This is a genomic window from Mycolicibacterium elephantis DSM 44368 (assembly GCF_004014805.1).
Classification (GTDB): domain Bacteria; phylum Actinomycetota; class Actinomycetes; order Mycobacteriales; family Mycobacteriaceae; genus Mycobacterium; species Mycobacterium elephantis.
The window spans coordinates 55,637-110,457 of record NZ_ATDN01000019.1 but is presented as its reverse complement, the minus strand read 5'-3'; the positions used below and the strand labels follow the sequence as shown (position 1 = coordinate 110,457).

The 54,821-nt window shown below is 68.2% G+C and carries 56 protein-coding genes and 4 pseudogenes; 22 read left to right on the top strand and 38 right to left on the bottom strand.

The genetic code is table 11. The annotated features are described in order from the left end of the window. A pseudogene (locus MELE44368_RS26635) lies at positions 1–185 on the top strand (DEAD/DEAH box helicase); the annotation flags it as partial. Positions 186–203: 18 nt separating this feature from the next. Beyond that, positions 204–1,418: an Rv3212 family protein gene (locus tag MELE44368_RS14840; RefSeq protein WP_128109183.1), complete on the top strand. Its 1,215-nt coding sequence runs from the start codon at positions 204–206 to the stop codon at positions 1,416–1,418. 86 nt (positions 1,419–1,504) lie between these two features. On the opposite strand, the gene MELE44368_RS14835 is transcribed toward MELE44368_RS14840, so the two are convergent. Further along, positions 1,505–2,308 (bottom strand): ParA family protein, encoded by an 804-nt coding sequence (locus MELE44368_RS14835; protein ID WP_128109182.1) that lies wholly within the window; start codon positions 2,306–2,308, stop codon positions 1,505–1,507. A gap of 51 nt (positions 2,309–2,359) precedes the next feature. Here MELE44368_RS14835 and MELE44368_RS14830 point away from each other — a divergent pair, with 51 nt between their 5' ends. From MELE44368_RS14830 to MELE44368_RS14820, 3 genes are read left to right on the top strand one after another with little or no spacing between them, the layout of a single operon-like run. Further along, positions 2,360–3,004 carry an acid phosphatase gene (locus tag MELE44368_RS14830; protein WP_241566632.1) on the top strand — a complete coding sequence of 215 codons (645 nt, stop codon included), beginning with the start codon at positions 2,360–2,362 and terminating at the stop codon, positions 3,002–3,004. After that, positions 3,001–4,095, top strand: coding sequence for an isochorismate synthase (locus MELE44368_RS14825; protein WP_128109181.1), 1,095 nt, complete (start codon positions 3,001–3,003; stop codon positions 4,093–4,095). The genes MELE44368_RS14830 and MELE44368_RS14825 overlap by 4 nt, the downstream gene beginning before the upstream one ends. Then, on the top strand, positions 4,092–4,574 hold the full coding sequence (locus MELE44368_RS14820) for a GNAT family N-acetyltransferase (RefSeq protein ID WP_128109180.1): 483 nt from the start codon (positions 4,092–4,094) through the stop codon (positions 4,572–4,574). Before MELE44368_RS14825 ends, MELE44368_RS14820 begins: the two co-directional genes overlap by 4 nt. Here the strand turns inward: MELE44368_RS14820 and MELE44368_RS14815 are convergent. Next, complete coding sequence (locus MELE44368_RS14815; RefSeq protein WP_128109179.1) at positions 4,526–4,963, bottom strand: hypothetical protein; 438 nt, start codon at positions 4,961–4,963, stop codon at positions 4,526–4,528. The two genes, MELE44368_RS14820 and MELE44368_RS14815, sit on opposite strands and share 49 nt — an antisense overlap. Positions 4,964–5,016: 53 nt before the next feature. Continuing rightward, positions 5,017–5,871 carry a 3-hydroxybutyryl-CoA dehydrogenase gene (locus tag MELE44368_RS14810; RefSeq protein WP_264030679.1) on the bottom strand — a complete coding sequence of 285 codons (855 nt, stop codon included), beginning with the start codon at positions 5,869–5,871 and terminating at the stop codon, positions 5,017–5,019. A gap of 155 nt (positions 5,872–6,026) precedes the next feature. Between MELE44368_RS14810 and MELE44368_RS14805 the strand changes: the two genes are divergently transcribed. Next, positions 6,027–6,992, top strand: a complete 966-nt coding sequence (locus MELE44368_RS14805; RefSeq protein WP_128109178.1) for a diacylglycerol/lipid kinase family protein — start codon at positions 6,027–6,029, stop codon at positions 6,990–6,992. Between the two features lie 241 nt (positions 6,993–7,233). Continuing rightward, a complete protein-coding gene (locus tag MELE44368_RS14800; protein WP_128109177.1) occupies positions 7,234–7,488 on the top strand; it encodes a WhiB family transcriptional regulator in 255 nt (84 codons plus the stop codon). A gap of 167 nt (positions 7,489–7,655) precedes the next feature. On the opposite strand, the gene MELE44368_RS14795 is transcribed toward MELE44368_RS14800, so the two are convergent. Next, positions 7,656–9,143 (bottom strand): two-component system sensor histidine kinase PdtaS, encoded by a 1,488-nt coding sequence (locus MELE44368_RS14795; RefSeq protein WP_128109176.1) that lies wholly within the window; start codon positions 9,141–9,143, stop codon positions 7,656–7,658. Positions 9,144–9,181: 38 nt separating this feature from the next. Beyond that, positions 9,182–9,397: a biotin/lipoyl-binding carrier protein gene (locus MELE44368_RS14790; RefSeq protein ID WP_046753285.1), complete on the bottom strand. Its 216-nt coding sequence runs from the start codon at positions 9,395–9,397 to the stop codon at positions 9,182–9,184. A 171-nt stretch (positions 9,398–9,568) separates the two neighbouring features. Here MELE44368_RS14790 and MELE44368_RS27515 point away from each other — a divergent pair, with 171 nt between their 5' ends. Continuing rightward, complete coding sequence (locus MELE44368_RS27515; protein WP_090355725.1) at positions 9,569–9,661, top strand: 50S ribosomal protein bL37; 93 nt, start codon at positions 9,569–9,571, stop codon at positions 9,659–9,661. On the opposite strand, the gene rsrA is transcribed toward MELE44368_RS27515, so the two are convergent. Together rsrA and MELE44368_RS14775 are read right to left on the bottom strand one after the other, a co-directional pair. Next, complete coding sequence (gene rsrA, locus MELE44368_RS14780; protein WP_128109175.1) at positions 9,658–9,966, bottom strand: mycothiol system anti-sigma-R factor; 309 nt, start codon at positions 9,964–9,966, stop codon at positions 9,658–9,660. The two genes, MELE44368_RS27515 and rsrA, sit on opposite strands and share 4 nt — an antisense overlap. After that, on the bottom strand, positions 9,963–10,622 hold the full coding sequence (locus MELE44368_RS14775) for a sigma-70 family RNA polymerase sigma factor (RefSeq protein ID WP_206613772.1): 660 nt from the start codon (positions 10,620–10,622) through the stop codon (positions 9,963–9,965). The genes rsrA and MELE44368_RS14775 overlap by 4 nt, the downstream gene beginning before the upstream one ends. 248 nt (positions 10,623–10,870) lie before the next feature. On the opposite strand from MELE44368_RS14775, the gene ybaK reads away from it, so the two are divergent. From ybaK to MELE44368_RS14760, 3 genes are all read left to right on the top strand, one after another. Continuing rightward, on the top strand, positions 10,871–11,368 hold the full coding sequence (ybaK, locus tag MELE44368_RS14770; protein ID WP_128109173.1) for a Cys-tRNA(Pro) deacylase: 498 nt from the start codon (positions 10,871–10,873) through the stop codon (positions 11,366–11,368). 108 nt (positions 11,369–11,476) lie between these two features. Further along, on the top strand, positions 11,477–12,334 hold the full coding sequence (locus MELE44368_RS14765) for an SDR family oxidoreductase (RefSeq protein WP_128109172.1): 858 nt from the start codon (positions 11,477–11,479) through the stop codon (positions 12,332–12,334). 2 nt (positions 12,335–12,336) lie between these two features. Continuing rightward, the gene (locus tag MELE44368_RS14760) at positions 12,337–13,182 is read left to right on the top strand and encodes a thioesterase family protein (RefSeq protein ID WP_241566636.1); all 846 of its coding nucleotides are present in this window, start codon (positions 12,337–12,339) and stop codon (positions 13,180–13,182) included. Positions 13,183–13,187: 5 nt separating this feature from the next. On the opposite strand, the pseudogene MELE44368_RS14755 reads toward MELE44368_RS14760, so the two are convergent. From MELE44368_RS14755 to MELE44368_RS14730, 6 genes and pseudogenes are all read right to left on the bottom strand, one after another. Beyond that, a pseudogene (locus tag MELE44368_RS14755) lies at positions 13,188–14,033 on the bottom strand (enoyl-CoA hydratase/isomerase family protein). Continuing rightward, positions 14,030–14,608: a TetR/AcrR family transcriptional regulator gene (locus MELE44368_RS14750; protein ID WP_206613771.1), complete on the bottom strand. Its 579-nt coding sequence runs from the start codon at positions 14,606–14,608 to the stop codon at positions 14,030–14,032. The pseudogene MELE44368_RS14755 and the gene MELE44368_RS14750 overlap by 4 nt, the downstream one beginning before the upstream one ends. Positions 14,609–14,663: 55 nt before the next feature. Further along, complete coding sequence (locus MELE44368_RS14745) at positions 14,664–14,906, bottom strand: hypothetical protein (protein WP_128109169.1); 243 nt, start codon at positions 14,904–14,906, stop codon at positions 14,664–14,666. A gap of 2 nt (positions 14,907–14,908) precedes the next feature. Beyond that, the gene (locus MELE44368_RS14740; RefSeq protein WP_128109168.1) at positions 14,909–15,772 is read right to left on the bottom strand and encodes an oxygenase MpaB family protein; all 864 of its coding nucleotides are present in this window, start codon (positions 15,770–15,772) and stop codon (positions 14,909–14,911) included. Next, positions 15,769–15,999, bottom strand: a complete 231-nt coding sequence (locus MELE44368_RS14735) for a hypothetical protein (protein ID WP_241566631.1) — start codon at positions 15,997–15,999, stop codon at positions 15,769–15,771. The genes MELE44368_RS14740 and MELE44368_RS14735 overlap by 4 nt, the downstream gene beginning before the upstream one ends. An 89-nt stretch (positions 16,000–16,088) precedes the next feature. After that, the gene (locus MELE44368_RS14730) at positions 16,089–16,868 is read right to left on the bottom strand and encodes an SOS response-associated peptidase (RefSeq protein ID WP_206613770.1); all 780 of its coding nucleotides are present in this window, start codon (positions 16,866–16,868) and stop codon (positions 16,089–16,091) included. A gap of 7 nt (positions 16,869–16,875) precedes the next feature. Here MELE44368_RS14730 and aroA point away from each other — a divergent pair, with 7 nt between their 5' ends. The 3 genes from aroA to MELE44368_RS14715 all read left to right on the top strand — a co-directional run bounded on the left by aroA (position 16,876) and on the right by MELE44368_RS14715 (position 19,963). Then, positions 16,876–18,231, top strand: a complete 1,356-nt coding sequence (gene aroA, locus MELE44368_RS14725; RefSeq protein WP_128109165.1) for a 3-phosphoshikimate 1-carboxyvinyltransferase — start codon at positions 16,876–16,878, stop codon at positions 18,229–18,231. After that, positions 18,228–19,208 carry a ribosome small subunit-dependent GTPase A gene (gene rsgA, locus MELE44368_RS14720; RefSeq protein WP_128109164.1) on the top strand — a complete coding sequence of 327 codons (981 nt, stop codon included), beginning with the start codon at positions 18,228–18,230 and terminating at the stop codon, positions 19,206–19,208. Before aroA ends, rsgA begins: the two co-directional genes overlap by 4 nt. A 101-nt stretch (positions 19,209–19,309) precedes the next feature. Then, positions 19,310–19,963: a class I SAM-dependent methyltransferase gene (locus MELE44368_RS14715; RefSeq protein ID WP_128109163.1), complete on the top strand. Its 654-nt coding sequence runs from the start codon at positions 19,310–19,312 to the stop codon at positions 19,961–19,963. Between the two features lie 46 nt (positions 19,964–20,009). Here MELE44368_RS14715 and MELE44368_RS14710 read toward each other — a convergent pair whose 3' ends face one another. The 5 genes from MELE44368_RS14710 to MELE44368_RS14690 form a co-directional block, all read right to left on the bottom strand. Beyond that, on the bottom strand, positions 20,010–21,248 hold the full coding sequence (locus MELE44368_RS14710) for a fatty acid desaturase family protein (protein ID WP_128109162.1): 1,239 nt from the start codon (positions 21,246–21,248) through the stop codon (positions 20,010–20,012). A 71-nt stretch (positions 21,249–21,319) separates the two neighbouring features. Beyond that, the gene (locus MELE44368_RS14705; RefSeq protein WP_128109161.1) at positions 21,320–22,456 is read right to left on the bottom strand and encodes a ferredoxin reductase; all 1,137 of its coding nucleotides are present in this window, start codon (positions 22,454–22,456) and stop codon (positions 21,320–21,322) included. 151 nt (positions 22,457–22,607) lie between these two features. Next, the gene (locus MELE44368_RS14700) at positions 22,608–23,105 is read right to left on the bottom strand and encodes a DUF6912 family protein (protein WP_128109160.1); all 498 of its coding nucleotides are present in this window, start codon (positions 23,103–23,105) and stop codon (positions 22,608–22,610) included. A 9-nt stretch (positions 23,106–23,114) separates the two neighbouring features. Beyond that, a complete protein-coding gene (locus MELE44368_RS14695; RefSeq protein ID WP_128109159.1) occupies positions 23,115–24,851 on the bottom strand; it encodes a BCCT family transporter in 1,737 nt (578 codons plus the stop codon). Between the two features lie 61 nt (positions 24,852–24,912). Next, complete coding sequence (locus tag MELE44368_RS14690) at positions 24,913–26,322, bottom strand: WS/DGAT/MGAT family O-acyltransferase (RefSeq protein WP_128109158.1); 1,410 nt, start codon at positions 26,320–26,322, stop codon at positions 24,913–24,915. A gap of 208 nt (positions 26,323–26,530) precedes the next feature. On the opposite strand from MELE44368_RS14690, the gene MELE44368_RS14685 reads away from it, so the two are divergent. Further along, positions 26,531–27,049, top strand: a complete 519-nt coding sequence (locus tag MELE44368_RS14685) for an Rv3235 family protein (protein WP_128109196.1) — start codon at positions 26,531–26,533, stop codon at positions 27,047–27,049. A gap of 40 nt (positions 27,050–27,089) precedes the next feature. Further along, the gene (locus tag MELE44368_RS14680; protein ID WP_128109157.1) at positions 27,090–27,557 is read left to right on the top strand and encodes an SRPBCC family protein; all 468 of its coding nucleotides are present in this window, start codon (positions 27,090–27,092) and stop codon (positions 27,555–27,557) included. Here the strand turns inward: MELE44368_RS14680 and secA are convergent. The 7 genes from secA to MELE44368_RS14645 all read right to left on the bottom strand — a co-directional run bounded on the left by secA (position 27,554) and on the right by MELE44368_RS14645 (position 37,108). Further along, entirely contained in the window at positions 27,554–30,373 is a 2,820-nt protein-coding gene (gene secA / locus MELE44368_RS14675) for a preprotein translocase subunit SecA (RefSeq protein WP_128109156.1), read from the bottom strand. The two genes, MELE44368_RS14680 and secA, sit on opposite strands and share 4 nt — an antisense overlap. A gap of 99 nt (positions 30,374–30,472) precedes the next feature. Further along, positions 30,473–31,144 (bottom strand): ribosome hibernation-promoting factor, HPF/YfiA family, encoded by a 672-nt coding sequence (gene hpf / locus MELE44368_RS14670; protein ID WP_128109155.1) that lies wholly within the window; start codon positions 31,142–31,144, stop codon positions 30,473–30,475. Positions 31,145–31,444: 300 nt separating this feature from the next. After that, positions 31,445–32,074: a ComF family protein gene (locus MELE44368_RS14665; RefSeq protein WP_128109154.1), complete on the bottom strand. Its 630-nt coding sequence runs from the start codon at positions 32,072–32,074 to the stop codon at positions 31,445–31,447. 110 nt (positions 32,075–32,184) lie between these two features. Beyond that, positions 32,185–33,942 (bottom strand): MtrAB system accessory lipoprotein LpqB, encoded by a 1,758-nt coding sequence (gene lpqB, locus MELE44368_RS14660; protein ID WP_128109153.1) that lies wholly within the window; start codon positions 33,940–33,942, stop codon positions 32,185–32,187. Continuing rightward, positions 33,939–35,594, bottom strand: a complete 1,656-nt coding sequence (gene mtrB / locus MELE44368_RS14655) for an MtrAB system histidine kinase MtrB (protein WP_128109195.1) — start codon at positions 35,592–35,594, stop codon at positions 33,939–33,941. The genes lpqB and mtrB overlap by 4 nt, the downstream gene beginning before the upstream one ends. 66 nt (positions 35,595–35,660) lie before the next feature. Then, entirely contained in the window at positions 35,661–36,347 is a 687-nt protein-coding gene (mtrA, locus tag MELE44368_RS14650; RefSeq protein ID WP_014814652.1) for a two-component system response regulator MtrA, read from the bottom strand. Positions 36,348–36,481: 134 nt separating this feature from the next. Next, positions 36,482–37,108 (bottom strand): dTMP kinase, encoded by a 627-nt coding sequence (locus MELE44368_RS14645; RefSeq protein ID WP_128109152.1) that lies wholly within the window; start codon positions 37,106–37,108, stop codon positions 36,482–36,484. A 91-nt stretch (positions 37,109–37,199) separates the two neighbouring features. Between MELE44368_RS14645 and MELE44368_RS14640 the strand changes: the two genes are divergently transcribed. Both MELE44368_RS14640 and MELE44368_RS14635 read left to right on the top strand, forming a co-directional pair. After that, a complete protein-coding gene (locus tag MELE44368_RS14640; RefSeq protein ID WP_128109151.1) occupies positions 37,200–37,886 on the top strand; it encodes a DUF899 domain-containing protein in 687 nt (228 codons plus the stop codon). A 56-nt stretch (positions 37,887–37,942) separates the two neighbouring features. Beyond that, positions 37,943–38,353, top strand: a pseudogene (locus tag MELE44368_RS14635) (ATP-dependent zinc metalloprotease FtsH); the annotation flags it as partial. A 114-nt stretch (positions 38,354–38,467) separates the two neighbouring features. Here the strand turns inward: MELE44368_RS14635 and MELE44368_RS14630 are convergent. Together MELE44368_RS14630 and MELE44368_RS14625 are read right to left on the bottom strand one after the other, a co-directional pair. After that, positions 38,468–39,364: an LLM class flavin-dependent oxidoreductase gene (locus MELE44368_RS14630; protein WP_128109150.1), complete on the bottom strand. Its 897-nt coding sequence runs from the start codon at positions 39,362–39,364 to the stop codon at positions 38,468–38,470. A 147-nt stretch (positions 39,365–39,511) separates the two neighbouring features. Continuing rightward, positions 39,512–39,901, bottom strand: a complete 390-nt coding sequence (locus tag MELE44368_RS14625; protein ID WP_128109194.1) for an SHOCT domain-containing protein — start codon at positions 39,899–39,901, stop codon at positions 39,512–39,514. A gap of 141 nt (positions 39,902–40,042) precedes the next feature. Between MELE44368_RS14625 and MELE44368_RS27510 the strand changes: the two are divergent. Further along, positions 40,043–41,453 (top strand): annotated as a pseudogene (locus tag MELE44368_RS27510) (neutral zinc metallopeptidase). Between the two features lie 111 nt (positions 41,454–41,564). Here the strand turns inward: MELE44368_RS27510 and ahcY are convergent. The 6 genes from ahcY to MELE44368_RS14590 all read right to left on the bottom strand — a co-directional run bounded on the left by ahcY (position 41,565) and on the right by MELE44368_RS14590 (position 47,053). Continuing rightward, on the bottom strand, positions 41,565–43,034 hold the full coding sequence (gene ahcY / locus MELE44368_RS14615; RefSeq protein WP_128109149.1) for an adenosylhomocysteinase: 1,470 nt from the start codon (positions 43,032–43,034) through the stop codon (positions 41,565–41,567). A 70-nt stretch (positions 43,035–43,104) separates the two neighbouring features. Continuing rightward, on the bottom strand, positions 43,105–43,737 hold the full coding sequence (gene alkX, locus MELE44368_RS14610) for a TetR family transcriptional regulator AlkX (protein WP_128109148.1): 633 nt from the start codon (positions 43,735–43,737) through the stop codon (positions 43,105–43,107). A 79-nt stretch (positions 43,738–43,816) separates the two neighbouring features. Beyond that, the gene (locus MELE44368_RS14605) at positions 43,817–43,999 is read right to left on the bottom strand and encodes a rubredoxin (protein WP_128109147.1); all 183 of its coding nucleotides are present in this window, start codon (positions 43,997–43,999) and stop codon (positions 43,817–43,819) included. Between the two features lie 35 nt (positions 44,000–44,034). Beyond that, positions 44,035–44,199: a rubredoxin gene (locus MELE44368_RS14600; RefSeq protein ID WP_128109146.1), complete on the bottom strand. Its 165-nt coding sequence runs from the start codon at positions 44,197–44,199 to the stop codon at positions 44,035–44,037. Further along, positions 44,196–45,401, bottom strand: coding sequence for an alkane 1-monooxygenase (locus tag MELE44368_RS14595; protein ID WP_128109193.1), 1,206 nt, complete (start codon positions 45,399–45,401; stop codon positions 44,196–44,198). The genes MELE44368_RS14600 and MELE44368_RS14595 overlap by 4 nt, the downstream gene beginning before the upstream one ends. A 188-nt stretch (positions 45,402–45,589) precedes the next feature. Then, positions 45,590–47,053 carry an amino acid permease gene (locus tag MELE44368_RS14590; RefSeq protein WP_128109145.1) on the bottom strand — a complete coding sequence of 488 codons (1,464 nt, stop codon included), beginning with the start codon at positions 47,051–47,053 and terminating at the stop codon, positions 45,590–45,592. 52 nt (positions 47,054–47,105) lie between these two features. Here MELE44368_RS14590 and MELE44368_RS14585 point away from each other — a divergent pair, with 52 nt between their 5' ends. After that, positions 47,106–48,485, top strand: a complete 1,380-nt coding sequence (locus tag MELE44368_RS14585) for an FAD-dependent oxidoreductase (RefSeq protein ID WP_128109144.1) — start codon at positions 47,106–47,108, stop codon at positions 48,483–48,485. Beyond that, a complete protein-coding gene (locus MELE44368_RS14580) occupies positions 48,482–49,420 on the top strand; it encodes a DUF808 domain-containing protein (protein ID WP_128109143.1) in 939 nt (312 codons plus the stop codon). Before MELE44368_RS14585 ends, MELE44368_RS14580 begins: the two co-directional genes overlap by 4 nt. A gap of 11 nt (positions 49,421–49,431) precedes the next feature. Here MELE44368_RS14580 and manA read toward each other — a convergent pair whose 3' ends face one another. The 4 genes from manA to MELE44368_RS14560 form a co-directional block, all read right to left on the bottom strand. Then, positions 49,432–50,658 carry a mannose-6-phosphate isomerase, class I gene (gene manA / locus MELE44368_RS14575; protein WP_128109142.1) on the bottom strand — a complete coding sequence of 409 codons (1,227 nt, stop codon included), beginning with the start codon at positions 50,656–50,658 and terminating at the stop codon, positions 49,432–49,434. 4 nt (positions 50,659–50,662) lie between these two features. Then, complete coding sequence (locus tag MELE44368_RS14570; RefSeq protein ID WP_128109141.1) at positions 50,663–51,736, bottom strand: TobH protein; 1,074 nt, start codon at positions 51,734–51,736, stop codon at positions 50,663–50,665. After that, positions 51,733–53,154, bottom strand: coding sequence for a phosphomannomutase/phosphoglucomutase (locus MELE44368_RS14565; RefSeq protein WP_128109140.1), 1,422 nt, complete (start codon positions 53,152–53,154; stop codon positions 51,733–51,735). The genes MELE44368_RS14570 and MELE44368_RS14565 overlap by 4 nt, the downstream gene beginning before the upstream one ends. Before the next feature lie 112 nt (positions 53,155–53,266). Then, positions 53,267–53,686 (bottom strand): DUF3499 domain-containing protein, encoded by a 420-nt coding sequence (locus MELE44368_RS14560; protein WP_128109139.1) that lies wholly within the window; start codon positions 53,684–53,686, stop codon positions 53,267–53,269. A 131-nt stretch (positions 53,687–53,817) separates the two neighbouring features. On the opposite strand from MELE44368_RS14560, the gene MELE44368_RS14555 reads away from it, so the two are divergent. Beyond that, positions 53,818–54,240, top strand: a complete 423-nt coding sequence (locus MELE44368_RS14555; protein ID WP_128109192.1) for a metallopeptidase family protein — start codon at positions 53,818–53,820, stop codon at positions 54,238–54,240. 9 nt (positions 54,241–54,249) lie between these two features. On the opposite strand, the gene MELE44368_RS14550 is transcribed toward MELE44368_RS14555, so the two are convergent. After that, a complete protein-coding gene (locus MELE44368_RS14550) occupies positions 54,250–54,645 on the bottom strand; it encodes a WhiB family transcriptional regulator (protein ID WP_128109138.1) in 396 nt (131 codons plus the stop codon). Positions 54,646–54,821: the final 176 nt, after the last annotated feature.

The following is a 54,821-nucleotide window of genomic DNA, read 5'->3' as shown; positions in this document are numbered from 1 at the left end:
CGCGCACCCGCAACCGCGCGCGGCGACGTACCCGCGGCGGCAAGCCGGTGACCGGGCATCCCGCGTCGGCGACGACCGAGCAGGCCGGCGCCGACGGCGACGCCCCCGCGGCCGACGAGAACGCGACGCCCCGCCGTCGCCGTCGTCGGCGCCGGTCGGGTAAGGCGCCGGCCAGCGCCTCCTAGGGAGGCGTCCGCCGGGCGATGGTCAAACCCGAACGCCGCACCAAGGCCGATGTGGCGGCGGCCCTGGCGATCGTCGTGGTGGTGGCCGTCGTCGCGCTGTTGGTCTGGTGGCACAGCGACGCGCGCGCAACGATCAGCAGGCCAGCTGCCGAGCCCGTTCCCAAGCTGACCCCCGCCAGGGAGGTGCCTGCGGCGTTACGGCAGCTGTGGACGGCGTCCAGCCCGAAGACCGACGCGCCGGTGGTGGTCGCCGGCAGCGTTGTCACCGGGGACGGCGACGTCGTCGAGGGCCGCGACCCGGCGAGCGGCGAGGTGTTGTGGAGTTACTCCCGCGACCTTCCGTTGTGCGGGGTCACCTCGGTGTACGAGTACGCGGTGGCGGTGTACCCCGATGCCCGCGGGTGTGGTCAGGTCAGCACCATCGACGCCGGCACCGGGATGCGCGGGCCGGCCCGCACCGGCTATGCCGATCCCGAGGTGACGCTGTCGTCGGACGGCACCACCGTGCTGTCGGCCGGCGACTCCCGACTCGAGCTGTGGCGCTCCGACATGGTCAGAATGCTCAGCTACGGTGCCATCGACGCCCCCATCAAGCCCGATATCCCCGTGCTGCCGCTGTGCCGGCTGGTCTCCGCGGCGGCCAGTTCGAGCGCGGTCTCGGTGCTGGAAGCCTGCCCGCACGAACCGGACCTGCGGCTGACCCTGTTGCGGCCGTCCGACGAAGAGGACACCCCCGAGCTGAAGTACGTGCCGTTGGAGGGTGTGGCCGACGGCTCGGGTGCGCGCGTCATCGCCGTCGCCGACACCACGACCGCGGTGTACCTGCCGACGCCCAAGCCGACGGTGGACGTCATCGACGAGACCGGCGCGACGATCGCCAGCACGGAACTGCCCGCGCCACCGGCACCCGACGCGACGACCTCGCGCGTCGGCGACCTGATCACATGGTGGACCGGCGACAGCGTGATGGTGTTCTCCGCCAACGGGCTTCGTTACAAGTACTCGGTCACGCCCGCCGGTGCCGACGTGCCGCTAGGGCCGGCCACGGTGATGGCCGGCCGGCTGCTGGTGCCGGTGACCGGGGGTTACGACGTGTTCGATTCGGCGACCGGACAGGGTGAACGTCACATCCCGGTGGCCCGGCCGCGGATGTCGACGACCGTGGTTCCGGCGGTCGCGGGTTCGCTCGTGATCGAGCAGCGCGGCGACGAGCTGGTCGCGCTCGGTCCCTGACCGTCCGCCGGTCACTCGCCGGCGCCGAGATGGACGAAATGGTGCGAACTACTCGCACTCTTCCGCCCGTTTGTCCCTTTGGGCGTTTAAAGCTCGGGGGCGAACGTCGGCAGCGGCGTGTCGTTCTTCCAGTACTCCAGCAGCGCGTCGGCCAGCTCGCGATACGCGACCGAGCCCTTGTTCTTCCGGCCGGCCAGCACCGAGGAGCCCGAAGCGGAGGCCTCGGCGAACCGCACCGTGCGCGGAATCGGCGGCGCCAGCACGGGCAGGTCGTACCGGTCGGCGACGTCGAGCAGCACGTCGCGACTGTGCGTGGTGCGCGAGTCGTACAGCGTCGGTAACGCGCCCAGCAGCCGAAGGTCGGGGTTGGTGATCTGTTGGACGTCGGTGATGGTGCGCAGGAACTGGCCGACGCCCCGGTGCGCCAGCGTCTCGCACTGCAGCGGCACGATCACGTCGTCGGCGGCGGTCAGCCCGTTCAGCGTCAGCACACCCAGCGACGGCGGGCAATCGACGATCACCACGTCGAACCGGTCGCCGAACTTTGCCAGCGCCCGTTTGAGCGCATACTCCCGACCGGCCCTCATCAGCAGCATCGCCTCGGCGCCGGCGAGGTCGATGTTGGCGGGCAGCAGGGTCATCCCCTCTGCGGTGTCGACCAGCGCGGCGTCGGGTTCCACGTCGCCGAGCAGCACCTCGTGGATCGAGACCGCCAACTTGTCGGGATCGTGCCCCAGCGAGAACGTCAGGCAGCCCTGCGGGTCCAGATCCACCAGCAGCACCCGTTTGCCCTTTTCGGCCATCGCCGCGCCCAGGGACGCGACCGTCGTCGTCTTGGCCACGCCACCTTTTTGGTTTGCGACCGCAAGAACCCGCGTCACACTGCCCATCCTGGCACGCCCCCGCATATTGCGACGCGGCGTGGGGCAGAATTCGAGGGCGTGGGCGACGGGCCACTGAGGCGAGCAGCAGAAGGCAGTGCCGAGCGGCACCGGCTGCTCCTGCTCCGCCACGGTGAGACCGAGTGGTCCCGCTCCGGTCAGCACACCGGACGCACGGAACTGGACCTCACCGACACCGGCCGCACGCAAGCCAAGCTGTCCGCCGACGCACTGGCGGTGCTCGACCTCGACCACCCGCTCGTGGTGTCCAGCCCGCGCAGCCGCGCGCTGGTCACCGCCGAACTCGCCGGGCTGACCGTCGATCAGGTGTCGCCCCTTCTGGCCGAATGGGATTACGGCGACTACGAAGGCCTCACCACCGAGGAGATCCGCAAGAGCCGGCCCGACTGGCTGGTGTGGACGCACGGCTGTCCCGGCGGTGAGAGCGTGCAGGAGGTCAGCGACCGGGCCGACCGCGCGATCGCATATGCGTTGGAGCACATGCAATCTCGTGACGTGCTGTTCGTCGGTCATGGCCACTTCTCCCGCGCCGTGATGACGCGCTGGGTCGAGTTGGCGTTGTCGGAAGGAGCCAGGTTCGCGATGGTCGCAGCATCGATCTCGGTGTGCGGCCACGAGCACGGCGTGCGCCAGATCAGCGCACTGGGACTGACGGGCCATCGCCACCCGTGCCTGCCGACATGACCCGCGAACCGTCCTTCGTGCTCGCCTCCCGCGGGGCCGTCGTCGCTGACGGGGTGCACACCTCCTTTCCCGCCGTCGCCGACGCACGGGCGGCGCTCGCCTCCCACAGCGCGCCGATCATCGTGGGCGCCTTGCCTTTCGACATGACGAAACCGGCGGCGCTGATCCGGCCGCAGGCGGTGCAGTTCCTCGACGCGCCGCCGCAGTGGCCGTTGCGTCCGCTGCCGTCGGTGCGCGTCGTCGAGACCCGCCCCGAGCCCGATCAGCATCGCGAGCGTGTCGAAGCCGCGTTGCAGCGCCTGCGGGATCCGGCCAGCCCGCTGCAAAAGGTGGTGCTGGCCCGTGCGTTGCGGCTGGCCGCCGACGGCCCGATCGACGCGCGCACCGTGCTGGATCGCCTCGTCGCCGCCAATCCCGCGGCCAACGCGTTTCTCGCCGACCTGACCGCGGCCGGCGGAGGGTTTTCCGGTTCCGCCCTGGTCGGCGCGAGTCCCGAGCTGTTGGTGGCCCGGCGCGGTGATCAGGTGGTCTGCGCGCCCTTTGCGGGTTCTGCGCCCCGACTAGCCGACGCCGACGCCGACGAGGCCAGCGGCGTTGCGTTGGCCGCGTCGGCCAAGGACCGCCACGAGCACCAGCTGGTGGTGGACGCGATCTCCGAGGCGCTCGGCCCGCTGTGCGCCCACCTCGACGTCGCACCCGAACCCAAGCTGCGCAAAACCGACGCGGTCTGGCACCTCTACACCACGATCGCCGGGCAGCTGCGCGACAAGTCAATCACCGCACTGGATTTGGCGATCTTGTTGCATCCGACACCGGCGGTGGGCGGGGTGCCCGCCGACGCGGCCGCCGAGCTGATCACCGAGCTGGAGGGTGACCGGGGCTTCTATGCCGGCGCGGTGGGATGGTGCGATCAGCGCGGCGACGGCCGCTGGGTGGTGTCCATCCGGTGTGCTCAGCTGTCGGCAGACCGGCGCACCGCCACCGCCTATTCGGGCGGCGGGATCGTGGCCGAATCCGATCCTGACGACGAAGTAGCCGAAACAACAAGCAAATTCGCGACGATCATGTCGGCACTCGGAGCGCACCCGTGACCGAGCTCATCCGCCGAGTTCGGCCGGGCGACGAGGCGGAGCTGACGGCGATGATTCACGAGCTCGCGGAGTTCGAACACGCCGGTGATGAATGCTCGGTCACCGAAAGTCAGTTGAGCCAAGCGCTTTTCGGCGACACTCCGGCAGTGTGTGGACACCTCGCGGAGGTCGACGGGGAGGTGGCGGCCACCGCCTTGTGGTTCCGCAACTTCTCCACGTGGGACGGCGTCGCGGGCATCTATCTCGAAGACCTCTACGTGCGTCCGCGGTTTCGGCGACGCGGCTTGGCGCGCAGGTTCCTTGCGACGCTGGCCCGTGAGTGCGTCGACAACGGCTTCACCCGGCTGTCGTGGGCGGTGTTGAACTGGAACGTCGACGCGATCGCGCTCTACGACGCAGTGGGCGGCAAGCCGCAGACCGAGTGGACCACCTATCGGGTGTCCGGCCCGGAGTTGTCGGCGTTGGCCGCGGAACTCTGACCGGCGTCGTGAGCCCCCAGCCACTGCAGCGTGGACGGGCTGAACAGCAGCCCCAGCGTGGCCAGCGCCACGATCGCCACGATCGCGCCGTAGACCCACTGATGTGAACCCACCGCCATGTACCAGGCCACCGGCAGCAGCAGCAGCTGCGCGAACACCGCGATGCCGCGGCCCCAGCGCCGGCCGGTCCACAACGCCCACCCCGCGGCGGCCACCCCGCCGCCGATGATCGCGAACCAGGCGGCGGTGCCGAAGAAGTTCATGCCGGGCTGCTCGGTGCCCGACAAACCGCTCGCCACGTATATGACGGCGGCCACCAGACCGCCGAGGCCTTCGAGGCCGACGAGAACAGCGGCCTGGCGAACGGTCGACGGTGCGGGAACGGTCACGCCCGTAGGTTACCGACTGACAGGCGGGTCGGCCTCTGTCGCCTATGAGTCGCCTATGAGGAGTAGCTGAAGAACCCGCGTCCGCTCTTGCGGCCGAGTTCGCCGGCCTCGACCTTGCGCATCAACAGCGCCGGCGGGGCGTACAACCGCTCTTTGGTCTCGGCGTACATCGACTCTGCCACCGCCATCGTGGTGTCGAGCCCGATGAGGTCGGTCAGCGCGAGCGGACCCATCGGGTGGTTACACCCGCCGACCATCGCTTTGTCGATGTCTTCGGGGCTGGCAAGCCCGGCGTCGGCCATGCGGATCGCCGACAGCAGATAGGGAATCAGCAACGCGTTGACGATGAAGCCGGCGCGGTCCTTGGCCGTGACGACGGTCTTCCCCAGCTGTTTGTCGGCGAACGCCTTTGCGCGGCTTAGGCTTTCATCGGATGTGACCTGGCACGGGATGATCTCGACCAGCGGCATCACCGGCGCCGGGTTGAAGAAGTGCAGCCCGAGGACCCGTTCCGGGCGGTCGGTGGCGGCCGCCAGCTGCATGATCGGAATCGACGACGTATTGCTCGTGATCAGCGCATCGGGCCGGACGATCTTGCCGAGCGCGGCGAAGATCTCGGTCTTCACCTTGAGGTCCTCGACCACTGCTTCGACCACCAGATCGCAGTCGGCGAGGTCTTCGAGCCTGTCGGTGAAGCGGACGCGCCCGCGGATGTCGTCGCGCTCGGCTTGCGTGAGTTTGTTCTTGCGCACCGCGGCGTCCAGCGATGTGTCGAGCCGGCGAATGCTCGCGTCGATCAGCTCTTGGTTGATCTCGCGCAGCACCACGTCGACGCGCGCGCGTGCCGATACCTCCGCGATGCCGCAACCCATGATGCCGCCGCCGATGATCCCTACGGCTTTCTCCACGTTCGCTCCCTTCGAAGGGCATCGTCCGGCCGCAGCCGGGCCCAGATGTGGTCGTCATGGTAATCAAGCGCGCCGGCCGGCCGACGCCCGCTCGGCGCCGGAAGCAGGGTCAGCCGCACGCGGCCGCGGGGTTCGTCCGGCTAGGCTCAGGCCTCGTGCGCGCCGTCCTGATCGTGAACCCCAACGCGACGTCGACGACTCCCGCCGGGCGCGACCTGTTGGCACACGCGCTGGAAAGCCGGGTCAAGCTGACCGTCGCACACACCGATCACCGCGGACACGCCATCGAGATCGCCCGGAACAGCGCCCGCGACGGCGTCGACGTGCTGATCGTGCACGGCGGCGACGGCACGGTCAACGAGGTGGTCAACGGGATCCTCGACGTCGGAGGCCCAGGGGCCGCCGCGCCGGCGGTCGGCGTCGTTCCCGGCGGGTCGGCCAACGTGTTCGCTCGGGCGTTGGGCATCAGCCCGGACCCGATCGAGGCCACCAACCAGCTCATCGATCTGCTGTCGAGCTCCCGGCGCCGCAGAACCTGGCGGCGGATCGGCTTGATGGACTGCGGGGAGCGTTGGGCGGTGTTCACCGCGGGCATGGGGGTCGACGGCGATGTGGTCGCCGCCGTCGAGGCGCAGCGCAGCAAGGGTCGCAAGGTCACCGCGTCCCGCTATGTCCGGGTCGCGATCCGCGAGGTGTTGGCGAGCGCCCGCAAAGAGCCGTCGCTGACGCTGTACCTGCCGGACCGTGAGCCGGTGACCGGGGTGCACTTCGCCTTCGTGTCGAACGCCAGCCCGTGGACCTACGCCAACAACCGGCCGGTCTGGACGAACCCGACGACAACCTTCGAAACCGGGCTGGGTGTGTTCGCCGCGACCAGCATGAGCGTGTGGGCCAACCTTCGGCTGGTGCGACGGATGTTGTCGCGGCGGCCGCGCATCGAAGCCAAACACCTGATCCGGGACGACGATGTGCCGTGGGTGCGAGTGACGAGCGACACGGCGGTCGCCTGCCAGATCGACGGTGATTTTGTGGGTCTGCGCGACTCGATGACGTTCACGGCGGTCCCCGACGCGCTGAGCGTGCTGGCGCCTCCCGCAAAAACCACTTCTGAGCTGCAGTAATCGGATTTTGCGGCCTGGTTCAGGGCGCAGGTGGATCAAGTGTAGTACAACCGAATGAGTGATCCGCTAACGACCGTGTGTAGTGAGATTGCGCACTTGTTAACTCATGAGTATTGACATCTGTCCAGCCTGTGAAAGCATCGGAAGCAACAGCAGTGCAGAAACATTTCCTGTGCACGCGTTAGACAGCCGAAGAAAAGCTCGTGCGCCCCGCTGCGCACATGTAAGGAGAGTTATAACTATGGATTGGCGCCACAAGGCGGTCTGTCGTGACGAGGATCCGGAACTGTTCTTCCCGGTGGGGAACAGCGGGCCGGCGCTGGCACAGATCGCGGACGCGAAGCTGGTCTGCGATCGCTGTCCCGTCACGACAGAGTGCCTCACCTGGGCTTTGGAGTCCGGGCAGGACGCCGGCGTGTGGGGCGGAATGAGCGAGGACGAGCGGCGCGCGCTCAAGCGGCGTAACGCCCGCACCAGGGCCCGCAGCAGCGTCTAACTCGCAGTACAAACGCAAAAGATTACGGCCCCGATGAAAATCGGGGCCGTAAGTCTGTGCAAATTCAATTTGGGTCATTCCGCGATATAAAAGCCATTTTGCGCAATCGCAACGCTCATTGCGCGGCTCGGCCGCCCCAGCTCACTGCGCGGCTCGGCCGCCCCAGCTCACTGCGCGGCTCGGCCGCGGCGGCCGATCGGTACCCGCAGCACCGCATCCGTTCCCCCATCGGGTCCGTCGTGCATCTCCAACGACCCATCCAGTTCCGCCGAAACCAAGGTCCGCACGATCTGCAGGCCCAGCCGGTCGGACTTCTCCAGGCTGAACCCCTCGGGCAGGCCGCGGCCGTCGTCGTGCACGATCACGTCGAGCCACCGTGCCGAGCGTTCGGCGCGAATCGTCACACAACCCCCCTCGGCGGAGCCGTCGAAGGCATGCTCGATGGCGTTCTGCACCAGCTCGGTGATCATTATGATCAACGCGGTGGCACGGTCGGCGTCCAGCACACCGAGATCGCCGACACGGGTGATGCGCATCGGGGAACCCACTGTCGCAACGTCATTCATGATCGGAAGGATCCGGTCCATCACCTCGTCGAGGTTGACTTCCTCGTCCACCGACATCGACAGCGCGTCGTGCACCAGCGCGATCGACGACACGCGCCGCACCGACTCCATCAACGCCTCGCGGCCCTCGGCGTTGTTGGTTCGCCGGGCTTGCAGGCGCAACAGCGCGGCGACGGTCTGCAGATTGTTCTTCACCCGGTGGTGGATCTCGCGGATGGTGGCGTCCTTGGACAGCAGCGCCCGGTCGCGGCGCTTGACCTCGGTGACGTCGCGGATCAACACCGCGGCGCCCACCGGCTTTCCGTGCACCACCAACGGCAGCGTGCGCAGCAGGATCGCCGCACCGCCCGCGTCGACCTCCATGCGCATGCTCGATCCGCCGCTCAGCGAGTCGCGAACATGCTCGGCCAGCTCCTCGGCCTCGAAGGGGTCTGAGATCAGCGGCCGCGTCACCTCGACGAGGTCGTGGCCCTCGAGATCGGCGGGCAACCCCATCCGGTGATAGGCCGATATCGCGTTGGGGCTGGCGAACACCACCACACCGCCCTCGTCGAGTCGGATGAAGCCGTCGCCGACGCGCGGGCTGGACCGCGACACCGCCAGATCGCCCACGTTGGGAAAGGTGCCCTCGGACAACATGTGCAGCAGATCGCCCGCACAGTCCAGGTAGGCGCTCTCCAGCGGGCTGGACTTCCGCGAGGCCAACGCCGTCTGGTGGGTCAGCACAGCCACGACTTCGTTGTTGTACCGCACCGGCACCGCCTCGACGTTGAGTCCGGACGAAACCGGTTGTCCCGCAGTGTCTCCCACGCCGATGCTTCCTGAATCGAACGCTGCGGCGACGACGGGCATGTCCGAGGGCGCGGCCAACGTGCCGACCGCGTCGGCCAGCAGCACCGTCGGCGCGGTGTTCGGTCGCACCTGCGCGACGCAGACCAGCGTGCCGTCGTCGCGGCGGACCCACATCAAGAAGTCGCCGAAGGACAGATCGGCCAGCAGCTGCCACTCGCCCACCACCGCGTGCAGATGATCGACGGCATTGCCGGGCAACACGGTGTGCTCGGCAAGCAGTTCACCGAGAGTCGACATCGGGGCTTACTCCGGCGGTGCGGAAGCGGGCGTCGGCCTCAGCTGATCACCGCGATGAGATCGCCGGCCTGGATCACGTCGCCGACCGACACGTTGACCTTGCTGACCGTGCCCGCCACCTCTGCCAGCACGGGGATCTCCATCTTCATCGACTCCAGCAGCACCAGGGTGTCGCCCTCGCCGATCTGATCGCCCTCGTTAACCACGACCTCGAGCACACTGGCCACGATTTCCGCGCGAACATCCTCGGCCATCTTCACCCCTTCGGAGTACATGTCGTGGGCATCCCATTTCGGCTGCCTGCCGGGTCCTATCGAACCACAACCCGGGCGCGACAGCGGTGTCGGAGGGCCATGACACAATGGCATGGCTGTGTCCGCCGGCGGCGGCACTCCAAAGACCCCTGACCCACACGGAGGAACACCATGGCCAAGCGTGGCCGCAAGAAGCGTGACCGCAAGCACACCAAAGCCAACCACGGCAAGCGGCCGAACGCCGGTTCGAAGTCGGTGCGCTAACTGCCGCGGATGATGGTGGTGCGGCTGATCTCGATGCGCAGCCGCTCACGAAGGCTCTCAGGGGCCTTCTCGCCCCCGCATTTCGTCGCGATCAACCGTTTGACCCGCTCCTCGACGCCGTAGTGCCGTAGGCACGCCGGGCAGTCTTCGAGGTGCTGCTTGAGCTTGTCGCGGGTCTCGGGCGTGCATTCGCCGTCGAGCAGCATCCAAACCTCAGCGATCACCGTGGCACACTCGGGATGGTCGGGATCCACCGGGCCGACAGGCGGGGTCCAACGCTCCTCAGCATCCGAGCGCTCGCTCATGACGACACCTCCTCAGGGGTGTCCTGCTGTCCCCGGATGAACCCGCGGTCGCGAGCCACATCGGCCAGCAGGTCCCGAAGCTGACGCCTGCCCCGGTGCAACCGGGACATCACCGTGCCAATCGGCGTGTCCATGATCTCGGCGATCTCCTTGTATGGAAAGCCCTCCACGTCGGCGTAGTACACCGCCATCCTGAAGTCCTCAGGCAGGGCCTGCAACGCTTCCTTGATCTCGCTGTCGGGCAGCCCCTCCAGCGCCTCCACCTCGGCCGACCGCAGCCCCGTCGAGGAATGTGCGGCGGTCGACGCCAACTGCCAGTCGGTGATCTCCTCGGTCGGATACTCCGCCGGCTGCCGCTGCTTCTTGCGGTAGCTGTTGATGTAGGTGTTGGTCAGGATGCGGTACAGCCACGCCTTCAGGTTCGTGCCCTCACGAAACGAGCGGAAGCCGGAATAGGCCTTCACCATGGTTTCCTGCAACAGGTCCTCGGCGTCGGCGGGGTTGCGCGTCATCCGAAGCGCACCGCCGTACAGCTGGTCGAGCAGCGGAATCGCGTCGCGCTCGAACCGGGCCGTCAGCTCTTCATCGGTTTCTTGACGTTCGGGCGCCGACGTGTCGGGCGCGCCATCGCGCGCTGTGCCGTCGGAGTCGGTCATCGTGGGGAACACCGTCCCTTCTGTCGCGGTGCCGCCGAACAGGCTAGCCAAAAACTCAGGACGTATCCGCACGTCCATGGCCATCGCGGGCACCTAGACCCCCTTCATCCAATCCTAGAGGTACAGACCGACATCAGCCCGGCCGCCCGAAAGCGCCCGGTCTGCTCCCAATAACAGCAGGACCACCTGCAGATGTTCCCAGCGCGCACCCGGCGGGTGTGCGGCGACACCGGCATTATTCTGGGCCGATGGCACGCGCAGCGACCCCGGCGATCACTGCCCTGCTGACTGCGGGGATCCCCCACGAGGTGCTTCAGTACGAGCACGACCCCCGTCGCGAGTCCTACGGTGACGAAGCGGTACAGGAGCTCGTGAAGGTCCAAGGGGTCGACCCCGACCAGGTGTTCAAGACCCTGGTGGTGGCCTCCGACGCCTTGCCCAAGGGGCTGGGCGTCGCGGTGCTGCCGGTGCCGTCGAAGCTGTCGCTCAAGGCCGTCGCGGCCGCGCTGGGCGTGCCGAAGGTGACGATGGCCGAACAGGCGGCCGCCGAACGCGCGACCGGCTACGTCGTCGGAGGAATCTCGCCGTTCGGGCAGCGTAAGGCGCTGCCCACCGTCGTCGACGCCTCGGCGTTGCGGTGGAATCGCGTGCTGTGCAGCGCGGGCAAGCGCGGATGGGAGGTCGCGGTGCATCCGCAGGACCTGATTCGCCACACCGACGCCGTCCTCGCCGACATCCAGGCCTGACCACACCGGCGAACGTGGGTTACCGGCACGCTTTGCGCGCGAACGCGTGACGCAAGCCCACACTGGGCGGCAGATCCCAGCGCGCCGCGGGAGTTCTAAGGTGAGCCCATGGCACAAGCACCGTTGTCCGGGAAAACCATGTTCATCTCCGGCGCCAGCCGCGGTATCGGCCTGGCGATCGCCAAGCGCGCCGCCGCCGACGGCGCCAACATCGCGTTGATCGCCAAGACCGCCGAGCCGCACCCCAAACTGCCCGGCACGGTCTACACCGCGGCCAAGGAACTCGAGGAGGCCGGCGGGCAGGCGCTGCCGATCGTGGGCGACATCCGTGACGGCGATGCGGTGGCCGCCGCGGTCGCCAAGACGGTCGAGCAGTTCGGCGGCATCGACATCTGCGTGAACAACGCCTCGGCGATCAACCTCGGCTCCATCACCGAGGTGCCACTCAAGCGGTTCGATCTGATGAACGGTATTCAGGTGCGCGGCACGTACGCGGTCTCGCAGGCCTGCATCCCGCACATGATCGGGCGCGACAACCCCCACATCCTGACGTTGTCACCCCCGATCCGGCTCGAGCCCAAGTGGTTGAAGCCGACCGCGTACATGATGGCCAAGTACGGAATGTCGTTGTGCGCGTTGGCGATCGCCGAAGAGCTACGCGGCGAGGGGATCGCGTCGAACACGCTGTGGCCGCGCACCATGGTGGCCACCGCCGCGGTGCAGAACCTGCTCGGCGGCGACGAGGCGATGGCCCGGTCCCGCAAGCCCGAGGTCTATGCCGATTCCGCCTACGTCGTTCTGACCAAGCCGTCCCGCGAATACACCGGCAACAGCCTGCTGTGCGAAGACGTGCTGCTGGAATCCGGTGTCACCGACCTGTCGGTATACGACTGCGTTCCCGGCTCGGAGCTGGGCGTCGACCTGTGGGTGGACTCGCCCAACCCGCCGGGATACACCGGGCCGTAGAGGTGTTGGACGGAGGCGACTTCGAGCTCGACGGCGCCCGACAGGACGAGCAGACCAGCCGGTATACGCGCGAACTGCCGGAGCACTGGTGTTTTGACGGCCGCGCGTTCGGCGGCTACACATCGGCGCTGGCGCTCGCCGGCGTGTTCGCCCACAGCGGCAGGCCGGCGGCGGCGTCGCTGTCGGTGACGTTCGTGGAGGCGGGCACGCCCGGACCGCTCGAACTGTGCGCACGAACCATCCGGGGCGGCAAGGCCGCGCAGGCGGTCGAGGTCACCATCAGCCAGGCCGGCCGCACCATCCTCATCGCGAGCAGCTGGCTGGCCGACGGGTGGCTCGGGCCGCCGTCGGTCGACGCCCCGGTTCCGTTCGAACGCTACGGAACCGCGACGACGCCCCTGCCACACCCCGCCGACGGCACGCCGTTGGAATGGCTGCGCGACGCGTGGGCGCCGCTGCGGTTCGCGCGCCGGCGCGGCGTGGACTACCCCGACAGCCTGTCGCGGTTCCACCGGGGCCGGCCGGAGGTCGCGCTGTGGGTGAAGGTCGACGACGGCGACGCAGGCCGGGATCCGCTGCGGCATCCGCAGATCGGTGACGTGCTGCATGCCGACGCCCACCTGTTCGACTCCCCCGGCCAGGTCACCGGTTTCGTGGAGGCCTGGCTGCTGAGCCTCGATCTCAGCATCATCTGGCAGCCCGGCGCCCACCTGCTGCCGTCGACGACGTGGCGGCTGTTCGAGGGCCGGGGATCCGTTGCCACCAGCGGTGTCTCGGCCTACGGCTCGCTGCGCGCCGACGACGGGTCACTGCTGGCCGTGATGACGTCACAGGGCCTGGTCCGCTGACGGGGTCACTCAGCCGTTCGGTTCAGCATGCTGTGCACACTGTCGGCGAATGCGGCGGTCGTGAAGCAGGTCGGCTCGGCGAACTCCTCGAGGGTGAGCGCGTCGGCCCAGTTCGCGTCCGCCGCCGCGCGCAACAGCGGTTTGGCCATCGCGACCGCGTGCGGGGGCATTTCGCTGATGCGCGAACACCATTCGTCGGCCGCATCCATCAGGCGGTCGTGGGCGACCACCTACTGAACAAACCCCAGTCGGTACGCCGCCTGTGCGTCGATGTGCTCGCCGCGCAGGTAGTACGCGAATGCCCCTTGGTACCCGAGCCGCCGGGTCAACGCCCAACTGGTGCCCACCTCGGGAATCAGGCCCAGCCGCCCGAACGCCGGCACGATCATTGCACGCTCGCTGGCGATCACCAGATCGCACGTCAGCGCCCACGCCAGCCCCACCCCGGCCGCCGCGCCGTTGAGCGCGGCCACGAACACGGTTTCTGATCCGGCGATGAGCCGGGCGATGCCGCCGAACTCGCGACGAATCCAGCGCCACACATCGGCCGTCCCTTCGGGTGCGCCGAGTTGCTCGACGGCGGCCTCCATCATCCTCAGGTCGCCGCCTGCGCTGAATCCGGGATCCGCGCCGGTCAGCACCACCGAGCGGACATCCGGATCAGCATCGAGATGCTTGAGCGCACAACGAAGTTGGCGTACCAACGGGGCGGACAACACGTTGAGCCGCTCGGGTTCGTCGAGTGTGACCACCGCTCTGTCACCGCGCCGCTCGACGCGCACCCGCTGAGGCGCGTCGGCGTCGTCACCGGAGGCGACCATCGTCTGGTACAGCGAGCCTGACGGTGTCATGATGTGTCCATTCGTTGACTTTCCTTGCCGCGCAACGCCGCCCATGCGGCATCGGCGAAGGCGCGGACCGCCTCCTTCGGCATCGTGGGCTCGGAGCTCGAAATCCAGTAGCGGCTGAACTCCTGCGCCGGACCCAACCACAGCGCGGCGGTGATGCCGATGCGCATCGGTTGCAACATCCCGTAGCGCTGGTGTGGGCGCCACCAGTCTCGGACCGATCCGAAGAACGCGGCGTTGGACTCGCGCAACTGTTCACTGTCGAGGCGGTCACCGAGCAGCAGCGATGCCTCCCCGCGGTGCGTGCTGACCCAGTCCAGGTGGTAGGCCACCCCGCCGCGGATGCCGCCTTCCGCGGTGTCGTGGCGGCGCAGCATCTCGAGGAATCCGGCCTGGTACTGCCCGATCAACTGCGCGTAGACGGCAGCGGCCAGCGAGAGTTTGTCCGGGAAGTGGTGATACAGCGCGCCGACGCTGACATCGGCCTCGCGCCGCAGCTGATCCAGTGTTGCGGACAGGGTGCCTTCGGCCGCGAACCGCTGTCGCGCCACGGTGAGCAGCCGGCTCCGCGCGTCCATGTTCCGGGGCACGAGGATTACTCTAGCTGTACCGAGAATTCCTCTGTCAAGGTGTTCAGGCCATGCAGACGTCGGTGCCGAGCAGCAGCAGCGGCCACAGCAACGTCGTCTGCACGAATGCCGCGATGTCGGCGCCCGCTGGCAACCGGGTCTGCAGCGCGGTCTCGATGGCGCGCACCTGCTCGGCGTCGAAGAACGCCCACACCAGCCCGATGAGCAGGTAGGGGATCGCGAACCACATCGCGAACTCGATCATCGCCTCGACACTGACGCGTCGGCTCAGCACCCGGCGCAGCATGGTCACACCAGCGCGCGCTGTTGCCGGACCCGACGGCGCACGTCGGCGAGCAGCACGTAACTGCCGCCCTGGCGGATGAACACCGGTAGGAACCGGTTGGCGAACGCGACGAGCAGGAACAGGTTCTCGAATTGGCGCTGCCTGAAGTCGCTCCACTTCAGGCCCATCGCGTCGCGAAAGACCGGCGCGAGGAAGCCGGCCGTAAGGAACTTCAACAGCGGCCGGAACGGCAGGCCCAGCAACGGGTTGATCATGCGCAGGTTCAGCATGTCGAGCAGATAACCGCGGACCCGGTCATCGATGCTGACCTGCCGACACGCCTCGTCCCAGTAGGCGTCGAACGCCGCTCGGGTGGGCGGCCATTGGTCCTCGCTGACCTGCAGTGTGGTGCCCAGCGTCCATGCGGATCTGTAGAACTGCTCGGCCTGTTCCGGCGTCATCTCGCCGCGCAGCAGTTGATAGGTGTCTTCCAGCCCCACGAAAAGACATGCCGCGACCCACATTTGAAGATCGCGATCGAACGCGCTGTAGCGCAGAGGGCTCTCGGGCGTGGACTTCACGTGCCGGTGCGCCCCGTCGACCGCCTCCCGGAACGCCGCGCGGTCCTGCGGTTTCCCGAGCACCGCGACCGCCAGGTACTGAAACGTCGTTCTGGCCCGCTTCCACGGATGTTTCAGCAGGTTTCCGGAGTCGACCTTGCTCTCGACGACGCCGTACCCCACCCCCGGCCGCGACAACTGCATGATCACGTTGGCGGCCCCGGCGGCGAACGCCCAGAAGTCCATCGCCTCGGCCGCGGTCACCGGTTCGGTGTCCCATCGCGCGGTGCGTCTGGTGATGGTGATGCGGTTGTCGGCGGGCGTCATGTCATGCACACGGTGGAGAAGAGCAGCACCGGCCACGTCGCGACCGAGCCGAGAAGGGCGATCAGCCGGTTCACGCCTTCGGGGTTGATCGAGTTGATGTAATCGAGGTGAAACGCCGTCCAGACCGCTCCCACAACGAGGTAGGGCACGGCGAGGATGATCGCCGTGCCGATCCACTCGGCGATGGTCATCTCGAAGGCCAACACCTTGCGGACTGCGGTGATCATGCCCATATGTTAATCATCATTCAGGTTCGGCACGCCCGTTTCACGCCGAGCGCCTCGCTTTGTTTCGCGATGAAAGTGAATCAAAGTTCCTACAGCAGTGTGGCCTGCTCCGGCTCGGGCTCGGCCGGCTCGATCAGCTCCGGACCGTTGTTGCGGACGTTGTTGACCAGCCGGGAGACCTCACGGATCTCGATCCGGTCCAGATCTCCGTGCCCCCGCAGCAGGCCCTCGTCGATCGGCGCGTCGGGGTCCAGCCAGCGGTCCCAGTCGCTCCTGCTGATGCTCAGCGGCATCCGGTCATGAATCTCGGCCAGCGGCCCGGCCGCGTCGGTGGTGATGATCGTGCAGCTCAGCAGCGGCGCGGAGGACGAATCCCCGGACTCGTCGCGGGGCCGCCACGTCGACCACAGCCCCGCCATGAACAACGGCTCCCCGTCGGCGCCGTACATGTAGAACGGCGTCTTCGGCGCTTTCTTGCCCGACGCCAGCTCGCCGTTGGGGCGCCATTCATACCAGCCGTCCATCGGGACCAGGCAACGCTTGTTCTTCGCCGAGTTGCGAAATGCCGGCGAAGTGGTCACTTTGTCGGCGCGCGCGTTGATCAGCAACGGGCCCTTGGTCTCCGGGCCACCGTCCTTCGCCGCCTTGACCCACGGCGGCACCAGGCCCCACCGCATCGACCGGATGCGGCGCGTGGCCTCGTCGTCGGGCTCGGTGTGGCGCTTGACCACCGCGCTGATCGTGGTGGTCGGCGCGACGTTGTAGTTGGGCCCGGCCGCGTCCTTCTGGGCCGACGTGGTCTCGTCGATCGCCTTGATCTTCTCGGCCAGCAGCGCCGGATCCGTGGTCACCGCGAAACGTCCACACATACCTCCCATGGTGGCAGAAGCCCGTGACACACAGGGGACAGTGGGGATCAGGCAGGATATAGCCGTGAGCACCTGGCAGGCACCCTCGGCGTCGGGTCCCGTGCACGCCACGGTCGCCGTGCCGGGTTCGAAATCACTGACCAACCGGGCGCTGGTCCTCGCGGCGCTGGCGACGCCTCATGGCCCGTCGACCATCCGCGGAGCGCTGCGCAGCCGTGACACCGACCTGATGATCGCGGCGCTGCAGGCGCTGGGCGTCACGATCGAGGGCACCGGCGAGGAGTTGACCGTCAGCGGCGCCATCGCCCCCGCCGAGGGCGCCCACATCGACTGCGGCCTGGCGGGCACCGTACTGCGGTTCGTCCCTCCGGTCGCCGCGCTGGGCTCTGCCACGGTCACCTTTGACGGCGACGCGCAGGCCCGCGCCCGTCCGATCGCTCCGCTGCTCGACGCGCTGCGCGGCCTCGGCGTGCGGATCGAGGGCGACGGGCTGCCGTTCTCGGTGCGCGGCACCGGGTCGGTGGCCGGTGGCACGGTGCGGATCGACGCGTCGGCCTCGTCGCAGTTCGTCTCGGGGTTGTTGTTGTGCGGGGCGGCGTTCACCGACGGCGTCACGGTCGTGCACACCGGTGAGACCGTGCCGTCGGCGCCGCATGTGGCGATGACGGTGACGATGCTGCGCGAGGCGGGCGTCGACGTCGACGACGGCCAACCCAACCGGTGGCGGGTGTCCCCCGGCCCGATCTCGGCGCGGCGCTGGGTGATCGAACCCGACCTGTCCAACGCCGTGCCGTTTCTGGCGGCGGCGGTGGTCAGCGGCGGAACGGTGCGCATCGCGGGCTGGCCGCGCGACAGCATCCAGCCCGCCGCCACGATCATCTCGCTTCTCGAGAAGCTCGGCGCTGTTGTGCAGCACGGTGATACACACCTGGAGGTGCGGGGTCCGCAGACGTTCGACGGCATCGACGTCGACCTCAACGAAGTCGGCGAGCTGACGCCGGCGGTGGCCGCGTTGGCGACGCTGGCATCGGAGGGATCGGTATCCCGCCTCCGCGGCGTCGCACACCTGCGCGGTCACGAAACCGACCGCCTCGCAGCGCTTTCGGCGGAGATCAACGGACTGGGCGGGCAGTGCGAGGAGACGTCCGACGGGTTGGTGATCACCGCTCGGCCGTTGCGCGGTGGGCTGTGGCGGTCCTATGCCGACCACCGGATGGCCACGGCGGGGGCCATCGTGGGCCTGCGGGTACCGGGGGTGCGGGTCGAGGACATCGAGACGACGTCCAAGACGCTGCCGAACTTCCCGGAACTGTGGGCCGACATGATGTCCGGTCAGGCACTCGACGCCGAGGCAGGCGCTTGATCCATCGCGAGTACGACGAGTCCGACGTCCGGGTGCGGCCCGGCCGAGGCTCGCGGCCGCGGACCAAGATCCGGCCCGACCACGCCGACGCGCAGGAGGCGATGGTGGTGACGGTGGACCGCGGGCGGTGGGGTTGCGCGCTGGGCGGTGACCCGAATCGGCGCGTCACCGCGATGCGCGCCCGCGAACTCGGCCGCACCCCGATCGTCGTCGGCGACGAAGTCGGACTCGTCGGCGACCTGTCGGGCAAACCGGACACCCTGGCGCGTATCGTGCGCCGCGGAGAACGACGAACGGTGTTGCGGCGCACCGCAGATGATACCGATCCCACCGAGCGCGTGATCGTCGCCAACGCGGATCAGCTGTTGATCGTGGTGGCGCTGGCGGACCCGCCGCCGCGCACCGGTCTGGTCGAACGCGCGCTCATCGCCGCCTATGCCGGCGGCGTGACGCCGATCCTGTGCTTGACCAAGACGGATCTGGCGCCACCGGAACCGTTCGCGGCGCAGTTCGCCGATCTCGACCTCACCGTGGTGACCGCCGGGCAGAACGACCCCCTCGACGACGTCGAGGCGCTGCTGACCGACAAGGTGACCGTGCTGCTCGGGCACTCCGGGGTCGGGAAGTCGACACTGGTGAATCGGCTTGTGCCCGAGGCGGAACGGGCCATCGGGGAGGTCACCGAGATCGGCAGGGGACGGCACACGTCGACCCAGTCGGTGGCCCTGCCGCTGAGCAGCGGCGGCTGGGTGATCGACACGCCCGGGATCCGCTCGTTCGGGCTGGCCCACATCGAACCCGACGACGTGGTGCTGGCGTTCTCGGATCTGGCCGAGGCGGTCAAGGAGTGTCCGCGCGGCTGCGGCCACATGGGCCCGCCGGCCGACCCGGAGTGTGCGCTGGACGCGCTGTCGGGACCCGCGGCCGGTCGGGTCGCGGCGGCCCGGCGACTTCTGGCCGTCCTACGCGAGAGATGACCCCGCAATTCTGCGCGAGCGTGCGTGTCAGAGGGCGACACGCCGTGCATTTCGCCGAGTTTGTGCACGCTCGCGACCGCTGCGCACCGTAGGGTTCGCGCGTGACCGAACCGGATTTCCTGCAACGTACGCGGCACGGATACGACCTGACAGCCGGACCGTACGCCGAGCGCTTCCACGAGCATCTCCGCGACAAGCCCCTCGATCGCGCGATGCTCTCCGGTTTCGCCGGGCTGGTGGACCGCGGCGGCGTCGTCGCAGACGTCGGATGCGGCACCGGCGCCACCACCCAGATGCTTTCCGACCACGGCATCGATGTAGTGGGGATCGACCTGTCGCCCAACATGATTGCCGAGGCCCGACGCCGCAACCCGGACCTGCCGTTTCGGGTCGGCTCGATGACGGACCTGGGGTTCGACGACGGCCAGCTGCACGGCATCTGCGCGTGGTATTCGGTGATCCACGTACCAGATGAGTTGCTGCCGCAGGTTTTCGCCGAGTTTCGTCGGGTGCTGCGTCCGAACGGCTGGCTGCTGCTCGCATTCCAGGTGGGCGAACAGCCCCGCGAGTTCAGGGAGCTGTTCGGCGAGCGGGTGTCGTTGACGTTCTACCGCAGACAGCCCGACGCCGTCGCGCTGCTGTTGGAGGAAACCGGCTTTCTGCCGTACGCCGGTTTGGTGCGCGAACCCAACGACGACGGCTTCGAGTCCACGCCGCATGCCTTCCTGATGGCGCAGAACTGCGCGCCCGCGTAGCGACGTGAGCGTGCGTAGAGTTCGCTAATTTGACGGCGTGTCGCCCTCAGACACGCACGCTCGCGGCAAGGCGCATTTCGCGGCGGCGTGCCCGCACCGCGGCGATCGAGGACTTCAGCCCCCGGCGCTGGGCCGGCTCCAGCTCGGCGAACATCCGCTCGCTGCGGGTTTCCGGCGCGTCGTCAGCGGTGTCACGCAGGTACTTGTCCGGCAGTGACAGCTTCGCGATGGTGCGCCACGTCTTGCCGTACTGCACCAGGAATGAGCCTGTGGTGTAAGGCAAGTCGTACTTGTCGCAGATCTCGCGCACGCGGATCGAGATCTCGTAGAGCCGGTTGCTCGGCAGATCCGGATACAGGTGATGCTCGATCTGATGGCACAGGTTGCCGCTCATGAACCGCAGCACCGGGCCGTTCTCGAAGTTGGCACTCCCCAGCATCTGCCGCAGGTACCACTGCCCCTTGCTCTCCCCGGCCATGTCCGTCTTGGTGAATTTCTCTGCGCCGTCGGGGAAATGGCCGCAGAAGATCACCGCGTTGGACCAGACGTTGCGGATGATGTTGGCGACGGCGTTGGCCTTCATGGTCGACTTGAACGTCGCACCGGGCGACAGGGAAGTCACTGCCGGATAAGCGATGTAGTCCTTGAAGACCTGGTTGCCAGCCTTGGTGCCGAACTCGCGCAGCCGCTTCAACGTGGCCTTGCGGTCGTCGCGGCCCTTGGCGATCTTGCCGATCTCGAGATGCTGCAGCGCCACGCCCCACTCGAACAGCAGCGCAAGCACGGTGTTGAACACCAGGTTGAAGACGTTGTGCGGCTTCCACTTCTGATCGCGGGTCACTCGGAGCAGGCCGTAGCCCACGTCGTCGTCCATGCCGAGGATGTTCGTGTACTTGTGGTGCATGAAGTTGTGGGTGAACCGCCAGTGTTTGGCGGCCCCGCTCATGTCCCATTCCCAGGTCGAGGAGTGGATCTCGGGATCGTTCATCCAATCCCATTGGCCGTGCATGACGTTGTGGCCGATCTCCATGTTCTCGATGATCTTGGCCACGCCGAGCGTCACGGTGCCTGCCCACCACGCCGAGCGGCGCGAGCTTGCGGCCAGCATGACCCGCCCCGCGAGCTCGAGGGCGCGCTGTGCGGCGATGGTGCGCCGGATGTAGCGCGCGTCGCGCTCGCCGCGGGAATCCTCGATGTCTCTGCGGATCGCGTCGAGCTCGAAGGCCAGACTCTCGATGTCGACATCGGTCAGATGCGCAAACTCCGGTACGTCGGTGATCGCCATATCGCTAACCCTCCTCTCGCGGACCTACGCTACCGTAACCTACCCAACCGTAGGTTGGCACGCGGTGTATTTCACACATCTAGGACGCAATCGCCGGATGCCGCCGAGATGCAGGTCTGCACCCTGCTGCCCGGTTCGTGTTCGACGCCCGAGCGCAGGTCCCGGACGTGCCCGTCGAGCAGACCGACCACACAGGATTGGCAGATACCCATCCGACAGCCGAACGGCATCCGGACACCCGCCTGCTCGCCGGCCTCCATCAACGGTGTCGCGGCGTCGACGGTGACCGACTTGCCGCTGCGGGCGAATTCCACCGTGCCGCCCTGCCCGTGCACCTGCGCCCTGGAGACCGCGAATCGCTCGAGATGCAGGCGCTCGGTCACCCCGGCAGCGCTCCAGGCGCGAGTGGCCGCGTCCAGCATCCCTTCGGGGCCACAGGCCCAGGTCTGGCGTTCTTGCCAGTCGGGGACTTCGTCGGCCAGCCGGGACAGATCCAGGCGACCCTGGGTTCGGGTGGCGCGCAGCCGCAGCGTGTAGCCGGCATGCGCCGCCGCCAACCTCTCCAGCTCGTTCGCGAACAACACGTCCGATTCCGTTGGCGCCGAATGTAAATGGACGATGTCGGTGATCTGGTCGCGCCGCACCAGCGTGCGCAGCATCGACATCACCGGAGTGACGCCCGAGCCGCCGGTGAGGAACAGCACCTTGGGCGGAGCGGGATCGGGCATGACGAAGTTGCCCTGGGGCGCGGCCAGCCGCACGATCGTGCCGGGAGCCACCCCGCTGACCAGATGGCTCGACAGGAACCCCTCGGGCATGGCTTTGACCGTGATCGTGATCGTCTTCTTCGCGGCGACCGGACTCGACGTCAACGAATACGACCGCCACCGCCAGCGGCCCTCGACCAGCACGCCGATACCGATGTACTGGCCCGGTTCGTAGTCGAAGGAAAATCCCCATCCCGGTTTGATGACCAATGTCGCCGAGTCGACGGTCTCCCGGCGCACTTGAACCACCCGCCCCCGAAGCTCGCGCGCCGACCACAACGGGTTGGCGAGCTGGAGGTAGTCGTCGGGCAGCAGCGGGAAGGTCACCCGCGCGGCAACTGTGCGCAGGGCATGCAGGACCGGATGCCGATCCGCGCCCACAACTGTCGGCCGGACGGTGTCGGCGACGTTGGCCGAGACTTTGACGTAGTTCTTGGCCACGCAACCTACGCTACCGTAACCTACGGTGCCGTATCTACCCCGGGACCGCATGAAAGGGCGGTCCGCGACTGTCCGATTCGATACGTCAAGCGCGGCGTGTGGCGTATGAAACCGCACAATCGAACGCCGGAAGCGCCGATGGCCAAGGCAGCTACAGCAGCTCCAGCAGGAAAGGCAGCTCCTGCGGCGCGTACCAGGCCAGGTCGTGGTCCTGGGCGTCGCCGACGACGAGATCGGCGTCTTCGTCGCCGAGGTCCGCGGCGTCGACGGCCTCGATCGCGGCCCGCACGGCCTCCTCCGCGTCGGCGTTGTCGACGTAAACGGCGATCACGTCGGTCAGCGCGACCGGGCCGGCCAACCGCACCACCGCGTCGTCGAGATCGGGGCGGGCCGTCGCCCCGTCGACGTCGGCCACCAACACCGCGCGTCGCGGCGGCAGATCACCGGCGTCCTCGCCCCCGAGCAGTCGCAGCGACGCCAGCGCGGCTTCGCGCAGCGCCACCTCGGCGAGCTCGTCGTCGTCGCCCTCGGAGTAGGCCTCCCGGAGCGTGGGCGTCACGGCGAACGCGGTTCCGTTGCGGGCGTGCAGCATCTGGTCGGCGACGAGCCGCTGCAACATGGCGATGGTCGCCGGAACGTAGACACGCACCTGGTGAGGTTATCCCTTTTGGGCCGACGGGTCTTTCTCCACCGCGATGACGAAATCGTCGCCGTGCTGGGTGACGCCGCTGATCACGGCGTCGTTGACCGCCTCCATGGCGTAACGCTGACGCAGCATCATCGGGTCCTTCCGCAGATCCTTGACCAACGCGACCGCGAGCCCGACCATCACCACCACGAACGGCACCGCGGCGATGATCGTGATCGACTGCAGGCCGTTGAGGGCGTCGGCGCCGCCGACCAGCAGCATCACCGCCGCGACCGCGCCGGTCGCGACACCCCAGAAGATGACCGTGGGCCGTGTCGGCTTGATCGTGCCCCGTTCCGACAGCGAGCCCATCACGACCGAGGCGGCGTCGGCCCCGGACACGAAAAAGATCGCCACCAGCACCATCACCAGGATGCTGATCGCGGTCGCCCACGGGAACTGCTCGAGGGTGCTGAACAACTGCTCCTCGAGGCTGCCCTCCCCGGCCAGGTCGACTCCGGACTGCTGCTGGTTGATCGCGGCACCGCCCAACACGCAGAACCAGATCAGCGACACCACACTCGGGACGAACAGCACGCCGGCGACGAACTGCCGGATGGTGCGCCCCCGCGAGATCCGGGCGATGAACATCCCGACGAACGGCGTCCAGGAGATCCACCACGCCCAGTAGAAGACCGTCCACGACTGCAGCCACGTGTTCACTTCCGGGCCCTCGGCCCCGGTGCGCGCCGACATCATCGCCAGGTCCTGCAGATAGCTGCCGACCGAGGTGGGCAGCAGGTTCAGCATGAACACGGTCGGGCCGACGACGAACAGAAACAGCGCGAGGAAGAAGGCCAACACCATGTTGATGTTGGACAGCCACTGAATGCCTTTGGCCACACCCGAAACGGCAGACGCAACGAACCCACAGGTCAAAATCACGATGATGCCGATCAGGACCGCGTTGCCGATGGTGCCGGTCCCGCTGACGATCTGCAGCCCACTGCGGATCTGCAGCGCCCCGAGGCCGAGCGAGGCAGCCGAACCGAACAGCGTGGCGAAGATCGCCAACATGTCGATCAACTTGCCCAACCCGCCGTGGGCGCGCCTTCCGAGCAGCGGTTCGAACGCCGCGCTGATCAGCTGCAGCCGGCCCTTGCGGTAGACGCCGTACGCGATCGCGAGCCCGACCACCGCGTAGATCGCCCACGGGTGCAGCGTCCAGTGAAACAGCGTGGTGGCCATCGCGGTCTGCACGGCCTCGGGATTGCCCGGCGCGCCCGTTCCGGGCGGCGGAGTCACGAAGTGCGACAGCGGTTCGCTGACGCCGAAGAACATCAACCCGATGCCCATGCCGGCGCTGAACATCATCGCGATCCACGACACCGTGCGGAATTCCGGCTCTTCGTCGTCGCGGCCCAGCGGGATGTTGCCGTATCGGCTGATCGCAAGCCACAACACGAACAGCACGAAGCCCGACGCGGTGAGCACGAACAGCCAGCCGAGGTTGTTCATCACCCAACCGAGGGCGTTGTCGGATGCCGTGGCCAACGAATCGGTGTTCAGGAAACCCCACAGCAAAAAGCTGACGGCGATGACGGCGGTGACGCCGAAGACGACCCAGTCCACGCCCCGCGAGCGGCGGTAGGCCGCTTCCTCGACGGGCACGTCGAGCACCGGGTGCGGCACCACTTCGTCTGTCGGCGACCTCAGCGGTGCGCCGACCGGCTCGGCGGGTTTGCTTCGTTCTGAACTTGTTGTCATCGACGAACCATTCGACCCCGTAGCGGCCCCGAAATCAAACGTCCTGCTGAGCGGCGGGAGTTTACTGCGCGGCTTCGCGCAACTCGTCGAGGGCCTCGGAGATCAGCGACGGCAGCACGCCGACGTCGCTCATCGCGTCACGATCGGCGTTGATTCCGTAGTAGACCATGCCGTTGTACGACGTGACCCCGATGGCAAGCACCTGGTTGTTCAGCAACGGCGGCACCGCGTAGGTCTCGAGGAGCTTGGCGCCCGCGATGTACATCTGGCTCTGCGCCCCCGGCACGTTGGTGATCAGCAGGTTGAACTGCCGCGCCGAGAAACTCGTCGCCACCCGAATTCCCATGGCGTGCAACGTCGGTGGGGCGAAGCCCGACAACGTGACGATGGTCCTGGCGTCGACGAGGCTGGCCGCGGTCGGATGCGACTCGGTGGCGTGCGCGATCTGCGACAGGCGTATGACGGGGTTGCCCTCCCCCACCGGAAGGTCCACCAGAAACGGCGACACCTCGCTGATCGCCTGCCCGGGCCCGCCGGTGTCCAGCTCGGCGTCCGGGTACACCGACATCGGCGCCATCGCCCGCACGGTCGTCGATGTGGTCACCGGCTCCCCACGCGACATCAACCAGTTGCGCAACGCCCCGGCGATGACGGCGAGCACCACGTCGTTGACGTCGCAGTCATAGCGGTTGCGCACCAACCGATAGTCCTCGAGTTTGCCGCAGGCCACGGTGATCCGCCGGTTGCGCGACACCGTGGTGTTGAGCGGGCTGCTCGGCGCGTTCCCGCGGGCGACGGTGCGCGCGACGTCGACGAACCGGCGGCCCACCTCGACCCACTGGCCGGCGTTGGTGGCGGCCTCGGCCACGGCCGAACGCACCGCGCCGAGCTGCTCGGCGGGACGGGTGATCCACTCGCCCACCGCGCCCAGCAGCAGCTGGCGGTCGCTGGGCTCCCGGGCCGGAATCCAGATGTCCTCGCCGAACTGCGGCGGCTTCTGCGTGCGGTCGGCGATGACATGCCCGATCTCCAGCGCGGTCATCCCGTTCACCAAGGCTTGGTGCGACTTGGTGTAGAGCGCGATGCGGTTCTTGGCCAGGCCCTCGATGAGGTACATCTCCCACAGCGGCCTCGATTTGTCCAACGGCCGCGAGCCGAGCCGGGCGATGAGCTCGTGCAGCTGCGCATCGCTGCCCGGCGACGGCAACGCCGAGCGGCGAATGTGGTAGGTGATGTCGAAATCGCGGTCGTCGACCCACACCGGACGGGCCAACCCCAGCTTCACCTCACGTACCTTCTGGCGGTACCGAGGAATCTGCGGCAGGCGTTGTTCGACCGTGGCGAGCAGAGTTTCATAGCTCAGCCCGTTGCGCGGCTTGCGCAGGATCGCCAGCGACCCGACGTACATGGGCGTCGCACTGTTCTCGAGTTGGTAGAAGGCCGCATCCGACGCCGACAACCTGGTCACCATGGCGACGCGGCTCCTCCTCGTGATGTGTGTGCGGTTCCCTGCCGCGCTTCGTGCCGCGGCGAGTATCGGATGCCCGCAACGTTATCCGGCTGTCCTGTCATGTCGCATCACTGGTGCGTAGCGGCCTCTGTGAACCGTGCGATCATGAATGAGTCTGCGACTCTCCGGCAGACGTGTCCTGTCGTGTCGACCGCTGGAGAGCCTGCAGATGACCATCGCCCGCCCCACGTCTGTCACCCCATCGGCGTTGGTTTCGCCGGTCATCGACTACGAGCCGCCGCCGTCCGGCCGGGCTGCCTGTCCTGCCCCGGACCACCAAGCGCTGCGCCGCCACACGTCGCGACCCCTGCGCGCAGCGCCTCCTTCCGCTCGCGAAAGCGCCCCTCCGCGAGCCGCCGTCGTCTTCGCCGGCGCGGCGTTGCGGCGGGTGCTCGAAATCATCGACCGGCGCAGGCCCGTCGCGCAGCTGCGCCCGATCCTGGCGCCGGAACTGACCGACATCGTCGTCGCCATGGCTCGGTCGTCGCACCCCGGCGCCCGCCATGACGAAAGCGGCACCACCGCCACCCTGCAGCGGATCCGGCTGCGAATGGTCGACGCCGGGTCGGGCGACCCGGCCGCCGAGGTGTTCGGCACCTACACCCGCGGACGACGGGTGCGCGCCCTCGCCGCGCGCATCGCGTTGACGCAGGACCGATGGCGCATAGTCGCCATCCAGATCGGCTGAGCGGATAGGGTTTTTGCGACACCGACCAGGAGGACCGAGAGTGCAGGGAAACGTCGTCAGCGTGGAACGCGTGATCCGGGCGCCGGCCGAGTCGATCTTCGCGTTGCTGGCCGACGCCGGTAAGCATTCCAGCTTCGACGGCTCCGGCACCGTCGACCACTCGGCTCAGAAGTCTCAGCCGTTGTCGCTGGGCTCGAAGTTCGGCATGTCGATGCGCAGCCGCCCCGAGTCGCTGTTCCTGCCGTACCGCACCACCAACACCGTCGTCGAGTTCGAACCCGACCGCCGCGTCGCGTGGAAGACCACCATCGGGCCGGGCGGGCTGATCGGCGGGCGGATCTGGCGCTACGAACTCGAGCCGGTCGACGGCGGCACGCTGGTGCGCGAGAGCTGGGACGTCTCCGAAGACCGGCAACGGCCGATGCTCAAGCTGGGTTCGATGCCCAGGCAGGCCGAGGACGGGATGCGCGCCACGTTGGAGCGCATCGCCGCCCTCGTGGAGCCCTAACGCCTGCGCGACGCCTTGGCCGCACGGGCCTGCTTACGCGCGGCCTCACGGCGCTCACGACGCGATCCGCCCCCGGCGGCGTGGCGCCCACCGCCTCCGCCGGAACGCTGCACCTGCGCCGAGCCGTCCTCCGACGGTCCGGTGTAGGTCAGCGGCGGTGAGTCGTTGTCGATTCCCTTGGCGCGCAACGGAGCCGGTGCCGGCCGCTCCTTCGTGGCGACCGCGCCCTCTTCGGTGGCCTTCGCGGCGGCCGCCGCGGCGAACTCGGCCAACCCGCTCGGCGCGGCGACGGGCGCAACCGCCGGCGCGGGCGCCGGTTCCACCTGAACGTTGAACAGGAACCCGACCGACTCCTCCTTGAGGCCCTCGAGCATGCCGACGAACATGTCGTAGCCCTCGCGCTGGTACTCGACCAGCGGGTCGCGCTGCGCCATCGCCCGCAGCCCGATGCCCTCCTTGAGGTAGTCCATCTCGTAGAGGTGTTCGCGCCACTTGCGGTCCAGCACGTTGAGCAACACGTTGCGCTCGAGTTGGCGCATCGCGCCCTCGCCGGCGATCTCCTCGATCTGCTTCTCGCGTTCGGCGTAGGCGCGCTCGGCGTCGGCGATCAACGCCTCGAGCAGCTCCTCGCGGGTCAGCTCCCCGGGCTCACCGACGGCGTCGGAGTCCAGCAGATCGCGGTGGTCGATGCCCACCGGGTAGAGCTGACGCAACGCCGTCCACAGCTGCTCGAGATCCCAGTCCTCGCAATAGCCTTCGGCGGTCGCGCCGTCGACGTATGCGGTGATGACGTCGACGAGCATCTTGTGCGCCTGCTCGGCGAGGTTCTCGCCCTCCAGGATCCGGCGCCGCTCGTCGTAGATGACGACGCGCTGCTGGTTCATCACCTCGTCGTACTTGAGGACGTTCTTGCGGACCTCGAAGTTCTGCTGCTCGACCTGGGTCTGCGCGCTCTTGATCGCGCGGGTGACCATCTTCGCCTCGATCGGCACGTCGTCGGGCAGGTTCAGCCGGGTCAGCAGGCTCTCCAGCGTCGCGCCGTTGAACCGCCGCATCAGCTCATCGCCGAGCGAGAGGTAGAACCGCGACTCACCCGGGTCGCCCTGACGGCCCGAGCGGCCACGCAGCTGGTTGTCGATACGACGCGACTCGTGTCGTTCGGTGCCGAGCACGTACAGGCCGCCGGCGGCGATGACGTCCTCGGCCTCCTTCGCGCATTCGGCCTTCATCTGGGGCAGCAGCTCGTGCCAGGCCTTCTCGTATTCCTCCGGCGTCTCCACCGGGTCGAGGCCGCGTTCACGCAGCCGCTTGTCGGTGAGGAAGTCCGGGTTGCCGCCGAGCACGATGTCGGTGCCGCGGCCGGCCATGTTCGTCGCGACCGTGACCGCGCCGAGCCGGCCGGCTTCGGCGATGATCGCCGCCTCCTGCTCGTGGTACTTGGCGTTGAGCACGTTGTGCGGGATGCGGCGCTTCTGGAACTGCCGCGACAGGTACTCGGAGCGCTCGACGCTGGTGGTGCCGATCAGGACCGGCTGGCCCTTCTCGTAGCGCTCGGCCACGTCGTCGACCACCGCGATGAACTTGGCCTCTTCGGTCTTGTAGATCAGGTCGGACTGATCCCTGCGGACCATCGGCTTGTTGGTCGGGATGGACACCACCCCGAGCTTGTAGATCTCGTGCAGCTCGGCCGCCTCGGTCTGGGCGGTGCCCGTCATGCCGGCGAGCTTGTCGTAGAGCCGGAAGTAGTTCTGCAGCGTGATGGTGGCCAACGTCTGGTTCTCGGCCTTGATCTCGACGTGCTCCTTGGCCTCGATGGCCTGATGCATGCCCTCGTTGTAGCGCCGGCCGTGCAGCACGCGGCCGGTGAACTCGTCGACGATGAGCACCTCGCCGTCGCGGACGATGTAGTCCTTGTCGCGCTGGAACAGCTCCTTGGCCTTCAGCGCGTTGTTGAGGTAGCTGACCAGCGGCGAGTTGGCGGCTTCGTAGAGGTTGTCGATGCCGAGCTGGTCCTCGACGAACTCGACACCGAGTTCATGCACGCCGACGGTGCGCTTGCGGATGTCGACCTCGTAGTGCACGTCCTTCTCCATCAGCGGGGCCAGCCGCGCGAACTCGGCATACCAGTTCGAGGCGCCGTCGGCCGGGCCCGAGATGATCAGCGGGGTGCGGGCCTCGTCGATGAGGATCGAGTCGACCTCGTCGACGATGGCGTAGTTGTGGCCCCGCTGCACCAGGTCGGCCAGCGAGTGGGCCATGTTGTCGCGCAGATAGTCGAAGCCGAACTCGTTGTTGGTGCCGTAGGTGATGTCGGCGGCGTAGGCCGCGCGGCGCTCGTCGGGCATCAGCCCCGACAGGATGACGCCGACGTTCAGCCCGAGGAAGCGGTGCACACGCCCCATCCACTCGGCGTCACGTTTGGCCAGGTAGTCGTTGACGGTGACGATGTGTACGCCCTTGCCCGACAGCGCATTGAGGTAGGCGGGCAGGACCGCCGTCAGCGTCTTGCCTTCACCGGTCTTCATCTCGGCGACGTTGCCGAAGTGCAGCGCCGCACCACCCATCACCTGGACGTCGAAGTGCCGCTGGCCCAACACCCGCCACGAGGCCTCCCGCGCGACGGCGAACGCCTCGGGCAGCAGATCGTCGAGGTCGGCGCCGTCGGCCACCCGCTTCTTGAACTCGTCGGTCTTGGCCCGCAGTTCGGCGTCGGAAAGCTTCGCGACGTCGTCGGACAGGGTGTTGACAAAGTCAGCCACCCGCTTGAGGCGCTTGACCATGCGGCCTTCGCCGAGACGCAGCAACTTATCCAGCACGCGGTATCCCCTGTTGGTCGGAGTTTCGAGATCAACCCATGGTAGGGGAATGCAGGCCGCAGCCGCCCGAACAGCGCCGGGCCAGGCGAAACAGCGGGGTCAGGCCAGCCGGATCAGCCCGTAGTCGTAGGCGTGGCGGCGGTACACGACGCTGGGCCTGTCGCTCTCCTTGTCGTGGAACAAGAAGAAGTCGTGGCCCACGAGCTCCATCTGGGACAGCGCGTCGTCGACGGTCATGGGCGTGGCCGGGTGCTCCTTGATCCGCACGATGCGGCCGGGCTCGTAACCGTCGAGGGCGGCGCCGTCGACCTGCGCCTGCTCCTCCCCCGCGGGTTTGGGCAGCGGGGGCAGCGGCTGGGCCGCGGTGGCCTCGGCGACCGAGAGCGGCGTCTTGTCGCCGTAGTGGATCTTGCGCCGGTCGTTGGCGCGCCGCAGCCGTTCCTCGAGCTTGTCCACCGCGGCTTCCATCGCGCCGTAGAAGCTGTCGGCGCAGGCCTCGGCACGCACTACCGGGCCGCGGCCGCGCGCGGTGATCTCGACGTGTTGACAGTTCTTGCGTTGGCGCCGGTTGCGCTCGTGGTCGAGTTCGACGTCGAACAGGTGGATGGTGCGGTCGAGGCGTTCCAGGCGGCACAGCTTCTCTGCGACATACACGCGGAAGTGGTCGGGAATCTCGACGTTGCGCCCCTTGAGGACGACCTCGGCGCGTGGTTCGGGCTTCTCGGACTCGACGACCCTCGATTGTGTTTGTTCGACGGATTGGGTTGACATGCTAGGCAACTCGCTTCTCTTCACGTTCGCACGCGGCTGCGTGCCCTGGCTGTCTGAAGTCGCGCCGACGTGGCCTTGAGTCTCTCGCCGCTCGCCGGTGCAAGGTGTCGACTACTCACCTCCTACCGCTGGTGGCGAAGCTGGCGCCTCGTGCCGGGCGCCGCCGTGAGCATTCACGGATCGTTGGTGCCGACGGTAGCCGTGTTCATCCGGTAGTGCCACCGAATTGGTCGACGTGTTCGCAGTTCGTCACATTCCTTTGATGCCGGAGAAATTGCCCTCCACGTCGCGGAGCGGGGTTCAGGCGTTGGCGAGCGCGAGAACCGCCACCACCCGGACCCCGCCCGCGTGCAGCACGCGAACGGATTCGCGTGCGGTGGCGCCCGTGGTGACGATGTCGTCGACGAGCAGCGCCTCGCCCGCGACGGCGCGCACGGCCTTGACGCGCCCGGCGATGTTGCGTTCCCGGTCGGCGCTGGACAGGCCGACCGAGTCGACGACAAGGGCCCGGGTCCGCAGCGCCTCGGTGACGGTGACCCCCGGCAACCGCGCCGACGCCGCTCGCGCCATCCGGGCCACCGGGTCTCCGCCGCGGCGGCGGGCGGCCCAGCGCCGGGTCGGCGCGGGCACCACCGTCACCGGTGTGTCGACGACGCCCCAGGTGAGCAGGTGGCTCAGCCCCGTCCGGAGCGCGACGGCCAGCGGGGTGACGAGGTCGGCGCGGCCACGCTCTTTGACCGCGACGATGGCCTGCCGTCGCGCACCCGCGTAGCGGCCCAGCGAGAACACCGGCACGCCCGGGTCGAGTCGCGCCGTGATGAGGTGCGGCTGGTCGGGCCTGACCTGCAGCGCGCCCGCACATGTGGCGCACCACCGCGTCGACGGCGCACCGCAGCCGCCGCACTGCAGCGGCAGCACCAAGTCGAGCATGCCGACAGTGTCCCGGTCACCGCCGACATCTCGGCGCGAGCGTCGGGTTGTCGCACACGGTTTCGCGGTTTCGCGTGCGGCGAGCCCACACTCGGCAAATCGGTGAGGTCTCAGCCCGGCAGCACCGGCTCGGCGCCGGGCACCATCAAGGGCCGGACGTCGGACCACGACAGGTTGTCCTCCCCGGCGGTGCCGGACAGCTGGTGTACGCCGCGCGCGTCGGCGACATAGACCGTCGAGGGGTTGGCCGCGACGGTGGTGACCGGCATGACCAGGTTCTCGCTGGGCGCGTCGGAGTTCACCCCGTCGAGGTTGACGTAGGAGACCGGGTGCTGCGGATTGGTGCGGGAGACGACCATGTCGTCGCCGGTGCGCCACGACAGCGACACCACGGTGTCGCCGAGCCCGAAGCCCAGCCGGCGGGGATAGGTCAACGCGTAGCCGCCGTCGGGGCCCTGCTCCACGCCCGCCAGGATCACCCGGCCCTCGACCACCATGGCGGCGCGGGTGCCGTCGCGGGACAGCTGCAGTTCGGTGATCACGCCGGGGAACCTCGCCGACACCCGGGTGGAGTCCACGGGGATGCGGGCCGGCTGCCCCGACGCGTCCTGGATGACGCGAAGGATCGTGTTGCCGTCGACCACCACCCAGATCGCGTTGTCCAGCGACCAGCTGGGCCGGGTCAGGCTGCGGGCGTCCAGCACCTGCGACGCCGGACCGCCGAGCTTGCCCACCCACAACGATGACGCCATGTCCGGTGCGCCGGGCTGCAGGGTGACGACCGACGCGACGTCCTGTCCGGTGCGCGACACCGCGGCCGCGGTCTGATCCGGCATCTGCCCGAAGGAACCGGGCACGCGCGGCGCACGCTGACCGTCGAGCGCCACCAGCGAGCCGCCGACGAGCGCATGCAGCCCCGCCGCCGCTCCGGACGCCGCGCCCGGGTCGGTGGCGGCCACATCCGACGTCTCCCAGCCGTCGGCGAACCGGTCGTCCAACGCGGCGCCGTCGGCGTTGATCACGTACGGGCCGTTGACCCCGGCGTGCGACAGCGTCCAAATGATCTGCGCGGCAAGCAGTTGCCGGCTCTGCGGGTCGGTGGTGGACAGGTTCTCCAGGTCGATCCGCGCACCGCCGTAGCCACGTCCGACGCCGGTCTTGCCGCCGTCGGCCCGCGTCACCGGGCCGCGCAGCCTGAGCGGGGGGCCGAGGAGGTTACGCACGGCGTTGGCCATCTCCGGGCGCGGCCCGGCGATCAGCTTGCTGACCAGTTCGGTGGCCAACTGGTCGGAGTCCGACACCGCGACGTAGCGGGGATCGGGCACGACGGTGGTTCCGGTCGGGTCCGCGAAGTACAGCGTGTAGCGCTTGTAGGTGGCCTGAAACTGTTGCCAGTCAAGGAAAACCCCGTTGGGCAGTTGGTCGATGCGCCAGCCGTCCGGTGTCTTGACCAACTCCATCTGCCCGGGGTCGGGCAGCGCACCCTCACCGGTCTCGAAGACGCCCATGTCCGAAAGCGACCCGAGGATGTCGGCGCGCATGGTCACCGACACCCGTTCGGGGCCGCGGGTCTCGACGAAGACGACGTTGTCGATCAGCAGCGCACTGCCGGCGTCATCCCAACCGCGCGAAGCGGATTCGGTGAGGAACTGGCGAGCGGCGAGATGCCGGTTGGCGGGATCGGCGGTGGCCTTGAGGAACTCGCGCAACAGGACGTCGGGATCCATACTCGGGGTGGGTTTGGGCAGGCTCGGCGGCGCGGGCCGGTCGACGGTTCCGATCGCCTGCGGCGCGGAGGAACTCGGCACCCCGGCACACCCCGTCAACACCAACACCAGCAGCCAGACGGCCGCCAGCACTCGTTTCACACCTTCTCCTGTGCAGCTTCACGATCCCGGCCGCTGCGCGGCGGGCTCTCGGGCCCAATGGGTTTCATCGGCAGCGGGCTCGTGGTCACCTTGTGCCCACGCACCAGCGGAAGGGTGAGCCGGAAACAGGCGCCCTTGCCTGGTTCGCCCCAGGCTTCCAGCCGGCCCTGGTGCAGCCGGGCGTCCTCGATGCTGATCGCCAGCCCGAGACCGGTGCCGCCGGAGCGTCGCACCCGCGACGGATCCGATCGCCAGAACCGGCTGAACACCAGCTTCTCCTCACCCGGGCGCAGCCCGACACCGAAATCGCGGACCGTGACCGCGACGGTGTCCTCGTCGGCGGCCATCCGGATCTTGACGGGCTTGTGCTCGGCGTGGTCGATCGCGTTGGCGATCAGGTTGCGCAGGATGCGTTCCACCCGTCGCGGATCGACTTCGGCGACGACCTCCTCGGTCGGCATGTCCACGATCAGCTCGATGCCGGCGTCGGCGGCGAGGTGGCCGACGTTGTCCAGCGCGCTCTGCACCGTCGAGCGCAGGTCCAGCGACTCGACCGACAGTTCGGCCACACCGGCGTCGTGGCGCGAAATCTCCAGCAGGTCGTTGAGCAGGGTTTCGAAGCGATCCAGCTCGCTCACCATCAACTCGATCGAGCGCCGCAACGACGGGTCGAGGTCGTCGCTGTGGTCGTGGATCAGGTCGGCGGCCATCCGCACCGTCGTCAACGGGGTGCGCAGCTCGTGGCTCACGTCGGAGGTGAACCGGCGCTGCAGGTTGCCGAACTCCTCCAGCTGGGTGATCTGGCGCGAGAGGCTTTCGGCCATGTCGTTGAACGACACGGCCAGCCGGGCCATGTCGTCCTCGCCGCGCACCGGCATCCGCTCGGTCAGATGTCCCTCGGCGAACCGTTCGGCGATGCGGGACGCCGACCGCACCGGCAGCACGATCTGGCGGGCCACCAAGAGGGCGATGGCGGCCAGCAGGCCCAGCAGCACGACGGCGCCGGTCGCCATGGTGCCGCGCACCAGCGTGATCGTGGACTCCTCGTTGTTCAACGGAAAGATCAGGTACAGCTCGAGGTTGGCCACCGGCGACGACGTCGGGGTGCCGATGATCAGCGCGGGTCCGGAGAACGCGTCGGTGTCCACCGTGGCGTACTGGTAGCTGACCTGACCCGCCTTGACGAACTCGCGCAGCGCGTTGGTCACCTGCTGCACCGGTCCGGCCGCGGTGGCCGCGCGGGGCCCGTCGCCCGGCACCACCAGCACCGCGTCGAAGGTGCCCGCGAGGCCGGGTCCGTTGTCGGCGGTGCGGTCGATCAGCGTGTTGCGGGCCAGCTGCAGGCTGCTGTCCAACGAGCGGGTCTCCTCGCCGCCGACGATGCCGCTCACCGTGGTGCGGGCTCGGTCGATCTCCTCGGTGCCCGCGTGCACCTTGCCTTCCAGGATCCGATCGGTGATCTGGCTGGTGAGCACGAAGCCCAGCACGAGAATGACGGCCAACGACAACCCGAGGGTCAGGGTCACCACGCGCAGCTGCAACGAGCGGCGCCAGGCCAGGCCCAGAGCCCGACCCAGCGCACCCAGTCCGCGAACCAGTGGTGCCGAAGGCCCCCAGCGTCCGCGAATGCGTCGCCTGGAGCCAAAGATCATGGCCACCGCCGAGGCTTATGGATCATGGCGACCGAAGGGCGATGACATCCCAGCCGTGCGGTGCGATCACGGCGGTCCGGCCTTGTACCCCACTCCTCGAACGGTCAACACCACCTGCGGGTTCTCCGGGTCTTTCTCGACCTTGGCGCGCAGCCGCTGAACATGCACGTTCACCAGCCGGGTGTCGGCGGGGTGCCGGTAGCCCCACACCTGTTCGAGCAGCACGTCTCGAGTAAACACCTGCCGCGGTTTGCGCGCCAACGCCACCAACAGGTCGAACTCCAGCGGCGTCAGGGAGATCTGCTCGCCCTGACGGGTGACCTTGTGGGCGGGCACATCGATGTCGACGTCGCCGATCGAGAGCATCTCGGCCGGCTCGTCCTCGTTGCGGCGCAGCCGCGCGCGCACCCGGGCGACGAGCTCTTTGGGCTTGAACGGCTTCATGACGTAGTCGTCGGCGCCTGACTCCAGGCCGAGCACCACGTCGACGGTGTCCGTCTTGGCCGTGAGCATCACGATCGGCACACCCGAATCCGCGCGCAGCACACGGCACACGTCGATGCCGTTCATGCCGGGGAGCATCAAGTCGAGCAACACCAGATCGGGCCGTAGTTCACGGACCGCGGTGAGCGCCTGCGTGCCGTCACCGATGACCGCGGTGTCGAAACCCTCTCCGCGCAGCACGATGGTGAGCATCTCCGCCAGCGACGGATCGTCGTCGACAACCAGAATCCTTTGCCTCATGGTGTCCATGGTGTCACCAAAACGCGACAAAGCCCGGCTACCACGCGGGCGTTTTGCGCGTTGGCCCGGGGGTTGCGAACCGCGAGACCGACGTTCTGGTGGATTTTCCACGGGCCGAACCGCCAAAGCGTCGGTTTCGCGCGTTAGCCCAGCCCGTCAGCCAGAGTCGCCGCATCGACGTCGGGACCGGCGACCAGCCACCGGCCGCACCAGTGCGCCGCGGCGAGCGCGGCGTAGACATCGGACGTGCGCTGCTGCAGCCCGTCGTCGCGCTCGTAGGCGTCCTTCGCGCGGTCGGCCTCGGTGTTGGCCCGGTGTTCCGCGCGCTCGGCGGCCAGCTCGGTCGGCACGGCCAGCAAGACCTGCCAGTCCGGCCTCGGCAGGTTCAAGCGGCCGTACTCGAGTTCACGCACCCACTGCACGACGTCGCCGTCGGCGCCCTGGTGCAGCCGCGCGGCGCTGTAGGCGGCGTTCGATGCGACGTAGCGGTCCAGGATGACGACATCGTGGGCGGCGCGCAGGTCAGCGATCTCGGTGCGCGCGCCCGCGCGGTCCAGGGCGAACAGCACGGCCATCGCGTAGACCGACTCGGCGAGATCACCGTGGCCGCCGTGCAGCGCCTCGGCGGCCAGGTCGGCCTCCACCGACCGCCCGTAGCGGGGGAAGTCGAGGGTGGCGACCGACTTGCCTGCGCGCTCGAACGCGGCACGCAGGCCGTGGGTCAGGGTGCGTTTGCCCGCGCCGTCGACTCCCTCGATCACGATGAGCACGCGGCGAGCGTAACGGTCCGCGTAGCCGATGAGTTTCGCCGACACCGAGGGTCTGCCCCGTTGACCCATCGACCTCAGGGAGAAGACCACGATGAGCACACATGCGGTCGGGACGCGACAGCAGTGGCGCGCCGCCTACGAGCGGCAACTCGCGAAGGAAAAGGAGCTGACCCGGCGGGCCACCGAGCTGGCCGCCGAGCGCCAGGCCCTGCCCTGGGTGCCGGTCGAGAAGCAGTACGTGTTCGACACCACGGCCGGCCCGCGCACGCTGGCCGAGTTGTTCGACGGCCGCTCCCAGCTGATCGTGCGGCACTTCATGCACGGACCGAAGACGCCCGAGGGGTGCCCGGGCTGCACCTTCGAAACCGACAACCTCGTCGGCGCGGTGCCGCACCTGGCGCACCGGGACGTGACGTTCCTGCTGTCGTCACGCTCGCCGCTGCCGGTCCTCACCGCGTACAAGCGGCGGATGGGCTGGGACATCGAGTGGGTGTCCTCGGGCGGCAGCGACTTCGACGCCGACTTCTTCGAGCACATGTATGTCCCGACGCCACGGCGCGACCCGGGTCCGGGCGGCGGCAGCATGCTGGACGTCATGGAGCTGATGGCGCTCAGCTGCTTCGCGCTGGAGGACGGGGTCGTCTACCACACGTACTCCACCTACGACCGCGGCACCGAGGCGCTCAACGCGACCTGGCAGCTGCTGGACCGGGCGCCCAGAGGCCGGGGCACCGACTTCTCCGACTGGCCACGCAAACGCGACGAATACCCCGATTAGCGACGCTTCGGGTTCGCTGCGGGTTTGCTGTGAAATGCCTTGGCGGCACGCGCGTCATGCTGCAACCGGGCGCGGACCCGGTGCGCAAAGTGTCGATCATCCCGCGCGGGCACGCCCTCGGCGTCACCTTGTCCACCCCCGACGAGGACCGTTACGGGTACACCGCCGAGTACCTGCGCGGACGCATCATCGGGGCGCTGGGCGGGATGGCGGCCGAGGAGGTGTACGGCGTGGTGACCACCGGCTCCGAAAGCGACCTGGAGACCGCGACCAACGTCGCGCGCGGCATGGTCGGGCGGTGGGGCATGTCGGAACGGATCGGACCGGTGTCGGTGTTGCCGAAAGAGGCCGACCCGCGCATGGCCGGGATCTCGGACTCGATGCTGGGCGCGGTCGACCAGGAAGTCCGCCGGCTCATCGACGGCTGCTGCGCCGAAGCGCGAGAGTTGTTGCGTAACAATAGGGATCGGCTCGACAACATCGTCGCGGAACTGCTTGTGCACGAGACACTCGACGAGGACGCGGTGTACGCGGCCGCGGGCATCTCCCCGGGGGGCGGTGGTTCGGGCCTGACGCGGCTCTTACCCGCGCGCGACGCTGACCAGGGCCCGCACTGCCGGCGCCACTTCGGCGGCGAAACGTTCGGTGGTGGCGGTGTCGTCGGAGGCGAGGATGAAGCCGCTGGTGCCGTAGGTGAGCGCGACGTCGGCGAGCTCTTCGGCCCACTGCTGCGGCGGTCCGTGCAGGAATCCGGATCCGGTCGCGGTGAAGCTTCCGCCGATGTTGAGCAGGCGGCGGATCGCGTCGGGCCGGCGGCCGGCCTCCGCGGCGGCGGCGTCGATGTGCTCGTTCATCTCGCGCAGGACGGCGACGCCGCCCGCCAGGTACTGGACCGAGGGCACCCAACCGTCGGCGCCGCGCCCGATCAGGCGCAGCATCCGCGGCTTGTACGCACCCACCCAAATACCGACGTCGTGCGCGGGGGCAGGTCCGCGCTTGGCGCCCTCGACGCGGTAGTGCTCGCCCGCGACGACCAGCGGGCGCTTGGTGTCGACGTCCCAGATGCCGCGGATGACCGCGATGGCTTCCTCGAGCGCCCGGACCGATTCCGCAGGCGTGCGGCGGGGACCGCCCATGGCGACGACGCCGTCCCAGAACGCCCCCGCACCGATGCCGAGTTCGACGCGGCCGCCGCTGAGCAGATCCAGCGAGGCGACGGCACGGGCGAGTACGGCCGGCGGGCGCAACGGCAGGTTCGTGACGTTGAGGGCGAGCCGTACGCGCTCAGTGCGGCCCGCGGCGTAGGACATCAAGGTCCAGGCGTCGTGGAACTTCGCGACGTAGGGGTGATCCTGGAAGGTCACCAGATCAAGGCCCGCGCGCTCGGCCACGACGGCCTGCTCGACGGCCTGGCCGGCGGGATCGTTGACCGGCGTGACGAAGGTGCCGAAAAGCAGGTCGTGTCCGTAATCGCTCATCACGCTCCTTGCGCTCTCCGAAAGGCCGGTAACGCATTGTGTTCACCTGACTCTGTCGGCGGTAAAACGCCCCTGCCGGTCACACCGGAATTCGGAACTGTCTGCGGCGCAGCGCGTCTGGCCGGGCCGAAGCGCTGTGCATTGCGCCTATCGACTGAGCGATTTGGCCTTCAGCGCTTCGAACTCGGCCTGCGTGATCGCCCCCGAGTCCAAAAGGGCCTTGGCATCGGCGATTTCCTGCGCCGGGGAACGGCCGGCCACCTCACGGATGTATTCGTCCGTCTCCTTCTTCGCGTGGGCCGCGGCTTCGCGTGCGCGTGCCGCCATGCCCCTGCCGCGTGCGATCAGGTAGACCAGCGCCGTCAACCAGGGGAAGAGGATCAGGAAAAGCACCCAGATCGCCTTGATCCAGCCCGAGGTCTGGTGGTCACGCCAAAACAGGTCCACCAGGATTTGGAAGAGCACAATCAAATACGCGATCCACGCGAAGATCACGAAAAAATGCCATAGGAAGTCCCACGACGCACCCCAGTCCATAGCCGCTCCTCGCTCTAGTACGCCAATTCCGTTACGCGGGTAGTCAAGCACGCCGTCGTCGAGATAACCGCCGATTCCCCGGCGCGGCCCTGCCGCCGCGGCGATAATTCCGAAGTACGACACGGGCGCGCGCCTCGACTCATCGCCGTACTGCTCTCCGCGACGGCGTTGCTGCTGGGCTCGGCGTGCGGTCCGGCGACCACCGAGCTCACCGACCCGTTCGAGGTGGCCGGTATGCGAGTCACGGACGGTCCCTCGGGGTTGAAGGCGGGGGCGCCGAGGCCGTCGCGGACCGTGGCCGACTCCGACGGCGGCCGCATCGATGTGCTGGCGGTCCAGTCGGTCAGCGATGTCGAGGACTACTGGACGGACGTGTTCGACGACGCCTTCGGAATGTCGTTCACGCCGGTGCGCCGGCTGGTGTCCTAGGACGCCGACCACCGTTGCGGCGCCCGGTCGTTCTGCGGCCAGTCGACCTCCGGACTGGTGAATGCCGCGTTCTGCCCGCTGGACAGTTCGATCGGCTGGGACCGCGGCGTGCTGCTGCCGTCGCTGAAGCAGTCCTACGGTGAGATGGCGGTCGCGATGGTGCTGGCGCACGAGTACGGCCATTCGGTGCAGTATCAAGCTGAGCTGAATCCCGCGAACACACCGACCTTCGTGGCCGAGCAACAGGCCGACTGTTTGGCCGGGGCCTACATGCGCTGGATCGCCGCGGGGGATTCACGCCGCTTCACCCTGTCCACCGGTGACGGTCTCAACGCCTTACTGGCCAGCGGGATCTCGTTTCGGGACCCGCTGCTGAGAGGCAACACGGTGGTGTCTCGCGGCGGCGAACACGGATCGGCGTTCGAACGAATCTCGGCTTTCCAGTTCGGGTTCGCCGACGGACCGGCGACATGTAAGGACATCGACCAGGAGGAGATCATCGAGCGACGCGGTGATCTGCCGGTTGCCCTGCAGCGCAACGAGACTGGGAACTGGCCGGTATGGCGAGAGTCGGTGAGGTCCGTGATCGCCGCGATGAACATCTTGTTCCAGCCCGCCGTGCCACCGCGACTTACCCTCGATGCCGCCGCGGCGGCCAGGTGCCCCGACGCCCGGCCCCACCCCGCCCGTCTCGTTCTGCCCGGACACCAACACCATCGCGGTCGACCTCGCCGGGCTGAAGAAGCTCGGCGCCGCCCGTACCGGCCCGACGGGATTGGTGGGCGACAACACCGCCTACTCCGTGTTGATCTCGCGCTACATGTTGGCGATGCAGAACGCGGTGGGTCTCCCCCTCGACACCCCCGAAGCGGGTTTGCGCACGGCGTGCCTGACCGGTGTGGCCACCAGAAAGCTTGTCCGCCAAGTGAACACACCGGACGGCAACACCGTCGCGCTGACCGCGGGCGATCTCGACGAAGCGGTCGCGGGCCTGCTCACCAACGGCCTGGCGGCCAGCGACGTCAACGGTCAGGCAGCGACGGCGGGGTTCGCCCGCATCGACGCGTTTCGGACCGGGGTGCTCGGCGACGACAAGGACGCCTGCTTCAACCGCTTCCCCTGACCCGCGGCCGGCGGACTGGCGGGCCGCCCCTTCCCGCGAGCAGTCGTGAAAACCCCCCAAAACCAGTGAAGTAAGGGGTTTTCGCGTCTTCTCGGCGGTAGAGGGGGCAGATCAGTACCGGTAGTGCTCGGGCTTGTAGGGGCCCTCGACGTCGACGTTGATGTACTCGGCCTGCTCCTTGGTGAGCTTGGTCAGCGAACCACCAAGCGCCTCAACGTGAATGCGTGCGACCTTCTCGTCGAGATGCTTGGCCAGCCGGTACACCGCGTTGTCGTACTCGTCGTTCTTGGTCCACAGCTCGATCTGGGCGATCACCTGGTTGGAGAAGCTGTTGCTCATCACGAACGACGGGTGCCCGGTCGCGTTGCCGAGGTTGAGCAGCCGGCCCTCCGACAGCACGATGATCGACTTGCCGTCGTCGAACACCCACTGGTCGACCTGCGGCTTGATGTTGATCTTCTTGGCGCCCGAACGCTCCAGCGCGGCCATGTCGATCTCGTTGTCGAAGTGGCCGATGTTGCCCAGGATCGCCTGGTCCTTCATCGCGCGCATGTGCTCGAGCGTGATGATGTCCTTGTTGCCGGTGGCGGTGATGACGATGTCGGCCTCGCCGATCGCCTGCTCCACCGTGCGCACGTCGAAGCCGTCCATCAGCGCCTGCAGCGCGTTGATCGGGTCGATCTCGGTGACCGCCACCCGCGCGCCCTGGCCCGCCAGCGACTCCGCGCAGCCCTTGCCGACGTCGCCGTAGCCGCAGATCAGCACCTTCTTGCCGCCGATCAGCACGTCGGTGCCGCGGTTGATGCCGTCGATCAGCGAGTGCCGGGTGCCGTACTTGTTGTCGAACTTGGACTTGGTGACCGAGTCGTTGACGTTGATCGCCGGGAACGGCAACTCACCGGCCGCCTCGAACTGGTACAGCCGCAGCACGCCGGTCGTCGTCTCCTCGGTGACGCCCTTGACCGACTCGGCGATCTTGGTCCACTTGTCCTTCGCGGTCTCGAAGCGCTCCCGCAGCACGGAGAGGAAGACCTTCCACTCCGCGGGATCGTCGTCCTCGGCGGGCGGGACCACGCCGGCCTTCTCGTACTGCGCGCCGCGCAGCACCATCATCGTGGCGTCGCCGCCGTCGTCGAGGATCATGTTCGCCGGCTCGCCCGGCCAGGTCAGCATCTGCTCGGCGGCCCACCAGTACTCCTCGAGCGTCTCGCCCTTCCACGCGAACACCGGGGTGCCCTCGGGCTTCTCGGGGGTGCCGTGCGGGCCGACGACGACGGCCGCGGCCGCATGGTCCTGGGTGGAGAAGATGTTGCACGACGCCCAGCGCACTTCGGCGCCCAGCGCCGTCAACGTCTCGATGAGCACCGCGGTCTGCACCGTCATGTGCAGCGAACCCGAGATGCGGGCGCCCTTGAGTGGCTGCACGTCGTGGTACTCCTGGCGCAGCGCCATCAGGCCCGGCATCTCCTTCTCGGCAAGCCGGATCTCCTTGCGACCGAATTCAGCAAGGGACAGATCGGCCACCTTGTATTCGATGCCGTTGCGGACATCCGGGGTCAGCCGCTGTTCAGTCGTCGTCATGGAGCTCTCTTCCTGGGGCACGCAGTTATCTAGCCTGCTTATACGTTAGTCTGCCCGGCCAGCGTCGATGCTATTCGGTTGCGATCACACCGTAGCGTTCAGCGGCAGGTGTAAGCAGCCTAGCCAAGTCGGCTGCGACGTCGTGATCTGCCTCCGGCGGCATCGAGATGTAGCTCATCGCCAACCGCACGATCGCCCGCGCGAGGATGCCGGCATCATCCTCGCTGCACGTCACCCAGCTGTGCATGAACGTCGCGGTCAACCGGTGCGAACAGTGGCTGATGATCGGCCCGCTGTCGGTGGTGATGAGCTGCAGCAGATCCGGTTTGATGGCGCCGGTCAGCAGCGACATCACCAGCGGGTCGGCGGCCGACTCGGTGAAGAAGTCGCGGAACCCCTGAAGGAAGGCGGAGTAGACGTCGCCGACGTGGCCCTCGATCGCGTCGTCGATCTGGTCGACGAGCCGGTCGGCCAGCCGCAGCGCGTACGCCTGTGCCAGGCCCTGCCGCGAGCCGAACTCGTTGTAGATGGTCTGGCGGCTGATCCCGGCGGCACTGGCGACGTCCGACAGCGTGATCGCCGACCAGTCGCGGGTGAGCAGCAGGTCGCGCATGCCGTCCAGAATCGAGTCGCGCAGCAGCACCCGCGACGCCTCGGCGTACGGGACGCGCTGCGCGGCTCGCCTCGTGCGCGGTGGACTCACACGCGCGACACTATCCGGTCCGTCGCCTCGCTGGTCCCGGTCGCGGTTTTCGACGCCGCCACGCCCGTCCGGGCGGCAATCACGAACGTGAGACTTCCACCATCTCGAAGTCGGACTTGGCCGCGCCGCAGTCCGGGCAACTCCAGTCGTCGGGGATGTCGTCCCAGCGGGTGCCCGGGGCGATGCCGTCCTCGGGCCAGCCCTTGGCCTCGTCGTATTCGAATCCGCATTGCGCGCAGACGAACAGCTTGTAGTCGGTCATCTGGGGTCCTTTCTCGGTGTCGGCTCTGCGCCCGGTCAACCGACGGGTTCGAAGTCGACCTTCTCGCGCACCGCGCAGTCCGGGCAGCACCAGTCGTCGGGGACGTCGGAGAACGGTGTGCCTGCCGGAAACCCTTCGCGGGGTTCGCCTTTGGCCTCGTCGTAGACGTAGTCACACCCCGGGCACCGGTAGGCGCTCATGCGGCGACTCCATACTTCGCCATCACCTTCTGCCGCACTCGCGGGTGGATGTTGACCCGGGTGATGTCGCCGTCGTAGTGGGCGAGCACCCGGTGGTCCATCACCTTGCGCCACAGCGGCGGGAAGTACGTCAGCGCGATCATCGACGCATAGCCGCTGGGCAGGTTCGGCGCCCCGTCCATGCTGCGCAGTGTCTGGTAGCGCCGGGTCGGGTTGGCGTGGTGATCGCTGTGCCGCTGCAGGTGGTACAGGAACAGGTTGGTGACGATGTGGTCGGAGTTCCAGCTGTGCTCCGGGGTGCAGCGCTGGTAGCGCCCGCTCTCGGTCTTCTGCCGCAGCAGGCCGTAGTGCTCCAGGTAGTTCACCGTCTCCAGCAGCGTGAAGCCGAACACCGCCGAGATCACGATGTACGGGATCAGTCCCCAGCCGAACACCGCGATCAGCGCGCCGTAGAGCACCACCGACATCGCCCACGCGTTCAGTACGTCGTTGGACCAGTGCCACACCGGCTTGCCGGCCCGCTGCAGCCGTTTGGCTTCCAACTGCCACGCCGACTTCACCGCGCCGAACACGCTGCGCGGCAGGAACTCCCAGAACGTCTCACCGAAACGCGCCGACGCCGGGTCCTCCGGGGTGGCGACGCGGACGTGGTGGCCGCGGTTGTGCTCGATGTAGAAGTGGCCGTAGCAGGTCTGCGCCAGCGTGATCTTGGACAGCCAGCGTTCCAGCGCGTCCTTCTTGTGGCCGAGTTCGTGCGCGGCGTTGATACCGACACCGCCCAGCACACCCACCGACAGCGCCAGACCGATCTTCGCCTGCCAGGGCAGGCCACCGTCGAACCCGAGCCAGCTCAGGTCGGATGCGGTGAACAGGTAGGCGCCGACGATGACGCTGGCGTACTGGAACGGGACGTAGGCGTAGACGCAGTAGCGGTAGTACTTGTCGTTCTCCAGTCGCTCCATCACCTCATCGGGCGGGTTCTGGCCGTCCGGCCCGAACTTGAGGTCCAGGATCGGCAGCAGGAGGTACAGCAGGATCGGGCCGATCCAGAACGGCACCTGCGCCGCGGCGTGCCAGCCCCAGTCGTTGAGCGCCCACACCAGCGGCAGCATCACGAACAGCGCGGTGGGCGGGATCAGACCGATCAGCCACAGGTAGCGCTTCTTGTCCCGCCATTCCTCGACGTTCTGGGGATAAGACATCTGCGTGGTCACTGCGTCCTCCTGAAGTGAGTGCGTCACGTCACTGCGCTTGACTATAGAAGCTGATTTGTCGGCTGTCTAGACATCTAGGCTCATTTGTAAAGTCCCGCGGGGGTGGCATGCCTTAGCTGGTTGATCCCGCGCATCAGGTGAGGGCGATCAACCAGTTAGTGGCAACACGCCGCTGACTAGCGGATGCCGGCGGACTCGCGGCGGCCCAGCACCGAGTGGCGCCGGCCGTAGAGGAGGTAGACCACCACCCCGACGGCCATCCAGACCACGAACCGGATCCAGGTCACCGCGGTGAGGTTGAGCATCAGCCACACGCACGCCACGATCGACGCGATCGGCAGCAACGGCACCCCCGGCGCGCGGAAACCCCGTTCCAGGTCCGGGCGGGTGCGACGCAGCACGATCACCCCCGCCGAGACCAGCACGAACGCGAACAGCGTGCCGATGTTGACCATCTCCTCGAGCTTGCCCATCGGGAACGCCGACGCCGTCACCGCCACCGCCGCGCCGACGATCAGCGTGATGCGCACCGGCGTGCCCCTGGCGCCGGTCCTGGCCAGCGAGCGTGGCAGCAGCCCGTCGCGCGACATCGCGAAGAGCACCCGGGTCTGCCCCAGCACCAACACGATCACCACGGTGGTCAGGCCGGCCAGCGCCCCGATGGAGATCACGTTGGCCGCCCAGTCCACCCCGTTGGCGGCGAACGCGGTGGCCAGGTTGGCGTCCTCCCCCGCCGCGCGCAGCTCGGTGTAATGCACCATGCCGGTCAACACGACCGAGACCGCGACGTAGAGCACGGTGACGATCGCCAGCGACGCCAGGATGCCGCGGGACACGTCGCGCTGCGGATACTTGGTCTCCTCGGCGGTGGTCGCGATGATGTCGAACCCGATGAACGCGAAGAACACGATCGACGCGCCGGCCAGCAGGCCGTACCAGCCGTAGCTGCTGCCCTCCGCGCCGGTCAGCAGCGAGAACAGCGACTGCTCGGCGCCGGTGCCGCCGTGGCCGGGTTCCGCGGGCGGCAGGAACGGCGAATAGTTCTCCACCTTGATGTAGAACGCGCCGACGGCCACCACCAGCAGCACCACCCCGACCTTGATCACGGTGATCGCCAGGCTCACCCCCGCCGAGAGCTTGGTGCCGTACACCAGAATGGCCGTGACGAACGCGATGATCAGCAGGGCGCCCCAATCCAGTTGCAGGCCAAAGACATTCACGTTCCCGCCGCCGAACCCGAACACCGTGCCGAGATAGCTCGACCAGCCCTTGGCGACCACCGCCGCGGCCACCGCGAACTCGAGGATCAGATCCCAGCCGATGATCCACGCGACGAACTCACCGAACGTCGCATAGGAGAACGTGTACGCGCTGCCCGCCACCGGTACCGTCGACGCGAACTCGGCGTAGCACAGCGCGGCCAGACCGCAGGTGATCGCCGCGATCACGAACGACACCGAAATCGCCGGACCCGTCAGGTTTCCCGCCGTCGACGCGGTGATCGTGAAGATGCCGGCGCCGATCACCACCGAGACGCCGAAAACCGTCAGGTCCCACCAGTTGAGGTCCTTACGGAGCCGCGTTCCGGGCTCGTCGGTGTCGGCGATGGACTGCTCGACCGACTTCGTCCGCCGCGTCATGGGCATTCCTTCCTGATCCGCTGACCGCAATGTAGCGAGTAGCCTTTCGCCAATGGGCGAGACTGCCGAACACGCAGTGGTCATCGGGGCCAGCATCGGCGGCCTGTGTGCCGCGCGGGTGCTTTCGGACTTCTATGCCCGGGTGACGCTGTGCGAGCGCGACGAGCTGCCCGACGGCCCGGTCAACCGGGCGGCCGTTCCGCAGGGCAGGCACGTGCACATGCTGATGGCCCGTGGCGCCCAGGAGTTCGAGACGCACTTTCCCGGGCTGCTCGAGGACATGGTCGCCGACGGTGTGCCGATCCTGGAAAACCGGCCCGACTGCATCCACTTCGGCGCCGCGGGCCACGTGCTCGGCACCGCGCATCGGCTGCAGAGCGAGTTCACCGCGTACGTGCCCAGCCGGCCGCACCTGGAATGGCAGCTCCGCAAGCGGGTGCTGGCGCTCGACAACGTCGACATCATCGAGGCCGCGGTCACCGAGCCCCGATTCGAGACCACCCGCGAGCGGGTCACCGGAGTGCAGCTGGAATCCGGCGCCGTGCTGCCCGCCGACCTGGTGGTCGACGCGACGGGCCGGGGTACCCGGCTGCCGGCGTGGCTGCAGAAGTGGGGGTACCAGCGTCCCCGCGAGGACGTCGTGTTCGTCGGCATCGCCTACACCAGCCAGCGGGTGCGCGTACCCGACGGCCTGCTCAGCGAGAAGGTCGTGGTGGCAGGAGCGTCACACGCGCAGCCCCTGGGCATCGGCATGCTGTTCTACGAGGACGGCGTCTGGAACATCACCACGTTCGGTGTCGGAAAGGCGCAGCCCCCGCAGACCTACGCGCAGATGTGTGCGCTGGCCGGGGAGATCCTGCCCCCGCATGTGGCGTCCGCGCTGCGTCAGGGCACCCCGCTCGACGAAGTGGCCCACCACAAGTACCCGGCCAGTCGGTGGCGCCGCTACGACAAGCTCGACCGCCTGCCCCGCGGCATCCTGCCGTTCGGCGACGCCGTCGTGAGCTTCAACCCGACCTTCGGTCAGGGCATGTCGATGACGTCGCTTCAGGCCGGTCATCTGCGGCGGGCGCTGGAGACGCCGGGCGCCGACGTGGCCCGGGAATGCATCCGCGCCACGGCCAAGACGACGTTTCCGGTGTGGACGATGAACGCCATCGGCGATCTGACCATGCACCGGGCCAAAGGCCCGACACCGTGGTGGTACAAGCCGGTGGGCGCGTTGTTCGACCAGTTCCTCGGCGCAGCGGAGACGGATCCCGTTCTGGCCGAATGGTTTCTGCGTCGGTTCAGCCTGCTCGACAGCCTCTACATGGTGCCGCCGCCCCGCCTCGTCGGCCGGACGATCAAACACAACATGCGGCTGTGGCTGGCCGAGCGCCGTGCGGCCAGAAGCCCGGTAGCCTTCGAGACGATGAGGGAACCAGGATGAGCGCCGGCCTGTTCGGACTGCTCGACGACGTCGCGGTGCTGGCCCGGATGGCGGCCGCGTCGGTCGACGACGTCGGCGCCGCTGCGGGGCGCGCGACGGCCAAGGCCGCCGGCGTGGTGGTCGACGACACAGCGGTGACACCGCAGTACGTGCACGGCATCGCCGCCGAGCGCGAGTTGCCGATGATCAAACGGATCGCGCTCGGCTCGCTGCGCAACAAGCTGTTGTTCATCCTGCCGGCGGCGCTGGTGCTCAGCGAGTTCCTGCCGTGGCTGCTGACGCCGCTGCTGATGATCGGCGCGACCTTCCTCTGCTATGAGGGTGCCGAGAAGGTCTGGGGCAAGATGCTGGGCCACCAGTCCCATGCCGCGCCGACGTCGGCGGTCGGCCCGGACGCCGAGAAGCAGTTGACCGCGGGCGCGATCCGCACTGACCTCATCCTGTCGGCCGAGATCATGGTGATCGCGCTGAACGAGGTTGCCGGCGAACGGTTCTGGTCGCGGCTGATCATCCTGGTGGTGGTCGCCTTCGTCATCACCGCGGCGGTGTACGGCGTCGTCGCGGCGATCGTGAAGATGGACGACATCGGGCTGAACCTGGCCCAGCGGTCGTCGGCGTTCGCGCAGAAAGTCGGCCGGGGCCTGGTGATCGGGATGCCCAGACTGCTCACCGCGCTGTCGGTGATCGGCACTGTGGCGATGTTGTGGGTGGGCGGGCACATCCTTCTGGTCGGCAGCGACGAGGTCGGTTGGCACGCCCCGAACGGGCTGGTGCACCACGCCGAGGAATTCGTCCATCACGCGGTCCAAGGCGTCGGGGCGGTGTTGGGCTGGCTGGTCAACACCGGGGTGTCGGCGGTGATCGGCCTCGTCGTCGGCACCGTGGTGGTCGGGATCATGCACGTGCTGCCGTTCGGCCGCAAAGACGCGCACTGATCGCTATCGCGTCAGATTCCCACCGTCGACCGGAACAGCTTCGTCGGCTCCGAGGCGACCAACCGGATCGGCCCGTCGTCGGCCGACACCCACGCCGCCGAACCGCGCTGTAGCGTCACCTTGCTCGACTTGGCGTGCACCACCGTCTCGCCCTGGGTGCACAGCAGGATCTGCGGGCCGTCATGGCGGGTCGGCGCGTCGATCTCGTGACCGAGTTGGTCCCCGTCGATGCTCAGCACCGAGACGGCGAACTCCGGTGCAGGCGTGTCGTACACCAATTCCGTTCCGTCCGCCGCGATTTCGGGTCGAATGACCATGTCGGCCGCCGGAGTGAAGTCGAGCACCCGCAACAGCTCGGGCACGTCGACGTGCTTGGGGGTGAGCCCGCCGCGCAGCACGTTGTCGGAGTTGGCCATCACCTCGACACCCACACCCTCCAGATAGGCGTGCAGGTTGCCCGCGGGCAGATAGATGGCCTCGCCGGGCGCCAGGCTGATCCGGTTCAACAACAGCGAGGCCAGCACTCCCGCATCGGCGGGATACCGCTCGCCGAGCTCGAGCACGGTCTTGGCCTCGGCGGCGAACTTGCGCTTACCAGAACGCACGTAGTTGATCGCGCCCTCGAGCACCGCGGGCACCAGGACGTCGATGTCGGGCTGCGGCGCGGTGATCCAGGTGGTGAACAACGCGCGCAGCCCGTCGGCATCGGACTGCGCGTCGAGCAGGTTGATGAACGGGTCCAGGTCGCTGACGCCCAGCGCCCGCATCAACTCGACGGTGCGCTCGCCCGGGCGGAACCCGGCCAGGGCTTCGAATTGCCCCAAGGCGACGAGGATCTCGGGTTTGTGGCTGGGGTCGCGGTAGTTGCGGTTGGGGGCCGAGATGGGTATGCCCGCCCGCTCCTCGCGGTTGAACCCCTCGACCGCCTGCTCGGCGCTCGGATGCGCCTGCAGCGACAGCGGCTCGTCGGCGGCGAGCACCTTGACCAGGAACGGCAGGGCGTTGCCGAACCGGCTGCACACCGCGGCGCCCAGTTGCCCCTCCGGGTCTTCGCGCAGCATATCCAGCATCGACTGCTCCCCGTCGTCGGTCTGCAGCCACGCCGGATCGCCCGGGTGCGCGCCGAACCACAACTCCGCTTCGGGATGCATTGTGGGGCTTGGTCTTCCGGTGAATTCGGCAATCGCGGTCCGCGAACCCCACGCATAGGTCCGCACCGCGCCACGTAGCAAGTGCACTTGCTTAACCTCGAACCAGTTTCAGATAGACGGCCGTCATCTCCAGCCGCACGGCCAGCATCGCGAGTTGCCGTTCAGGGCGTCCGTCATCACGTGTCGGGGCGCTCTCGCCGGCCGGTACATCCTCGGCGTTGAGCACATCGACGTCGTCGAGCCCGCTCACCCGCGCGAGGACCACCGGCCGCTCGGCGTCGGTGGTCAGCACGAACGTGCGCACCTGATCGGGCAGCGGACCGTCGATCTGCTCGTCGTGGAACAACCGGTCGGCCCCCGGCGGCGCGCCGAGCCCCGAGCGCAAGGCCGTGAGCGCGTCCGCGAGCCCGACCGCGGCGACCACCCGGTGCGCGACGCGCAGCATGCTCGAGGCGCCGTGCCGCGCCAGCGCCAGCGTGGCCGGGTTGTCGCCGGCCAGCACCACCTCGCGGCCCGACATGCGTTCGGCCAGCGTCTTGGCGGGGTTGGTGAACGGTTCGTGGACGGCGCTGTTGCGGAACGCCTCGGCGTCCAGTTCGTCCGCCAACGCGTCCAGGTTCACCCGCATACCGGGCTGGACGACGTCGAGGATCGCGAGCCCGGCCGCCAGATACCGCGTCAGGCTGAATTCGTCGGGCACCCACACCCGCGGTGCCAGCGCGACCGCGCGTCCTGCGGCCACGTCACGGAGCGGGCCTTCGTAGGGTGCGACCACAATCACCCGCGCACCACGGTGCAGCGCGGTGGCGGCCGCCGACACCAGCACCGGGTCGCCGGGATCGTCGCCCGCGACGACCAGCACATCCAAGGCGCCGATCCACGGCGGCGCCTCCGCGGCGACGACGATCGGCGTTCCCACCGAGGCGCCGACCGCGGCGGCCAGCAGCGACCCGGCCGTGTGGGCGTTGCCTCGATCGGCCAGCCAGATCAGCGTCCGGGGCGGGTGGTCCGTGCGGAGCGCGTCGAGTTCGCCCTCGGCCAGTGCGGCGGCGGTGGCGCGCACCTGCGCGCCGGCCATCGACGCCCCGCGCAGCAAACCGTCGCGGTCGGCGGCCAGCAGCCCGTCCGCGTCGTCGAGGTCGACGGTCGCGCGCGTCGCGTTCACGGCACGGCCCCCGAGCCTTCGGACATGTGCGCATCGACCGTTCCGGAGACCTGTCCGACGATGGTGTCGATCTCCTCGGGTGTGCGGGCCTCGACGTTGAGCCTCAGCAACGGCTCGGTGTTGGACATGCGCAGGTTGAACCAGTTGCCGTCGCCCAGGTCGACGGTCACCCCGTCGAGGTGGTCGATCGATTGGATGCGCGGCCCGAACGCCTTGAGCACCTCGTCCACACACGCCTCGGCGTCGGTGACCGTGAAGTTGATCTCGCCGGAGGCCTCATAGCGCTGATAGTCGGACATCAGGTCCGACAGCGGCCGATGCTGTTCGCCGAGCGCCGCCAACACGTGCAGCGCGGCCAGCATGCCGGAGTCGGCGCCCCAGAAGTCGCGGAAGTAGTAGTGCGCGGAGTGCTCGCCGCCGAAGATGGCGCCGGTGTCGGCCATCAGCGCCTTGATGTAGGAGTGCCCGACGCGCGAGCGCACCGGCGTGCCGCCACGCTCGGTGACCAGCTCGGGCACCGCCCGCGAGGTGATCAGGTTGTGGATCACCGTCGCACCGATCTCCCGGCCCAGCTCGCGCGCGGCGACCAGCGCGGTCACCGCCGACGGCGAGACCGGTTGGCCCAGTTCGTCGACGACGAAACACCGGTCGGCGTCGCCGTCGAAGGCCAGCCCGATGTCGGCGCCGGTCTTGACCACGTGCGCCTGCAGGTCTCGCAGGTTGGCCGGATCCAGCGGGTTGGCCTCGTGGTTGGGGAAGGTGCCGTCGAGCTCGAAGTACAACGGCTCCACCGTGATCGCCGACATCGGCCCGAGCACCGCGGGCGTGGTGTGCCCCGCCATCCCGTTACCGGCGTCCACCGCGACCCGCAACGGGCGCAGGTCGCTGAGGTTCACCAGCGAGCGCAGGAACTCGCCGTACTCGTCGAGCACGTCGCGGTCGGAGCTCGTCCCTCGCGCGCCGTCGTAGCCGGGCACCCCCGCGATGACCTCATCGCTGATGATCGACAACCCGGTGTCCCTGCCGACGGGTTTGGCCCCGGCCCGGCACAGCTTGATCCCGTTGTAGGCGGCCGGGTTGTGGCTGGCGGTGAACATGGCCCCTGGGCAATCCAGCAGGCCGGAGGCGAAATAGAGCTGATCGGTGGACGCCAGCCCGATGCGCACGACATCGAGGCCCTGCGCCATCACCCCGTCGGCGAACGCGGCGGCCAGCGAAGGCGAGCTCTCCCGCATGTCGTGGCCGATCACGATTTGGGACGCACCGTCACGGACCAGCCGCGCGAACGCGCCGCCCACGTCGGCGACGAAGTCGTCGTCGAGTTCCTCGCCGACCAGGCCGCGCACGTCGTAAGCCTTGATGACGCGCTGAACCGCCGCGGCGGGCCGAGACTGCGAGCGCTTGCCCGAAGAGCGCATCAAGTACGAACTCCTTGTGACGTGGACTACTGGCGCCAGCCTAGCCGTCGGGCGGCGCCCGCACGGCCGCTACTCCGCGGCTGGCTCGACTCTGGCGGTGGCCGATCCCTGACTAGTCGCTGGGGTCGGGCAGCACCCGCAGGTGACCCCGGCGGCGTCCGGTGGATCCCGGTCGCTTCGGCGGCGGGGCGACCAGCGTGCCTCCGGGCGCGCCAGGGGCCGGGTCGATGAAGCTGGCCGCGACGCCGTTGACGGGCGGTGCGACGTCTCGTCCCTCCCGCACCGCCTCGGCCAGCGCGACCAGATCGTCTTCGTCCGGGTGCGACGGCAGCGGCCCGGCGTGGCGAACCAGCTCCCAGCCACGCGGCGCGGTGATGCGCCCGGCGTGCACGACGCACAGGTCCCACGAGTGGGGCTCGGGTGCGGTCGCCAGCGGGCCTACCACGGCCGTCGAGTCCGAGTAGACGAAGGTCAGCGTCGCGACCGCATAGTGAGGGCACCCGGGCCGGCAGCAGCGACGGGGAACGTTCACGCACGGAAGGCTATCGCGGACGCACCCGGCGGGGTGCTGGACACGCGCAGTTCCCGGACGGCCGATCCCCAACCGTTACGATCGTGTCCGTGGCCGAACGGGCATATCGGCGTTCACGCCGCGGCCGAGAGATGCGCGGGCCGCTGCTTCCTCCCACCGTTCCCGGCTGGCGCAGTCGCGCCGAGCGATTCGACATGGCGGTGCTGGAGGCCTACGAACCGATCGAGCGGCGCTGGAATGACCGGCTGTCCGCCCTCGACGTGGCCGTCGACGAGATACCGCGGATCTCACTGAAGGATCCCGACACCATGCAGTGGCCGCCCGAAGTGGTCGCCGACGGGCCGATCGCGCTGGCCCGGCTGATCCCGGCGGGTGTCGATGTGCGGGGCAATACGACCCGGGCGCGAATTGTGCTGTTTCGCAAGCCGATCGAGCGACGCGCCAAAGACACCGTCGAACTCGGTGATTTACTCCATGAGATCCTGGTGGCTCAGGTGGCCACCTATTTGGGGGTCGAACCTTCTGTCATCGACCCGACGATCGACGACGGATAACGCGCGCGGTCAGATGATCCCGCGCTTGAGGCGGCGGCGCTCGCGCTCCGACAAGCCGCCCCAGATGCCGAAGCGTTCGTCGTTGGCCAGCGCGTACTCGAGGCATGCGTCCTTGACCTCGCAGCCCTGGCAGATCCGCTTGGCCTCCCGGGTCGAGCCGCCCTTCTCCGGGAAGAACGCCTCGGGATCGGTTTGAGCGCACAGGGCGCGCTCCTGCCAAAGGTCGTCCTCAGGAGTCAACGGCGGCACAACATCAACTGGATCGGGCACCAGGCTCAACTGAGGACGCGACGGCGTCTCAATCGGTGCCGGTCCGGTAGTGGTGTGCGGCGCGCTGCCTACTGAGCCGAACAGCCGGCCGTCGAACGGAACCACTCGATCGAAATCGCCTTGCTCAAAAGACATCTTCCCGCCTCCTCACCTGGTCTCGAAAATCCCCTGAAAGAACCCCCGCTGTTGAGATGTTGGCCATCCCATTCGAACATGTGATCGAATCTCGGTCTGCGACACCGGAACCGGCAGGCCAACCGCGAAATGACACTGGTGTGATTACACACGCGTTAGATGCTGCGGTCAAGCGT

Coding starts and splice junctions, on each gene's coding strand:
- MELE44368_RS14825 (WP_128109181.1), top strand. CDS start 3,001: ATGACCCGCGAACCGTCCTTCGTGCTCGCCTCCCGCGGGGCCGTCGTC.
- MELE44368_RS14840 (WP_128109183.1), top strand. CDS start 204: ATGGTCAAACCCGAACGCCGCACCAAGGCCGATGTGGCGGCGGCCCTG.
- MELE44368_RS14740 (WP_128109168.1), bottom strand. CDS start 15,772: ATGACGCCCGCCGACAACCGCATCACCATCACCAGACGCACCGCGCGA.
- MELE44368_RS14795 (WP_128109176.1), bottom strand. CDS start 9,143: ATGTCGACTCTCGGTGAACTGCTTGCCGAGCACACCGTGTTGCCCGGC.
- MELE44368_RS14775 (WP_206613772.1), bottom strand. CDS start 10,622: ATGACCGACTCCGACGGCACAGCGCGCGATGGCGCGCCCGACACGTCG.
- hpf (WP_128109155.1), bottom strand. CDS start 31,144: ATGTCAACCCAATCCGTCGAACAAACACAATCGAGGGTCGTCGAGTCC.
- MELE44368_RS14745 (WP_128109169.1), bottom strand. CDS start 14,906: ATGCTGCGCCGGGTGCTGAGCCGACGCGTCAGTGTCGAGGCGATGATC.
- MELE44368_RS14625 (WP_128109194.1), bottom strand. CDS start 39,901: ATGGACTGGGGTGCGTCGTGGGACTTCCTATGGCATTTTTTCGTGATC.
- MELE44368_RS14630 (WP_128109150.1), bottom strand. CDS start 39,364: ATGAGCGATTACGGACACGACCTGCTTTTCGGCACCTTCGTCACGCCG.
- MELE44368_RS14835 (WP_128109182.1), bottom strand. CDS start 2,308: ATGGGCAGTGTGACGCGGGTTCTTGCGGTCGCAAACCAAAAAGGTGGC.
- MELE44368_RS14600 (WP_128109146.1), bottom strand. CDS start 44,199: ATGAGCGCCTACCGGTGCCCGGGGTGTGACTACGTCTACGACGAGGCC.
- MELE44368_RS14590 (WP_128109145.1), bottom strand. CDS start 47,053: ATGACGCGGCGGACGAAGTCGGTCGAGCAGTCCATCGCCGACACCGAC.
- MELE44368_RS14710 (WP_128109162.1), bottom strand. CDS start 21,248: ATGGCGATCACCGACGTACCGGAGTTTGCGCATCTGACCGATGTCGAC.
- MELE44368_RS14685 (WP_128109196.1), top strand. CDS start 26,531: ATGACCATCGCCCGCCCCACGTCTGTCACCCCATCGGCGTTGGTTTCG.
- mtrB (WP_128109195.1), bottom strand. CDS start 35,594: ATGATCTTTGGCTCCAGGCGACGCATTCGCGGACGCTGGGGGCCTTCG.
- rsrA (WP_128109175.1), bottom strand. CDS start 9,966: ATGAGCGAGCGCTCGGATGCTGAGGAGCGTTGGACCCCGCCTGTCGGC.
- MELE44368_RS14800 (WP_128109177.1), top strand. CDS start 7,234: ATGGATTGGCGCCACAAGGCGGTCTGTCGTGACGAGGATCCGGAACTG.
- MELE44368_RS14790 (WP_046753285.1), bottom strand. CDS start 9,397: ATGGCCGAGGATGTTCGCGCGGAAATCGTGGCCAGTGTGCTCGAGGTC.
- MELE44368_RS14555 (WP_128109192.1), top strand. CDS start 53,818: ATGCGCGGGCCGCTGCTTCCTCCCACCGTTCCCGGCTGGCGCAGTCGC.
- MELE44368_RS14665 (WP_128109154.1), bottom strand. CDS start 32,074: ATGCTCGACTTGGTGCTGCCGCTGCAGTGCGGCGGCTGCGGTGCGCCG.
- MELE44368_RS14695 (WP_128109159.1), bottom strand. CDS start 24,851: ATGACAACAAGTTCAGAACGAAGCAAACCCGCCGAGCCGGTCGGCGCA.
- MELE44368_RS27515 (WP_090355725.1), top strand. CDS start 9,569: ATGGCCAAGCGTGGCCGCAAGAAGCGTGACCGCAAGCACACCAAAGCC.
- MELE44368_RS14605 (WP_128109147.1), bottom strand. CDS start 43,999: ATGACCGACTACAAGCTGTTCGTCTGCGCGCAATGCGGATTCGAATAC.
- MELE44368_RS14730 (WP_206613770.1), bottom strand. CDS start 16,868: ATGTGTGGACGTTTCGCGGTGACCACGGATCCGGCGCTGCTGGCCGAG.
- MELE44368_RS14595 (WP_128109193.1), bottom strand. CDS start 45,401: ATGTCTTATCCCCAGAACGTCGAGGAATGGCGGGACAAGAAGCGCTAC.
- MELE44368_RS14565 (WP_128109140.1), bottom strand. CDS start 53,154: ATGCGCTCTTCGGGCAAGCGCTCGCAGTCTCGGCCCGCCGCGGCGGTT.
- MELE44368_RS14640 (WP_128109151.1), top strand. CDS start 37,200: ATGAGCACACATGCGGTCGGGACGCGACAGCAGTGGCGCGCCGCCTAC.
- MELE44368_RS14580 (WP_128109143.1), top strand. CDS start 48,482: ATGAGCGCCGGCCTGTTCGGACTGCTCGACGACGTCGCGGTGCTGGCC.
- mtrA (WP_014814652.1), bottom strand. CDS start 36,347: ATGGACACCATGAGGCAAAGGATTCTGGTTGTCGACGACGATCCGTCG.
- MELE44368_RS14550 (WP_128109138.1), bottom strand. CDS start 54,645: ATGTCTTTTGAGCAAGGCGATTTCGATCGAGTGGTTCCGTTCGACGGC.
- MELE44368_RS14735 (WP_241566631.1), bottom strand. CDS start 15,999: ATGATCACCGCAGTCCGCAAGGTGTTGGCCTTCGAGATGACCATCGCC.
- ahcY (WP_128109149.1), bottom strand. CDS start 43,034: ATGACGACGACTGAACAGCGGCTGACCCCGGATGTCCGCAACGGCATC.
- MELE44368_RS14690 (WP_128109158.1), bottom strand. CDS start 26,322: ATGGTGACCAGGTTGTCGGCGTCGGATGCGGCCTTCTACCAACTCGAG.
- aroA (WP_128109165.1), top strand. CDS start 16,876: ATGGTGGCAGAAGCCCGTGACACACAGGGGACAGTGGGGATCAGGCAG.
- MELE44368_RS14750 (WP_206613771.1), bottom strand. CDS start 14,608: ATGGACGCGCGGAGCCGGCTGCTCACCGTGGCGCGACAGCGGTTCGCG.
- MELE44368_RS14765 (WP_128109172.1), top strand. CDS start 11,477: ATGGCACAAGCACCGTTGTCCGGGAAAACCATGTTCATCTCCGGCGCC.
- MELE44368_RS14585 (WP_128109144.1), top strand. CDS start 47,106: ATGGGCGAGACTGCCGAACACGCAGTGGTCATCGGGGCCAGCATCGGC.
- ybaK (WP_128109173.1), top strand. CDS start 10,871: ATGGCACGCGCAGCGACCCCGGCGATCACTGCCCTGCTGACTGCGGGG.